We start from the raw sequence: 57,671 nt of genomic DNA on the forward strand, positions 1-57,671 counted from the left end.
ATTTCTCCTATCTTTATTATCAAAAAATTGGAATTTTTTGACCGCACTTTATAACGGCTTATTTTTAGTGTGGTATAAAATTCCTCCAAATTCGCACTTGGCGAGGGATTACTTAAGTAATGTGCTTACTTAAGGGAGGAAAACTCTGTAACAACATCTTATGAATTTTCCGTAAAATTCGTTATATTTTTCTCATTAGCCATAAAAAATAGCTGCCACCGAGTAAGGTAGCAATCAAGCCTGCTGGAATTTCATAGGGAAATAGCAGCTGGCGTCCTAGCCAATCGGCAATAACCATAATGGTTCCGCCTAATAATCCTGCAGCGAGGAGTTGGTTTTTACTATGACGAAAGCCTAGGTGATAGGCTAAATGGGGCGCAAGCAAGCCGATAAAACTTAATGCACCAATGAGCAAGGTAGCAAATAGCGTGAGTAAAATGGCAAAAGCAAATAGGATACCGCGCGCCTTGAGTATATTTACCCCAAGAGATTGGGCAATGACGCTATTTAGTGCAAATAAATCTAGCCAACGGACGAAAATAAAGCTGAATAAAAAGAGGATAATCGCGATAAACAGCATTGGGATCGCCACATCATTTGTTGCGTAATAGGTTGAACCCGATCCCCAATTTAATAATTGCCAAGCTCGTGGATCGCCGCTTGCAACCAGTATTCGTTGTACCGCTTCAAATAAGGCTGAAATGCTTATTCCTGTGAGTAATACTTGATCGGGCTGTAAACCATTACGGCGATTGATTATCCAAATCAGCCAGACAATGAAGCACGCTCCCAATCCTCCCCATAGTGCATATTGGCTGAGTAAGGTGGTGCCGGTGATAAAAATGGCAAGCAATACACCAAAGCTTACCCCAGAGGTAATGCCAAGCAATTCAGGGCTTGCCATTGGGTTGTGGCTTAGTCGTTGTAATAGGGTTCCAGCTACGGCAAGCATTATTCCCGCACAAAATGCATAGGCAATGCGAGGAAAACGCAAGGTAAACAGGTTATTGTCCAAATAGATTTGCCAGCCATCTATTCCTTGCGCTAGCCATAAGGAACAGGATAGTGCAGCCAGTAAAAGTAAAGGTAAATAAAGTGCGGTGCTTTTTTGCGGCGTATTTTTCCACGTTATGGCATTTTCTTGTACGCGTCCATATTGTTGGCGATGTTTAAAGACGAGCCATAATAATAACGGTGTGCCGAGCAAGGCGGTAATTGAGCCTGTTGGTAAGGTCATCGTTTGCCATTTTTCGAGTAATTGCAGGCTGAGATCAGCGATAAGTAATAAACTGCTGGCAAAATAGGCACTTCGCCATAATAAGGTTTTAATTCGGTAATCTGGGAATTGGCGAGCAAGCGTAGTTGCGGCTAAGCCAATAAAGGCAAGCATACCAACACGGCTGACCACGATGGCGACCAAATAAGCCGAGAGTAAAATGCCAATAACGCGAATTTTTTTTACATTCACGCCTAAACTTTGTGCATTGCTTTCTTCGAGTTGTAATGCTTGTAAAGCGGGGCTAAGTAAGATGACAGCCAAAATGGCTGGCGCCAGTAATGGCAATAGAGTGAGGCTATCATACCAGCTTTCTTGAACTAATGAGCCACTTCCCCACAGGAGTAAACCACGACTTTCCTCAGGATAAAAAAGAATGAGTAAAGAGGAAAATGCGCCGAGATAAAAGTTCACGACAAGTCCAGCAAGGACAATCAACAAAGGGGAAACCATTTTTCGCCAAGCGAGGAGTAAGACTAAGCTGAGTGCAAATAATGCGCCGATAAAGGCGATGGGGGTTGAACCCCATTGTAATAGACTAGGGAAAAATAGTGTTACCACAAAAAGGCTAAATTGCGCCCCAGCACTGACGGCAAGTGTGCTGTCTGAAGCAAGTGAATTATTCATTATTTGTTGTAAGAGCAACGAAGCAATCCCTAAACTCACTCCAGATAAAATCGCCATTAACACTCTTGGCAAGGTAAAATTAAAGACGAGTAGCTGACTCGTGTCGCTTTGCCCGAGTTGTTGAAAAAGCACGAGAACAAATAAAATCACTACGATGACAGCAAGGCTTGGCATTAAACGGCGTGTTACCATTTTGCTTGTTCCCCTTGTGGTTGGCGTAACCCTTGGCTTAATGCAATGGCTAAACGCTGTGCAGATGGTAATGCTCCGAATGTCCAAATGGCAGGAAGAATGAGTGGATCTTTCGCTAAAGGGAGCGTTTGCCATAGGCTATTATTCGCTAACTCCTTCGGAACATTTTGGGGATAAGGCTTGATGATCACCAGTTTAGCTTGCGCAAATTGAGCCAGTTGATTGAGGCTAATTAGGCTAAATCCCCATAAGTTTACCTGCGCTTGCCACGCATTTTGGAGACCGAGTTGTGTTAGAACGACACCCGGTAGGCTTTGTTTGCCATACACTCGCAGATGACGACCATCAATAAATTGTACGATTAATAAAGGACGATTTCGCACATCTTGAAGTGCGGCTTTCTGGCTTGCAAACGTAGTTAATGTTTGCGTAATCAGGGCGGTGGGATCAACATTGATTACTTGTGCAAGTTGGTGTGTTGCTTGTAGTTGGTTTTGCCAAAAATCTCCTGTTTTATAGAAATTGACTAAGGGGATATTATTGATATTGCGTAAATAAGGTAAATTAGCCTGTGCCGTCGCAAGATACATATCGCTATTAGGAAAGGCATCAATATCAAGTTGTGCAAGCAATTCTTTATTCGGTTGCAATCTTGTTCCTAAATCAATCGTTGTAGCAGGCAAGCTGGGTTCATTCACCCAATTTTGGTAACTTTGCTTATCACCAACCGCAGTCGGGGAAACACCTAGCCCTAATAGGGTTTCGGCAATGGTCCAGTCTAAGGTTGCTACTTTCGCACTAGCAAGCACAGGTGTCGTAAAAATAAGTAGAAAAATGTGTAAGAAATAAGCCAGTATTTTCACTATTTCCCCTTAAAAAAATGCAACAGGAATGTGATCAATGGGATGAGCTTGCACCTGTAAATGAATATGATAAATCTGTGCTAAGGCTTGTGGTGTCATTATGTCTTGTGGGGAGCCTTGCATTAATAATTTGCCCGACTGCAAGGCGATTAGCTCATCACAAAAACGTGCGGCAAGATTGATGTCGTGGATCACAATAATCACCCCTAGATTTAAGTTTTTCACCAGTTTTTGAATGAGTTGCATCACTTCCACTTGATGTGCAATATCCAATGCCGCTAACGGTTCATCTAATAATAAAAAACGGCTTTGTTGAGCCAGTAACATTGCAAGCCATACACGAGAACGTTCGCCCCCTGAAAGGGTATCGACAAATTGATTGGCGTAGCTTTGCATATTTGTCCATTCAAGTGCATTTTGAATGGCTTGTTCGTCTTGTTTGAGGTTACGCCCTAATAGTCCATTCCACGCATAACGCCCCATTTGTAGCAGCCCTCTGGTGGTTAGGTTATTTGCCTGTGGCAAATATTGTGGCAGATAGGCAACTTCGCGCGCAAAGGCTCTATGTTTCCATTGCTGAATGAGACGTTGATTAAATTTGAGTTGCCCACTGGTTGGCATTTGTTGGCGAGCGAGAAGTTTGATTAAGGTTGATTTTCCCGATCCGTTTGGTCCAATAATGCCATAGATTTTTCCCGTGTTAAATTGCAGTGATATAGGGTGCAACAACACTTTTTCAGGCAAGGCGAACGACACTGCGTTTAATTCAAACACGATATTTCCTATGAGCGAATAAATAAAGGGGAAAGATTTTAATTGATAACCGTTATCATTTCAATAGGTCTATTCTTAAAAATAAACGACTATCTTAAAAGACGATTAAGATTGTAAATTTTTCTTTCCATTTTTACGGAAAAGTTTACAATGTTTGCCAGTTTTATCAGAAAAATGGGATAGAAAGCCAGTAATGTCAGCAGAAAAAAATCTTTTTTCACAAGTGGTTACACAAAGTCGCAAAATGCAAGAGGTGGTGGAAAAAGCCAAAAAATTTGCTCTGCTTGATGCGCCTTTGCTTATTCAAGGTGAAACCGGTACGGGGAAAGATCTCATCGCCAAAGCTTGCCATTTTTCTAGTCAAAGAAGAGAAAATAAGTTTATTGCGGTTAATTGTGCCGGTTTACCGAGTGAAGATGCAGAAAGTGAAATGTTCGGGCGAGCTTATGGGGAAACGGTAAATCAAGGCTTTTTTGAATATGCGAATGGGGGTAGCGTATTATTAGATAGCGTGGCAGAGTTGCCACTTAGTTTACAAGCAAAATTATTACGTTTTTTAAATGATGGTACTTTTCGCCGTGTGGGCGAGGAAAAAGAGCATTATGCTAATGTTCGTGTGATTTGTACCTCACAAGTTCCCCTTAGTCATTATGTAGAAAAAGGCAAAATGCGTGAAGATTTATTTCATCGCCTTAATGTATTAAGTCTTAATATTCCAGCGCTACGTGAACGCAAAGAAGATATTCCACAACTTACCACATTATTTGTCCAACAAATTAGCCAACAGTTAGGGATTTCCGTCCCCCATTTTGATGGTGCATTTTTAAATTATCTTGCCCATTATACTTGGGCGGGGAATGTACGAGAATTGCACAATGCGTTATATCGAGCTTGTTCTTTGGCTGAGAATAATCAGCTTGCTATTGCGGATTTGCACTTAGTGGAACAGGAAATTGCATTACCAAGTATTGAGCAATTTGCTAATCAAACCCTTGATGAAATTATGAATAATTTTGAGGCAATGGTGTTGCAGAAATTTTATGAGGAATATCCTAGCACCAGAAAACTGGCTTCAAGATTAGGCGTTTCGCATACTGCCATCGCCAATAAATTAAAACAATATGGCATAGGAAAATAAGGGGGAAATACCGCAAAAGCAGCTTTTATTCATCTTGGTAGTTTGCTAAGTGCGGTTGTTTTTTTAATAATTTTTGCCATTCGCTTTGCTCAATATTTACCTTGAGTAAAAATTCCCCTTGCTCACTGATTTTCTCTTCACGAATACAATCCATTTCATACAGCCAATGACGGATTTTGCCTGCTTGTGGTGGCAAACAAAGTTGTAATTGCACAATCCTTTTGCTTAATTTTTGTCGAATGGCTTCAAATAATAAGGGAATACCTTGTTGTAAATGGGCAGAAATATACACGCCCACTGGACGATTTTGATCATCATATTCAATATGTGGAACAAGGTTTTCCACTTGATCAATTTTGTTATAAACCAGTAATGTCGGGACTTGATCGGCTTGGATTTGTTGCAAAACCTCATTCACCGCATTGATATTTTCTCGTTTTCGTACATCAGCGCAATCCACAACGTGTAATAACAGGCTTGCCTCGCTGGTTTCTTGTAAGGTGGATTTGAACGCGGAAACCAGATCGTGTGGTAGATCTCGAATAAAGCCTACCGTGTCTGCTAAAATTGTGCTTCCAATATCTGGAATGTTTAAACGGCGGAGGGTAGGATCAAGGGTAGCAAAAAGTTGATCCGCCGCATAAACCTCTGCCTTGGTGAGCAAATTAAACAAGGTGGATTTACCCGCATTGGTATAGCCGACCAATGAAATTGTGGCAATATCTGCTTTCTTTCTTGTCTGACGATTTTGATGACGCTGCTTTTCCACTTTATTTAAGCGATGTTGTAATTGTGCAATACGAACTTTAATCAATCGTCGATCGCTTTCTAATTGGGTTTCTCCTGGCCCTCGTAAGCCTACCGCGCCTTTTTGTTGATCCAAGCCTGTTTTGCGCCGAATTAAACGAGTGGCAAGATGTTTTAATTGGGCTAATTCGACTTGTAATTTCCCTTCGTGAGAGCGTGCGCGCTGGGCGAAAATATCTAAAATTAACCCTGTGCGATCTACGACACGACATTCACACAGGCTTTCTAAATTACGCGTTTGTGCAGGCGTCAAACAATGATTGATCAAAATCACATTGGCGTTGTGATCTTTTACTGCTTGGGCAATTTCTTCTGCTTTGCCTTGTCCAACGAAATACTTCGCTTGTGGCGTGGTACGGCTTGTGGTGATAATGGTGGCAATATCTACTTGCGCAGATTCAGCAAGCAACTGGAATTCAGTTAAGTCATCAAGATTTTTATCGGCAGAAAAAAAGGCTTGTACAATAATGCCTCGATCTTGCGAAATAGCCTGTTGCGAGTGGTTTTGTGATGATGAAAAAAGTGCGGTAGAAATTTCATCTGAATTTTTCACCGCACTTGGAAAAGCTAAATGATCCAAAATTATTCAGTCTGTGATTCTGCTGAGGTTTCTGTTGCCATTTCTTGCGTTGCGTTATGTTGTTGCTGGTGAGCTTGATTATTATGATGAGAAACTGCACGAGCAGGCACAACAGTTGAAATTGCGTGTTTGTAAACCATTTGATTTACAGTGTTTTTTAATAAAATGACGAATTGATCGAAAGACTCAATTTGTCCTTGTAATTTAATGCCATTGACTAAATAAATGGATACAGGAATACGTTCGCGACGTAATGCGTTTAAGTAAGGATCTTGTAATGATTGTCCTTTTGCCATTGTTATTTTCCTTCTTATATTAGTTATAGGGTTTTTTATGGGGAACAAAAATCGTCTCCGTGAGCCAATATAGCAATAATCTTGACAGATGTCATCACTATGCCTCAATTATTTTAACGTTTGCGCGATTTGCATAAAGGATTTATCAGGGCTGAGACTGTCTAACCAAGTTATCGGTGATTTCCAGCCACGTAACCAAGTAAGCTGGCGCTTAGCCAGCTGGCGAGTTGCACAGATTCCACGAAATACCATTTCTTGATGATCATAATCACCCTGCAAATAATCCCACATTTGGCGGTAACCAACACAGCGAATAGAAGGTAAATCAGCATGTAAATCACCACGTTGGTAAAGTTTTTCGACTTCTTGTTGAAAACCTTGTTCAATCATTTTATGAAAACGCAGTTCAATACGTTGGTGTAATACTTGGCGTTCTTGTGGGGTGATGGCAAATTGTGTGATGTCATAAGGCAGCGCCTCACCTTTTTGCTCAGTCAGTTCAGTGAGCGATTTTCCCGTGAGATAAAACACTTCTAACGCACGGTTGATCCGTTGGCTGTCATTCGGATTAATACGTTGCGCAGAAACAGGATCGATTTTTGCTAACTCTTGATGTAAGCCATTCCAACCGATTTGCACTGCTTTTTGCTCAATTTCTTGGCGTAAACGTTCATCTGCCGAAGGTAATGGCGAAAGTCCTTCCAGCAAGGCTTTGTAATAGAGCATTGTGCCACCGACTAACAAGGGGATTTTACCCTGTTTACTGATGTTTTCCATTTCCAGTAAGGCATCGTGGCGAAAATTTGCCGCCGAATAGCTTTCACTGGGATCTTTTATATCAATTAAACGATGCGGAGCAAGAGCAAGTTCAGCGGCATTCGGTTTTGCAGTGCCAATATCCATTCCCCGATAAATTAAGGCAGAATCGACGCTGATGACTTCAACTGGGAAATGTTGGCGTAATTTGATCGCTAAGTCTGTTTTCCCTGAAGCAGTTGGCCCCATTAAGAAAATGGCTCGTGGCTTTGTATGCATTAGCTATTTTCCTTCCCTAAATAGATTTGCCAATCAATAGGAATAAATAGCGGAGAAAGCGATTGATTTGGCTGTCGATGTAATAATTGTTCGGTTTCATTGAGTAAATTTACCGCATCTCCAAATACGTCTATCGTTGTATAATCAAGCTGTTGACAAAGTGCGGTCAAAAATTGGTGCATATTTTCGTTTTGTTGATTGAGTAAGTTTCCTACACATTGCTGTAAATTATGCTGGCGTAAGCAGGCAGGCACCTTAATCAGGCTAATTCGATGTTGAGTAAGATTTTCATTAAAGTGAAAACCGATTTGAGCGAAAAAGGTGTGTTGTTTTTCCCAAGCCGATTGCTGTTTTTCATCTAAACGGAAGAGTATAGGAATTAATAATGCTTGCTGGGGAATATCTTTTTTCTGCAAAGACAACATCGTTTGCATTTGTTGTAATTTTTTGATTGGTAATAAATAAAATTCCTGCTCTTGCTGTAAAAGTAGCGCTTGATTTTGCACTAAGGCTAATGCACGTAACATTCGGCTCGTTGGCAGTGAACTTTCTTGCGTCGTTTGAACGGTTAAAACTGGGTTTTCTCCCTGTGTCGGTGAGGCTGGGCGAAGTAATTCGCCATAAGCCTGACTTTCTGTTTTAGTGATTTCGCTTTTTGGCTTGCTATAACCTGCTGGTGGAATAGCGGGATGATTTGTCGCTTTTTCTTTATTCAGCGAGGGGGAAGCCGAATAGTCCGTTGGTTGAAAAATATTTCTTCCTGCTGCACTACGATTAAGTTTTCCAACATTAGGTTGCCATACCCCGTCAGGTTCTTGCACTTGTGATGTGGCTTGTTCGCTGAGTTCAGACGAGAGCGGTTGTTGCGTTAGTTTATGTTCAGCATTAAGCATTTTTCCGCCGAGTTCTAGGCTTGTAAGCAGGGCATTTTGTATGCCTTGGTAGATAAAATCGTGAACAAGGCGAGCTTGCTGGAAGCGCACTTCGTGCTTTGTTGGATGAACATTAACATCTACATCATTGGGATTAATATCAATAAAAAGAATATAAGCAGGATATTCATTGCTCTCTAAATGTTCTGCATAGGCTTGGCGTATGGCGTGAGTGATCACTTTATCGCGTACCATTCTGCCATTTACATAGCAATAGTTTAAATCATTTTGGCTATGCTTAAAGAAAGGATCGGCAACCCAGCCTGAAAGATGGAGATCATCGTGTTTCCAATCAATATGTAAGGCGTGTTGAACAAATTCTTCCCCACAAATCGCTGCAATTCGTTTTAATTTTTGCGAAAAATCCCCCGCACTTTTGTATTGACGCACTGTTTTCCCATTATGGGTAAGCGTAAAGGCAATATGTGGTTTTGCTAAGGCGATACGACGGATCACTTCATCAATATGAGCAAATTCAGTTTTATCAGTGCGTAAAAATTTGCGTCTTGCTGGCGTATTAAAAAATAAATTAGCCACTTCAACCGTTGTTCCCACTGGGTGTGAAGCTGGTTTGATGGTGGTTTCCATATCTCGCCCTTGCGCATAAACCTGCCACGCTTCTTTTTGTTGTTCGGTACGAGAAGTCAGGGTCAGGCGAGAAACGGAACTAATACTTGCTAACGCCTCACCGCGGAAGCCTAAACTTAAAATGGCCTCTAAATCCTCAAGACTGGCGATTTTGCTCGTGGCGTGACGAGCAAGGGCTAAGGCGAGTTCATCTTTTGCGATACCGATACCATCGTCTCGAATACGAATTAAATTGGCACCGCCATTTTCAATATCTACCTGAATTTTTGTTGCGCCAGCATCAAGGCTGTTTTCTACCAGTTCTTTGACGACTGACGCGGGACGTTCAACAACTTCACCAGCGGCGATTTGATTAGCAAGCTGAGGTGGCAGAATTTTTATTGGCATTGTTTTTCCTAATTCCTTAGCTGAATTTTTTGTCCTGTTTTTACTTTCCCATCTTTGAGTTTTGGGTTTAATTTCAATAAGGTAGGCACAGGAATATTATACTCACGAGAAATCGCATACAGGGTTTGGTCTTTTTTCACTGTATGGAATTTCGGTGTTGTTTTATCTTTTCCTTTATTCTCGGTTTTTGTATTTTTATTCGCCGTTTTATCTGTTTTTCTGCTATCTGTATTTGTGCTGTTCGACTTGCTGTTTTCTGTTTTGCTATTTTTACCATTATCAGGGATTTTAATGGTTTCACCAATCCAAAGCTCACGGCGTTTAAGCTGATTTAATGCAATAATGTCATTCATCTTGACATTATATTTGTTTGCTAATCCCCCAAGACTTTCACCATTTTTCACTTTATGGCGAATACCGCTATCTTTTGGTAAGTCGCTAGTGGTTTCACGCGTATTTTTGACCGCACTTTCTGTACTAGGTGTTTTAGCCACATTGATTTCCGTTTTGACATTACGGCGACGAAAATCAACCAGACTATCATAAATAACACGGGCTAATTTTTTGCGATATGCAAGAGAATTAAGTTTTTTTTCTTCATCAGGGTTAGACAAAAAACCTGTTTCCACTAAGATCGAAGGAATATCTGGCGAACGCAATACCCCAAGACTCGCGTGTTGTGGCGTGCTACGGCTTAACGTCGTGATTTGAGCAAAACGGCGTAACACAATCGAACCCAATTCATAGCCCACACGTTGGCTATGACCAAATTGTAAATCAAGCACCGTTTGATCTAAATATTTCTCTTTATGTGAAGCAAGCACTGAGCCTGCGCCACCTAATAGCTCGGAACGCTTTTCGTGATCTTCCAACCATTGCCCCATTTCACTGTTTGCACGACGATTAGACAGCACCCACACGGAAGCACCGCGTAAATCTGGTGAAACGGAGGAATCTGCGTGAATAGAAACCAAATAGTTTGCTTTGTATTTACGTGCAATTTCAGAACGTTCAGGGACAGAAATATAATAGTCGCCTTTGCGAGTGAGAACCGCACGGAAATTGGGATCTTTATCCAATAAGGCTTTTAGCTCTCTGGCAATAGAAAGCGTAACATTTTTCTCATAGATTTTCTGTGTACGGCTAATTGCTCCCGGATCTTTTCCACCGTGGCCGGGATCGATAGCAATAGTCCACGCAGCAGCAAATGCCGGTGTAGTGAGCAATACACAGGAACAAAGTGCGGTAAGAAATAAATAATATTTTTTCATCATTTTTATTTAGCTGGGTGACGAAATAGTTTGTTTCATTAATTGTAAAATTTGTTTACCTTCTCTGGAGTTGGGCAGGAGTGCAACATTACGTGCATCATCAACATAGTCAATATTGATAATGAGATCGGCTGGCGGTAATAGACCTCGCCCTTTTTCTGACCATTCGATCAAGCAAATACTTTGCGCATTAAAATAATCACGAATGCCCATAAACTCCAATTCTTCGGGATCACTTAAACGATATAAATCAAAATGATAAATTGATTTTTCCGTTAAATGATATTCCTCAACTAACGTATAAGTGGGGCTTTTTACCTTGCCTGAATAACCTAGCCCTTGAATCATCCCACGGCTTAACGTGGTTTTGCCTGCCCCAAGATCGCCGTTTAAATAAATAATAATGCCGTTATCTGTCGGGATATTGCTTGCAATTTGCATTAATTTTGCCCCAAAACGACACATCGTGATTTCATCAGGAATATATTGATTAAATGCTTCCATTATTTTCTCGGCGATTGGTTAATTTTAGATAAAAATAAGTGCGGAATTGTACCGCACTTTTTCTATTTTTTGTAGCATATAAAGAAAAAAGCCTTGCTTTAAATTTCTCTAACTTTTAGTGTGGTAAGTGATGGCAGTTGGATAGCCCACTTGTAGTGCAAGCGGTCTATTTATACGGATTAGATTTTCTCTAGCACAAATAAAGAAGCGTGAAGTCATTGTTTTTTCACCTTGATTAAGAAAAATTTCAATCACCGAGCGATCAAAGAATATTTCCACTTGATGCAAGCCTTCAATACGGCAATAACGCCTGTCGCCAAAGGATTTCATCGAATCGGTTTGTTCAGTTTGGCGACGATCTAGACATAGCACTTTGCCATCATAACTTAGGGTTAAATGCTGATTTTGTGCATTAGTAAAAAAGTTTAATGTGAATGGCTGAGCTTCAGCATCAAATTTGATATAAGCACGATCTAAATTTGCAATAACAGTCTCTTTTTGAACGTGAGTAGATTGAAGTGCGGTAATATTTTTATAAATATTTTCAATGGGTTGCTGATAGATTTTACCGTTTTGTAAACGTAATTGGCGTGGCAATGAAAGCATTGAATGCCATTTGTAGCAATCCGTAGGGTAGCTTAAATCAGGTAACCCAACCCAGCCGAACAGCATCGTTTGCGTGCCAGAAAAGGTTTGTGGTGCATAGAAATCAAAGCCTTGATCCAATTCAGCAATGTGTTCGGCGTGGAATTGGCGATCGTTAATATTGCCCAGTGCATAGACGGCGTGATAATTATTTTGATATTGCTCGCTTTCACGGGCTTTGCCTTGGGGCGACCAGATAAACAGGGATTGATCGCCAATTTGCGATAAGTCAGGGCATTCCCACATAAATACGCCTTGATTGTCAAAGTCAGGTAGGGCAAGTTCACCTAATAAACGTGGAGTATCGGCTAAATTATCCATTTCAAATACCAGTGCAGTACCCGTTAGATTTTCCCGTTGCGCGCCACAAATAAAGCGGATTTTGCCCTCTTTGGTTAGGAATGGTTTTGGATCGCGTACGTGTTCGGTATAACCTTTTGGTGCTTGGTTAATCAGGGGGCGTTTACTCAACAATTTTCCTGCTTTGCTGAAAATTGCAAGATTTTGGTAAGGCACACGCTGATTATCACTTGGGCGTTTGGTATTGCCCGTGTAGAACACGGCAATGTTGCCTTCAATTAATAGCGCACCACCAGAATAACAGCCGTGGCTTTCATACAATTCACAAGGTATAAGGAGATCGGCTTGGGTGAATTGTTGAAAATCTTGTGTGGTAAAATGTTGCCAATGCTTCATTCCGTGAAGGGCATCAAAAGGATACCATTGATAAAAAAGATGATATTTTTCTCCGTCAAAAATCAAGCCATTTGGATCATTAAGTAATCCTGTTGGCGGAGCAAGATGATAAACTGGGCGAAAATCCTGATCTTGTGCGACCGTTTGAGCAATTTTTGCTAACTCACCTTGTTCGGCAGCATAGAGGCTTTTGTATTTTCCTTCGTTGAAAATTATCATCAGCGTTCTCCTTATTGATTTAAAAAATGGATTAATTGCACTTGATTTGGCAGGGCAGACATTGCGCCTTTTGCGGTGGTTGCTAAAGCACCACAAGCATTGGCTTGACGTAAAATTTCTACTAATGTTGCCTTATCTGTGTCCCAATTTGGTTTTTGCGAAAGCCCAGCCAGTAATCCGCCAACAAAGGCATCGCCTGCCCCCGTAGTATCAACAGGCTGTAAGGCTTTACCTGCAATAATTTCTTTTTTGCCATTGAAATGATAAAGTGCGCCTTCTTTGCCTAGCGTAACGATAATCAGCTTTTGTGGATAAAGTGCGGTGATTTTTTCAAAGGCTTTTTCAAGGCTGTCTGTTTCTGTTAGAAAGGTGAGTTCTTCTTCCGAAAATTTCAGCACATCAGCTAAAGCGACTGCTTGCATTACCACTTCACGCATTTCATCAAGGCTTTGCCATAGGCTTTCACGCAAATTGGGATCGAAAGAGACATAGCCTTTCGCCTGATGAATATTTTTCATTGCGGTGAAAGTCGCCGTGCGGGAAGGATCGTTAATTAACGCAATGGAACAGCAGTGTAGCCATTGTCCTTGAGTGAAAGTGGGAAGTTCAGAAACGTGCAAAAATTGATCCGCACTTGGGTTTACCATAAAGGTAAAACTGCGTTCACCTTGATCTAAACCAACCACAACTGTTGAAGTGCGTTGTGTGGGATCTAAGGTCATAAACGTGGTGTCCACCTTTTCTTGTTGCAAGGTCTGTTGCATAAATTCACCAAGGGGATCTTTTCCTACCTTACCAATAAAACCACTTTCACCGCCTAAACGGGCGATACCAACAGCAACATTGGCTGGCGCACCACCAGCACAACGTAAATAATGTTGTTCGCCATCAGGGATTAAATCCACAACGGCATCACCTAATACCCAAACTTTTTCTGACATTTTTTCACCTTTCTTGTCTTATAAAATCTTGTTAATTTCATCAATAAATAACCTTGCCCAATATGTAGCACATATTACTAGCATAATGTTTTGCTATGAGGCGAAATGTTATTTGTCGGTGTTTAATTTTAAAATGAAAGATCGCTATTTACTGATAGCAAAATCCATTTAGCGGATTGATAAAAAAGAAGGCGTATTTTCATACGCCTAACATCTTGCCCTATTATTTTACCGTAACGCGTGCAAATTTGCGTTTACCTACTTGATATACAGCGCTGGAGGCATAAATAATGGCTTTGGCATTTTCTACCTTTTCACCATCAATTTTTACCCCACCTTGTTGCACCATACGCATCGCTTCAGAGGTGGAACTTACAAGCCCTGCCTCTTTTAATAAATTGGCTAAACCAATTTCGCCCTCAAAGGTAAATTCAGGCATTTCATCAGGTATTGCCCCCTTTTGGAAACGGTTAATAAATGCTTGTTCTGCGGCGTTGGCGTCGGCTTCGGAATGGAAACGGGCAGTAATTTCTTTTGCCAGTAATACTTTAATATCACGTGGATTACGTCCGTTAGCCACATCTTGCTTAAATTGTGCAATTTCGCTTAATGGGCGGAAAGAAAGCAAATCATACCAATCCCACATTAATTCATCGGAAATAGACATCACTTTACCGAACATTTCATTTGGTGCTTCGTTTACCCCAATGTAGTTGCCAAGTGATTTTGACATTTTTTTCTCACCGTCTAAGCCCACGAGTAACGGAAGTGTGATCGCCACTTGTGGTTTTTGCCCATCTGATTTTTGCAATTCACGCCCAATTAGCAAGTTAAAGGTTTGGTCTGTCCCGCCTAATTCCACATCGGCTTTCAAATGGACCGAGTCATAACCTTGCAATAATGGGTAGATAAATTCGTGAATGGCAATAGGTTGGTTATTACTAAAACGTTTTTTGAAATCATCACGTTCTAACATTCGAGCTACCGTATAATTTGAGGCTAAACGGATCATTCCAACCGTACCTAATTCACCTAACCAATCAGAATTGAACACAATTTCAGTTTTTTCGGGATCTAAAATTTTGAAAATTTGTTCTTTATAGGTTTCCGCATTGCGTAGTACATCTTCACGAGAAAGCGGTGGACGCGTTGCGTTTTTACCTGATGGATCGCCCACTGTGGCGGTGAAATCGCCGATTAAAAACATCACGTGATGGCCAAAGTTCTGGAATTGGCGTAATTTATTTAGCACCACGGTATGCCCCAAGTGAATATCTGGCGCAGTAGGATCAGCCCCCAATTTTACGCGTAAAGGACGATTTTCTTTAAGTTTTTCAATTAAATCTTGTTCTGAAAAAATTTGATCCGTGCCGCGTTTCAGCTCAGCCAGTTGAGTTGTGAGATCTGTCATTGATGTATCCTATAATAAATAATCCTGTAATGTGTGGGTTATTATAGATAATATTAGCCAAATGAAAAGGCAATATTGGTGAGAAATTTTGAAGAAAAAAGAATACGATGGCAAATTTTCGCGATATTTAAAGTGCGGTCATTTTTTATGATGTTTTTTTCAACGGAATAACGCGCTGGTTTATCGTTTTTTCTGTTGAGTTAAAGAAAAACTGTCTTGAATACATTCCCATAATAATGAAGGGGAAATTTCCGCTAAATGGAGACTCATCCAATGTTCTTTATTCATATGATAGGCGGGATAAACCCCTTTTATCATACGTAACGCACCAATCATTTCAGGCTGGGCTTTAACATTTATAATCCAAATGGTTTCTGTATGAGACAAGCCAATTTTATTGCCGGGGATATTCATTAAAATGGCAAACCATTTACCGCTATTTAGGTGGCGAAAAACCGCATACTCAGGAAATTTTGCCCACAAATAGGCGGGATTAACCTGATAATGTTTGGCAATGTATTGGATAATCTGGCTTGGCGTTATCATTAAATGTCCTTGTAAAAATGGTGAAAAATCTGACCGCACTTGTATTTTATGTTATTTTTTATGCAAGATATATGCAATTTTATAGGGAGAAAATAATGCCGCTTAATCATCTCAATCAGCCTATTGGAGAGCCTATTGTCGATTTTACGCGGGGGGAATTGCCAAATATTCAGCTAATAGAAGGGCAATATTGTTGTTTGCAACACCTTTGTGCCGATCGTCATTTTAAGGATATTTATAAGTTTATTGGGCCAGATAGCCCAGAAAGCCAATGGACTTATCTGCCTATTTCCGCACAACCTAATGAGCAAGCCGCACGACAGCTTCTGCAAGAATGGGCGAACAGTGCTGATCCTTATTATTTAGCGATTATTGATAAGGCGAGCCAAAAGGTAGTGGGAATATTTTCGTTAATGCGCATTGACCCACAAAATCGCACTATCGAAATGGGCTGGGTGATTTATTCTAACTTGCTAAAACATTCTCGCGTGGCAACGGAAGCACAATATCTCACAATGCAATATGTGTTTGATAAACTTAAATATCGTCGTTATGAATGGAAATGTGATAGTTTAAATCAAGCCTCGTTTAATGCGGCAAAACGCCTTGGTTTTCAGTTTGAAGGGATTTTTAGACGTGCTGCAGTTTATAAAGATCGTAATCGTGATACCGCGTGGCTTTCAATGCTAAAAGAAGAATGGCAGAGAATGAAACCGAAATTTGAACGTTGGCTTGCAGCGGATAATTTTGATGATGAAGGAAAGCAATTACGTTCATTAAATGATTGCTAAGATGGCTATAAAAATGGTGTTTTTATTGTTTTTAATTGATAGAACCTATTAAATTTAGAGGGATAATCCTATTACCGCTGATTGTCTTTAGATATGTCAAGCGTATAATTGGCGCAAGATTTATTACAACTTTTATACAAATTTAGGAGCCAAAAATGGAAAAACCAGCGATTGTTTTAGTGCATGGATTTTGGGGAGGGGCAAGTCATTGGAACCCTGTACTTAAGGAACTGAAAAAACAGGGGTATACAGACGTTTATGCGGTAGAAAATCCGCTGACTTCTTTAGCTGATGATGCAGAACGTACCCGTAAAATGGTAAAGCAAATTCAGAAACCCGTAGTATTAGTAGGGCATTCTTATGGTGGGAAAGTAATTACTGAAATGGGGGATTTACCAAATGTAAAAGCCCTAGTTTATATTGCTGCATTCGCCCCTGATGTAGGTGAAAGTGCGGGAGGCATTAGCCAACAGCACCCACCAGAGGCTTTTTCTGCGATTGTCGGAGATAGTGATGGTTATCTATGGATAGAACGAAACCGCTACCATCAAAGTTTTTGCCAAGATGTGAGTGAAGATGAAGCTTATCCACTGTCAATTACACAAAAAGCACCACTAGCTTCCACCTTTGCTGATACGGTGAGCCAAGTAGCGTGGAAAATAAAGCCAAGTTTTTATCAAATTTCTACACAAGATAGAATGATTCACCCTGATAATCAAAAAATGATGGCAGAACGTATTTCACCACGTAAAATTATCAGTCTTGATGCAAGTCATGCGTCGTTAATGTCACAAGCTGAAGCAGTAACGCAATTAATTTTAGATGCGACGACAATAGCATAGCTATTAACGGCAGACACTTAAATTAAATATAAAAAAAGTGCCTCTTTCTGTGGGGGGGAGAGGCACTAAAATGTTGGAGTGATTATCTATTATTGTTTGAATGAATTAAATGATAATTGTTCTCAAATATAAAGTCAATACATAAATGCAAATAATTCTCAATAAATTATTTATTCAATATAAGGCACTAAATGTGTAAGTGAAAGTGCGGTAGGAATGTGATGAGAAAATTCGAATTCTCCCGCATAGGCATACACCTCAACCCCTTCTTTTATGGCTTGACGAAGTAGCTTCGCGTATTCAGGATCAATATATTCCGCGACTTTGAAACAATCAAAACCGTTGTGTAATCCAGCGAAAAAAATGACCGCTCTATGACCCAGCTTTTTCATCGCCATTAGCTCTCGTAAATGTTTTTGTCCTCTGGTGGTTACCGCATCAGGAAACATTCCCAGATTGCCTTTTACTAAGGTAACGGATTTTACTTCCACATAGCAATCCGGTAAGCCTTTCTCTTTAAGCAGGAAATCAATTCGGCTATTTTCTTCACCATATTTCATTTCAGGCAGAATTTCGCTGTATGCCGCTAATTCTTTGATTTGCTTATTTTGCAGTGCTTCAAAGGTGAGTTGATTGGAACGGTGTGTGTTAATACATACCATTTGCCCATTTTGAAGTTGGGTAAGTTCCCACGAATGAGGGTATTTTCGGGTTTTACTGTCAGAGGTTGAATACCAAATGGTATCCCCTTTTTCACCACAACCTGTCATCGCCCCCGTATTTGCGCAGTGAATCGTGAGTATTTTACCATTGGCAAGTTCGACATCAGCAAGAAAGCGTTTATAACGGCGGAGTAGGGTGGCAGATTGAAGAGCGGGTAACTGCATTATTTATTCCTATATAACTAAAAACGGCAGTGTATCATTTTGTGTTGTGGGTAAAAAGAAAAGTGCGGTGCTTTTTATTGATTTTTTTATCATTATTTCATCAGCTAAATTTTTAGATAATTTTTAATCTATTTATTCATAGGTAAATTTTTTCAATGAAATTTGTAAAATCTTTTTGTACCTCTTTTGTAATAAATGATACAGTTAGGATGATTCGACTTTTGTCATTTATGGGCTGGGAAGTGATTTCCAGATTGTATCATCAACCAATTTGAAGGAAACATTATGTTAATTGGTGTACCTAGAGAACGGCTTGATAATGAAACACGTGTAGCAGCAACGCCAAAAACAATACAGCAAATTTTAAAGCTGGGTTTTGAGGTGATTGTTGAACACGATGCAGGATTTAAAGCAAGTTTTGAAGATCAAGCATTTGTGCAAGCTGGCGCAAAAATTGGCACAACACAAGAAGTGTGGAATGCTGATGTAATTATGAAAGTAAACCCTCCTAGTGATGAGGAAATTGCCTTAATTAAAGAAGGTGCAACCTTAATTAGCTTTATTTGGCCTGCGCAAAATGAAGCATTAATGGAAAAATTATCTGCGAAAAAAATTAATGTCTTAGCGATGGATGCTGTGCCACGTATTTCACGTGCGCAGTCTTTAGACGCACTTTCATCAATGGCAAATATTTCTGGTTATCGTGCTGTGGTGGAAGCGGCAAATGCATTCGGTAGTTTTTTCACTGGGCAAATCACTGCGGCAGGTAAAGTACCGCCAGCGAAAGTGTTAGTGATTGGGGCAGGTGTGGCAGGTTTGGCTGCGATTGGTACAGCAAATAGCCTTGGTGCGATTGTGCGTGCTTTTGATTCTCGTCCTGAAGTAAAAGAGCAAGTGCAATCAATGGGTGCAGACTTCTTAGAAATTGATTTTGAAGAAGAAGGTGGCTCAGGTGATGGTTATGCAAAAGTGATGTCGGAAGAGTTTAATCGCCGAGCGATGGAACTTTATGCCGCACAAGCGAAAGAAGTGGATATTATCATCACGACCGCTGCTATTCCGGGTAAACCAGCACCACGTTTAATTACCAAAGAAATGGTTGATTCAATGAAACCGGGTTCTGTTATTGTGGACTTAGCCGCATTAACGGGAGGAAACTGTGAATACACCAAACCGGGTGAAATTTTCGTAACAGATAATCAAGTGAAAATCATTGGTTATACTGATTTCCCAGCACGTTTGCCAACGCAATCTTCTCAGCTTTATGGCACAAACTTAGTGAATTTGCTGAAGTTATTATGTAAAGAGAAAGACGGTACGATCAATATTGATTTTGATGATGTTGTGTTACGTGGTGTAACGGTCATTCGTGATGGTGAAATCACTTGGCCAGCACCGCCAATTCAAGTTTCTGCCCAACCACAACAAAAAGCTGAGGTTGTAGTTGAGAAGAAAGAACAAAAACCACAAGATCCGCGTATCAAATACGGTATTATGGGAGCAATTGGCGTGCTGTTCTTATGGCTAGGTTCAGTAATGCCTGCGGCATTCTTATCACATTTTACCGTGTTTGTACTTGCTTGTGTGGTGGGATACTATGTGGTTTGGAATGTGAGCCACGCCTTACATACCCCATTAATGGCAGTAACTAACGCCATTTCAGGCATTATCATTGTGGGAGCGTTATTGCAAATTGCCCAAGGCAGTTTCTTTATCAGCCTACTCGCATTTATTGCAATTTTAGTCGCAAGTATCAATATCTTTGGTGGCTTTAAAGTAACCCAACGTATGCTTGCAATGTTTAGAAAAGGTTAAGGAGAAAAAGCAATGTCAGAAGGTTTAGTACAGGCTGCATATATTGTAGCGGCATTACTTTTCATTATGAGCTTAGCAGGGCTTTCTAAACACGAAACTGCTAAAGCAGGTTGTTGGTATGGTATCGTGGGGATGACTATTGCCCTTATCGCAACCATTTTTGGGCCACAAACGTCAGGACAAATTTGGATTTTAATTGCAATGGCGATTGGCGCGGTGATTGGTATCCAACGTGCATTAAAAGTAGAAATGACCGAAATGCCAGAGCTTGTAGCTATTTTACATAGCTTTGTTGGTCTTGCTGCTGTGTTGGTCGGCTTTAACAGCTTTGGCTTACACGTTACCCCTGAATTTGTTGCACCAGAAGGTACAGCATTTATCAGTGAAGCGGCATTAGAAAATGCGAAAGCAGCATTTGATGCAGAACAAGCAACTTTAGCAACTATCCATAATGTTGAAGTTTTCTTAGGCATCTTCATCGGGGCAGTAACTTTCACAGGGTCTGTGGTCGCATTCGGTAAACTACGTGGGATTATTAATTCTAAAGCCTTAATGTTACCGCATCGCCATAAATTAAATTTAGCGGCGTTAGTGGTTTCGGCGTTATTAATGATCGCATTTTTAAGCTCGCCAGAAAATATCTTCCCAGTGCTATTAATGACTATCATTGCTCTTGCCTTTGGTTGGCATTTAGTGGCATCAATTGGTGGTGCAGATATGCCAGTGGTGGTATCAATGCTGAACTCTTATTCAGGTTGGGCAGCGGCAGCAGCAGGCTTTATGCTTAATAATGATCTCTTGATCGTAACTGGGGCATTAGTAGGCTCTTCAGGGGCGATTCTTTCTTACATTATGTGTAAAGCAATGAACCGTTCATTTATCAGCGTTATCGCTGGCGGTTTTGGTAATGATGTGGTTGCAAGTGGTGATCAAGAACAAGGCGAACACCGTGAAACAAGCGCGGAAGAAGTGGCGGAAATGCTGAAAAATGCAAGCTCTGTGATCATCACACCGGGCTATGGAATGGCGGTGGCACAAGCGCAATATCCCGTGGCTGAAATTACACAAAAATTACGTGATCGTGGTGTGAATGTACGTTTTGGTATTCACCCAGTAGCAGGGCGTTTACCGGGTCATATGAACGTGTTGCTCGCTGAAGCCAAAGTGCCTTATGACGTGGTATTAGAAATGGACGAGATCAACGATGATTTTGCTGATACCGATGTCGTCTTAGTTATTGGCGCAAATGACACCGTAAACCCTGCGGCAATGGATGATCCAAATAGCCCAATCGCAGGAATGCCAGTGCTAGAAGTGTGGAAAGCCGCTAATGTGGTGGTATTCAAACGCTCAATGGCAGTAGGCTACGCCGGCGTACAAAACCCATTATTCTTCAAAGAAAACACACAAATGCTCTTCGGTGATGCAAAAGAGCGCGTGGATGATATATTAAAAGCATTATAAGATAAATTTTGCTGAAAAAAAGCACCGCACTTTTGAAAGAAAGTGCGGTTTTTTAAGATATTTATGTAAGTCTAAAACGATATCAAAATTATTTTTTCCATTTATGAAAAGTCGGTTGTTTTAGACATTGAAAAAACGGCCAATTATCAGGAAAGATTATTCAAAAAATTAAAACACAAATTTCTCGTGCTTAATGGCTTAGGGAAAGATAAGATCATGTTTATAAAGGTTTTTTAGCAGGGTGATGAAAAAATGTAGGATTTAGTTATTTCAATATAATTTTCCCCACTCTTTCATTAAAAAATTCTTTATAAACATAATGTTGAAATTTTACTTAATCCGTTTTGGTTGTTTAAATTTTGTTTCAGTGTGCTAAATAAACTTTTCAATTGGTTTTTTGTGCTTTTAATATTTAATTCAGAATACCTTTCAAAGGTAAATAAATATTTCATACTGGTAAAAGTATCTCTAATATCCTTCCCTTTATAAGGATACGTAGCCTTTTTCATTAAATTTCTCAATGTATTCATTTAAAAATTTTGATACTTTAAATACCAATAATATAAACGATGGCAAAATTCATTTTTTCAGTTGCCTTTTAAGGCTTTTTCGATGATTTTCATTTTATAGTTTGATGAAAAATTATTTTTCACTCTGATTATCCATCATTACCAATATACCAAATTCAGGATCAAAGGAAGCCGTATTGAGAGAGTTTAAAATAGGGAGAGGCTCAAATTGTTTTAGGCATTTTATCACTTCTGAATGGTTTTAACCCAATATTTATATTTAATCGTAAGCTCTTTGTAGATTTTTTTCCTTGAGAATAATCAAACCAAATATTTGTAGAATGTGATTTTATCTGGTAGGTAAAAGTTTCATTACAGTTTATGCGTTTGTAATGTAGAATATTATTTTTCTCCCCATGTCTATGTACAGTAGCATATTGATAGTATGGAAAATTTTTTATTTATATTTTAGAAAAAGTGGTCCCTCCCTTTATAGTATAGAGGGGAACCACTTTTTCTACAGTTTTGTCCATTACACCAAAAGTTTTAGCTCTAAGCTTAACGAAAGGATAGAGTATTTAGGCTAGCATTAGATATTAGAAGAATATACACTATATTTCAAAACTTGCCTTTTCAGGAAAGATTTTTTCTAATTCATTTAATAAGCGCTCTTTTACTAGATAAAATTCTTGTTCTGTTAAATCAGGGCTATCATTAAAGCATACAAAATTAATATGTGGATCCTTTTCAAGTTTTTCAAAAATTTCATTTACATCTTTCACAGATGTAATATTTTTGTCTCCTATTCCATCATTCAGTTTTGATGGATAAAATTCCCCACTCAATAGATGCCAATATCGATATAGATATTGTGTTAGATCAGTTTTATCTCTAAATTTATTTTTAGATGCTCTCTCTAGCTGAAGCTTAAAATGTTCTTTTACTTCCTCTAAAGTATTTATTAAGTAAGGTTGGGGATGATGCCAATGTTTTAGACTAATAGCTTTTCTATATAAAGTTTTCATTAAAAAGTTATTTAATTTTTCGGTTATAGAATAACTTGTATTATAGATAAGATTTTTAGAAATAGTTTGAATGTTTTTTTTACTATTTACTAAAGTTATACTATTCAGTAACGAATAGCCCCAGGAATCAGTTATTCTTCTCAATTTTAGTATGAGTTCAGTTCTTGGAACTAATGTATGACACAAAAAATCAACGGGAAGATTATTTATAAAAAATCTAGAAGTATCTACTTTTCTAAATATTAACATATCATCATTTAGATATATAAATTTTTCGGTAAGTCCTAAGCTTTTCAAAGAGGATAAATTACATTCTATAGAACTACTATTAAAAGTAGGTAGATCAGTTTTATCATGAAATAATTCTTCATGTCTAATTAGACGTATTTTATGATGTTTTATATTTAGCCACTTTGGATAATGACCTTCTGTTATTAAGAATATATTATTATACCAGCTACAATTTTTCTCAATTGAACGTAAAACATATTTTAATATTTCCATATCTCGATATCTAGAAGATGTATTAGAATCTGAGTCAAAGTTTCTCTTTTTACTAAAGTACTCTTTTTTTTCTCGCCATAATTTATCTGATGGATCAACCCAAGGCAAAACAAAATCAATCTTATCAGAATTATTATCGTCCATATCTACTCCTTAATTTATAACATACTATATTTGAAAAATACCATACTAATGAAAATAATATAAATTCATAAAAATATTCAAAAAATTCACCTCTAGGTAAAAATAATAACGTCATAACAAAAAGTAATGATAGATATTTAATGTATGGAGTATTTTTTTTTCTTTCAATAAAAATTACGAACATTCCTAAAAAAAACATACCTAGAAAAACTGAACTTTTTCCCCCTTCATATAATTCTGTAATATAGCTTGTTCCTACTCCTTCCCCATTTAAATAGGCTTCAGGTGAAATGGCATAGGTGAGCTCATAAGATAAGTAATTTGTATTATTTATTACCTTTATACTTGCTCCTCCTCTATGTATCCTATCGATAATTGGAGCCATTATATAAGGATAATATTCTCTATTAATTATATCTTTATATTCTATATAGTAAGGTAGAACAATTCCACTAACTCCTTGGGTGGCTAAAAAACTTACTATTGAGATATCGTTAGTATTTTCATTTTTTTCTGAATGCGCTCTAGAATAATTGATATATTGAAAAATAAAGGAGAAAGAAATTAATATAAATAATATTATAAGTGATGATTTTATATTTATTTTTTTTTCTTTACATAAATAAGAGAACCAATACCATATAAGAAATATAATTGAAATGCCAAATTCTGATCTTTTTCCTAGGAAAAGATATACTCCTGATATAACCATTATTAATATGGCTAGAACATAGAATTGTTTTTTGTTAAGACTACAAGATAATAATAAACTTATTCCTAGAAGATATAATTTATAACTAGTAAACTCAATAATTCTAATTAAACCTGATGGATTATCTATTTTGTATAGAGAAAGATAACCAAATTCATTAACCATACTAGTTAACAAATACATTTTATAAATTAATCCTGGAGCTGATAAAATTAAACAGCATAGGCCTATTCTATATATGAAATTTTCTTGTATTAATTTTTTTTTAATAGTTTTTTTATTTTTTAAATCTATAACTAAAAATCCAGCCATTAGTCCCATTATCGAAAAAATATAAGTTATAATAGTTTCTTTTATAGTTTCATCAGAAAAATAGTCACCAATAAAACGAGTTTGTAACTTTATATTATAAGGTAATAAATGCCATAGATCCAAGAAAAATCTGGAATAGATAAACAGCCCAAATAAGGCTGTTATAATAAATGCAAGTGGATACTTATTTATAGTAAATATTGTCCAAGTGATACAAATTCCATAAAGTAAAAATAAAAATAACTCAAGTGAAAAAATAGAAATATCTGAATTGATATTTATATATACGAATAATATTAAGTATAGTAAAAAAATAAAAGAAAGTAATATAGGTTTTTGTGATTTCATATTAAATAATATATCCAATTAAGTTTTTCTTCTTACAAATATATACTCTATATATAAGTTCAATTAAAATACTAGCATTGTATGCTATAATTAAAGACTCAATAGAGAATATTTTCATAATATACAAAAATAAAATTAAACTAAAATAACTTATAGAAGTAATCAATAAACTTTTTAAATATAATTTTTCTAAATTATTTACAATTAAAATAAATTGCCCTATACAAGAGCTAAAAGTAGCTAGTAAAAGATAGACTCCCATTAAATGAATAAAAGAATTAATAAAGAGCATACTCTCGTCTCTAGATATAAAATAAATTATTGTATCTGAGAAAAAATATAAAATAGCATATAAAAAGCAACTACATGAAAATATAGCCCAAATGATTTTTTTTACTCTTTCTTTATTGTTATTCTTCACTATATATGGAAAAAAAACTATATTCATATTATATAATATAGATCTAAATGCCCATATTATCTTTTCAGCTAGATCGTAATATACAACATATGATATTCCTAGGAAGCCACCTATTATACTAATATTTCCTTTGTCTTTTATAATGGACGAAAAGTCAGAAAATAAAAAAACATATCCTTCTTTAATTCTCTCTATAATATTTTTCTTTTCAACAAATATAAAACGTATATTTTCTTTTTTGATAGCAATATAGAGTGAAATTATAGAACCCAATAAATTTCCAGTAAAGTATAATAAAGGTATAAATATATAATCATTTTCATTTCTTACTATTAATAGTATAAATATTGCCCCCAATATTCTTGATAATACATTAACTATTGTTATATATTTTATTTTTTCAATTCCTTGAAAAAACCATATGGGTAATAAAGCATCAGAAAAGCAAATAAAGAGAGAGGCTATATAAAGAATTATATCATTTTTACTTATGCCAGATATAATACAGAATAAGAGATTAATTAACAATGAAATAAAAAATAAGATTAATTTAGTATATATTGTTGAAGAAAAAATGATGTTGATTTTCTCTTGATTATCCTTATTTAGACTGATAGATTTTGTACTAGAAATATTAAACCCAAAATTGGTGAATACTAGAAAATAATTTGCTATTGTTTGTGTAAAAATAATTTTTCCATATAAGCTTTCTCCTAATTTATGTAATAGAAAAGGAAATAAAGCTAGAGGTAAAAAAATATTTATACCATAAACAATAGTTAGATATAAAAAATTATTAATCTGAGTTTTGTATTCTAAGTATACTTTAATCATTTTATTTACAATTTATATAATATATTTAATAATTAGGATTCATTATAGTCATTTGATAGCTGAGAATATTAAAAAATCAGAAGATATAAGAAGATTCTTGGGAACTCTTCAGTACAAAAATATCTAAATAATTTTTATCCTTAATATTTTATCTAAAAAATTGATAAGCTAATTTTTTTATAAAATTAGGGGATATAGAAATTAAAAAATATGTAATCGCATATATATCTGCATTTATGTTATATCCCAGTCTTCTATTAATGGTTAAAAGCCTAAACTTCAATAAAGAGATTGATTTTTTCCAATTACTTCTTCTTTTGTAAAAACTATTCGTACGTCTAAATAATAATCCAACATGAGGTACATTAGCAAAATGACAATTATTTATAAATCCACGATACCAAAGTACAGTATCTTCTCCTAAATTTATTTCGTTAGTATAAGATCCTGCTTTCATAAAGAAACTTTTTCTAAAGAAGGCCGTAGGATGAGCCAGAGGATCTCTTTTAGAGAAAAATTCTCGTAACTCTCCATTTTCTAAAGGATATTTAACTAATTCTTTTATAATATCTCCATTTTCATTAATTTCAGTTAAATAACTTCCAACCACATCAATATCTTTGTTTTTATGTAGAAAAGTTAATTGTTTATCAAACCGTTCTGGTGTACTAATATCATCACTATCCATTCTTGCAATATAATCATATTTACAATGCTCTAATCCTTGCGATAGAGCATAGGCTAAACCACTATTTCTCTGTAGTGAAATTATATTTAAACTAGGACCACATATCTCAATATATTTTTTAATCACTTTTTCCAAATCTTCAGTAAGAAGCCCATCTTTAACTAAAATAATTTGCGATGGACGGATGGTCTGTTGAAGCCAAATACTACTCAATGCTTGATCAAAAAAAGAAGGAACATCTTTATAATATACTGACATTAAAACTGAAAATTTAGGATAATTCTCCATTATAAATTTACCTTTATTAACTATTTTTATAAAAACTTAATTTACAATTATTTACTATTCACCTTAGAGTTCAATACAAAAATCTTCCAGAGTGTCTTTTATACAATGCTATTATAAAGCACTATATTCATTACTTAATTACCGCTAGCACTGTTTTTATCATTGTAAGTAAATCTCTAGAAAAAGAATACTTTCGAATACTCTCTAAATTCCATTTCATTTTTTCAGGAAGTACTTTTTCAATATATTCTTTATCTGGATCCTTAGCATTAGATAAAAGCTTATCTTCGTCTTTATATTCAATACTCGCTTCACTTGTAATCCCTGCAGGTAAGAGTAATGTTGCCATCATTTCAGCTGTATATGCCGCGATATATTTAGGCACTTCAGGCCTTGTGCCTACAAAGCTCATTTCTCCTTTGAGAACATTGATTAATTGAGGGAGTTCATCTAAACGAGTTTTTCTGAGTTTTTCTCCTATAGCTGTAATCCGTTTGTCATTATCTACTGTAACTTGTGAGCCTAAAGATTCTGCATTTGCTATCATTGTGCGAAATTTGTAAATTTTAAACTCTCTACCATATTGAGTTATTCTTAGTTGTCTGAAGAATATTCCTCCTGGACTATCCTTACTGATTTTGTAGGCTATATATAAAAATAAGGGAGCTAATAAAATCAATAAAATAGCAGCTAAACATCTATCAAAAGCAAATTTAAATAGTAGGCTAATTTGCTTTTTCTTCAAGTAGTCATAATATGCCTTCATTGGTTCATTTTTCATTTGTGAAGGTAAATTATTCCAATTTCTCAAAATCATATTAATCACTCAAAATTCGCTTGAAGTTTTCAATAACATAATCAATTTCCTCATCAGTTAGTTGGGTATGTAGAGGTAGTGTTACCTCATTACAATATTGCTGATAAGCATTAGGGAATTGCTCTATTGAAAAACCGAGTGATTTATATGCTGTATGCATAGGTAAAGGCTTGTAATGAACATTAGTTGCGATACCAGCTTTTGCCATTTTTTCGATAAATTGGTTACGGTATGTTTCATCTTTATTTAATAGGCGTGTTAAGAATAAATGCCCACTACTTGAATATTCATTCGTAAAATGAGGCAGAATATTAATATTAGAATTTTTCAATCCAGCAAGATATTTATTAATAATCTCTTTTCGTTTTTCTAATAGATGAGGGTAACGGTTGAATTGTGCTAGTCCAATAGCAGCACTAATGTCTGTCATGTTACATTTATAGTAGCAACCTTGGATATCATATTCCCAAGCACCTAATTTTGTTTTGGATAGCGCATCTTTACTTTGACCATGCAAAGAAAGTAATTGAAACTGACGGTAAAGATCTTCATTACTTATGCCGTCAATATTTTTCCAGGTAGCACACCCTCCCTCTGCTGTAGTAAAATTTTTCACTGCATGAAAAGAGAAACTGCTAAAATCAGCAATATTTCCCGCCATTTTATTCTTCCATATACTACCTAAAGAATGTGCGCAGTCAGCAACAACCGAAATACGACCTATTTTCTGCTGTAAATCATTAGAAGGTTTAAATAGGTTTTTTTTGCGTTCTACTATTTCGAAAATCTTATCGTAATCACAAGGTACCCCAGCTATATCAATAGGAATGATAGCTTTAGTTTTATCAGTAATAGCATTTTCTAATGCATCATAATCCATTTGATAGGAGTTTGGGCTTGTATCTACTAGAATAAGTTTTGCACCAATATGAATAACAGGACTCGCACTGGCTGTATAGGTATAGGCACAGGTGATAACTTCATCACCTTCTTTAATACCTAATATTCTAAGGATAAGTTCTAAGGCTGCCGTTGCTGAATTTAGACAAACTACTTTCTCTGTACCTATGTAGGAGGCAAGTTTATTTTCTAATTCTTTTGTTTTAGGGCCTGTAGTTATCCAGCCACTTTTTAATGCAGAAATTACCTCCTTAATTTCTAAATCTGTAATATCAGGAGGAGAGAAACTAATTTTCACTGTTTATTATTCCTTAATGTAAATATATTATTAAGATAAATTTTGATATACCATATCACAATTTTCTGTTGTTGGACTAAAGGCTGTAGATGAGGAAACTAATAAATCTCTAATCTCATCAATCTTGTATTCTGAACATAATATATCTAATCGCTGCAAGATGTTATTCAAGTCATTCCAATCAAGCATTGTTTCGATAGCTGTCATAATTCTTGGATGTTGTGTTCCCTGTACGTTATCACCGATAAGTAGTTCTTCATATAATTTCTCACCTGGTCTTAATCCTGTAATTGAAATCTCAATATCTCCGTTCGGATTTTTCTCATTTCTCAAGGTTAGTCCACTTAAGTGAACCATTCGTACAGCCAAATCATAAATTTTTACTGGTTCGCCCATATCTAAAACAAAAACATCTCCGCCTTTTCCCATTGCGCCAGCTTGGATAACTAGTGAGGCGGCTTCAGGGATTGTCATAAAAAATCGAGTAATTTTCTGATGTGTTAATGTTATAGGTCCGCCTTCTTGAATTTGTTTATTAAATAATGGGACTACAGAACCTGAAGATCCCAAAACATTTCCAAAACGAACCATACAAAAACGTGTTGTATTTTGTGTTTTGGCTAATGCTTGTAGAATTAATTCCGCCATACGCTTTGTTGTACCCATTATATTGGTTGGACGAACCGCTTTGTCAGTAGAAATCAAGACAAAAGTAGAAACTCCTGCTTCAATAGCTGCTTGGGCACAATATAAGGTTCCAAAAATGTTATTACGGATTCCTTCAACCACATTGTATTCAACTAAAGGTACATGTTTATATGCTGCTGCATGGTAAACCGTATCGACTTTGAATGAACGCATAATAATATCTAGCCTATGCTTTCTTTGTACAGAACCCAATAATGGGATCAATTTAACGTGTTGAAAATCAGGATGTTTTAATAATTCTTGGTGTATTTGATATAGCGAAAATTCATTTAACTCAAATAAAATTAATTTTTTAGGTGATTGCTTAATAATTTGACGGCATAATTCAGAACCGATAGAACCTCCAGCGCCAGTTACCATAACAACTTTATTTTCTATATCCTGCTCTAATAGGGATTCAATGGGTGTTACTGCATCACGCCCTAAGAGGTCAGAAATTGATACTTGATTTAAGCTAGTTAAATGTGCTTTTCCACTGACAATATCCTCCATTCCTGGTATTGTAAGAACTTCACATTTATATTTACTAATTCTATTAATAATCGCTTTACGCTGACTTTGCGTTGCGCTAGGCATTGCTAATAGAATTTTTTTTATGTTTCTATTTTCTATTAATTTACCTAATGATTTAGGACTGTAAACAGTAATGCCATGTAATATGGTTTTATATAGGGCTTTATTGTCATCAATAAAACCAATGACTGAATAATGAGAGCTTTGATTTAAGGCTGTTAGTAGTTGCCGACCTGAGCTACCAGCACCGTATATGAGAACTTTAGTTTTGGCTTCTCGATTATACCCGAGTAGGGTTCTCCATAGAAAACGTGTATATGTAATGAATATAGATATAAAGATAAAGTAAAGAAAAGGAACGGTTCTAGGTAAACCAAAGTTAAGTAGGAACGTAACGATGAATAATATTGCAGTCGAAATTAGAGAACCAATGATGGCCACTTGAGTGAATTTTATTGTAACGAAGCGAATAACGGCTCGATATAATCCTAGCTTGATGAAAAAAAGAACAGAAATACTTCCTACTAGTAAAATGATGTACCAGTTTTCAGCTAGTTTAAGTTCTTGAATAAGTTCTAGTCGAACTCCTAGGGCAAGAAAATAAGAAAACGCAATCAAAACTATATCAATGATAATTGATATAAGTCTTTTTATACTGCGTGGCAAGGATAGGATGTAATTAAGCATAAACTTATGGCATCTGAAGATAGAAACTTGAATTTGTCATTATTAAAACATTCACTGATCAAGTGATTCTACCAATTCTATCTTATACTTGGCATCCTGTCAAAGTAAGATAAAGTCAAATGATAAGAATAAAGGAGTGTTTGCAAAATAGGCTGGAATTTGTTAAAAACTTCTAAAATAGTAGAAAGTCTATAAAAAAAGTGTAAGATAATAGAACTTTTTTATAGGTGGAGTTTGTGATGAGGAAAAGTTTTTTCTTATATAGTATTAATGTATTGATTCTGATTTTCTTTGTTGTGCTTTTATCAATAAAAAGCTCTTATTATGTTTCGCCAGTTATATTGGTAGCTCTTTCATTTTTTTATATTTTCTCAAATTATAAAAATATAGAGTATAGATATGATGTTAAAAAATATGTAATATTTTCTTTGCTATATTATATTGTCGGGTTATTTGTAGCTATCCTTAATGGAGATGCGATTCCAAGTTCCTTTAAAGCAGATCATTTTTTATTATTGTCAATTCCTATTCTTTTCCTTCTTATTAGATATAGGCCAAATTTTAAATTTTTGGCTATCGTTTTTGGCGTTAGTTGCCTCATCTATGGTATCCAATCTTTATATAATAAGTTTTATCTTGGATTGGACAGAGCTTTTGATTTGGATGTTATAAATCCTATACCAGCAGCAGCTATTATAATGACGGTTACACTATATTGTATAGCATTAGGACTTCATTATTTAGAGGAAAAGGATATAAAAATGGGAGCATTTTTACTTTTCTCTTCTTGTATAGGTCTTTTGGGAAATATTGTAACAGGAACTAGAGGAAGTTGGATTGCCTTTCCTTTTATACTTTTTTTTCTATTTTTTAAATATAGAATATCTCTCAAAAAAATAGTTTATTCGTTTTTTATATTCCTAATTTCAATTATTATAGTTGTAAGTATTATACCTCAGTTTGGGGTTAGCAAAAGATATCAAGCTGCGCTGGATAACATCACTCAGTATGTAGATGATTCTAATGCTTATAGTTCTGTTGGTGTCAGATTTGATTTATATAAAGGTGCTTGGTACGCAATTCAAGAAAAGCCTATCTTAGGATGGGGACGAGATGGTATGTTGAATAAACGTCATGAACAGGCAGAATCTGGCGTAATTCCAAACTACACTAAAGATTATACCCATTCTCATAACCAATTTATTGAACAAACTTATCATAGGGGTATTGTTGGGTTATTTGTATTATTATTGCTAATATATACTTTTTTAAAATACTTCATTAATATTTATAAAAGTTCTAGTGTTGAAGATAGAAAGATTATAGGGCTATTAGGAATAATAAATATTCTTGGATTAATATCCTTTAATCTAACTGATGCTTTATTAATAAATAAAGAATATGCAATGTTCTTTTATATGTGTAATGTTGTTTTTTATGCAATGACAATTAACAATAATAGGAGAGTGCCCGAATGATACCTATTTATGTGATTCATATTGAATCAGCAAAAGATAGAGAGAGACTTATTAAAGATCAATTTGAAAAATTAGGTATTGAGTTTCAATTTTTTCCTGCTATTAATGCAAAGGAAAATCCTGTGCATCATTTATTTTCTCATTATAATGCAGAAAAACATTTTCAAAGAAAGGGAAGAACTCTATCATTAGGTGAGTTAGGTTGTTTTGCTAGCCATTATTCTTTATGGAAAGAATGTATTAGTAAAAATACACCTATTGTTGTATTGGAGGATGATATAAGTATTCTTGATAATTTTAAATATATTTATAATAATTTAGATGAACTTTTAAAAAGTTATCCTTTTTTATGGCTGCATAAAAATTATCGTGATATTGAAAGAATTGAAGTCGAAATATTTGATGGTTTTTCAGTAACGAAGTTCTATAAGGATTATTTTTGTGCCCAAGGCTATGCTATAACGCCTGAAGCGGCTAAGAGACTACTTGTTTTTTGTCAAATCTGGATTTATCCTGTGGATGACCAAATGGCTCGCTTTTATGAAAATAAAATTGAAAATTTTGCAATTTATCCCCCTTGTATTGATAGGGCTGGCGGAGTCGTTTCTCTTATAGGAGAGGAGCAACGTGGGGAAAAAAATTTATCTCTGTTTTCAAAAGTTAGACGAGAATATTTTAACTTCAAAGATAGAATTAAACGTTGCTGGCATAATTATTTATTTCGATTAAGATTGTATTAAACTCATGATAGGATTTTTATTAAATAAATTTCGTTAGGGAACGCACCGCACTTTTGAAAGAAAGTGCGGTTTTTTTACAGTTATAGAAATGTTTAAGTTTGAAGTAGAGAATGCATTCTACAAACAGGCTAGGAATAGGCTACCTGATCTCATTCCTTAATTTTAAAATAGAACAACCTACGTTATTCTATTTCACTTTATTAATCATCACCTAAATTTTTAATTGCTTCAATGACTAACTGCCAAAATTTTTCTCTGTTAAGGGTTGTTGCAACTTGGGTGTTGCAAGGTTTTGGAGGATAACGAAAATCTGCAACGGTCATTCCTAGCGTATGAGTACCAGTTAATTCAATATGAATAGGAACTTGTTGCGTTTTTATTAAAGAGGGATCGATGACATAAGCAACAGCACAAGGATCGTGCACTGGTGGCGCATCAAAACCTTGAGATTTTTTATACATTTTGCCAAAGAATTCCAGCAATTCGACGACAAATTGAGCTGGTTTTGTTCCTATTTCTGCAATACGCTGTATCACGTCCGGCGTGGCTAAGGCTTGGTGAGTCAGATCTAAACCTACCATTGTTACTTTCCAACCAGCACTAAATACAATATGGGCAGCTTCAGGATCTATTTTTATATTAAATTCAGCCACCGCACTCCAATTCCCCGTGTGATAACCGCCTCCCATCAATACGACTTCTTTTACTCGATTGATAATTTTAGGTTCTAATCTTGCGGCAAGGGCAATATTGGTTAGTCCACCCGTTGGTACTAAGGTGATCGTATTGGGTGGGTAAGACATAATTAAGTCAATGATTAACTGAACAGCATGTGAAGGATGAAAGGTTTTCGTTGGTGTTGGTAAAATGGGGCCATCTAACCCTGAATCACCGTGGATAGAGGGGGCCGTTTCAATTTCTCTAACCAACGGGCGTTCAGCCCCTTTGGCAATGGGAATATTTTTAATTTTTGCAATTTCAGCAACAGCTAATGCATTATGCGAGACTTTTTCAAGGGTTTGGTTGCCAACAACGGTCGTAATGGCGAGCAATTCGATATTGGGATTACCATGGGCGAGTAATATGGCAATGGCATCATCATGGCCGGGATCACAGTCTAAAATAATTTTTTTACGCATAATTATCTCCTTTTCTTTCTTACATTACCCTTTTTTATGGAGATTAAAACGAAAATTCTTTTATTTTTTGATCAACTTCACAAATTTTAAAAATAGTCATTTTAAAACTTATAAGAATTGTTTAGTCTTATCGAAACGTTTCGATATTTTTTTGAGAGGGAAATATGAAAAAAACAGGTATTCTTAATGCGCCACTTTCATATCAAATTGCCCGTCTTGGGCATACAGATTTTTTGACAATTTGTGATGCTGGATTGCCTATTCCTTCATCGATAGATTGTGTCGATTTAGCTTTATCAGAGGGCGTGCCAAGTTTTTTATCTGTTTTTCAGGCTGTAACAACAGAGTGCTTTGTGGAGAGAGTGATTTTAGCGAAAGAGATTGAGCAACATAATGCACAACTTCATCAAATCTTATTACAACGTATCGCGCAGTTAGCTCAGCAACAACATAATGACATCGTTGTAGATTACGTCTGTCACGAGGAATTTAAGGCATTGAGCCAAGAAAGTAAAGCCATTGTCCGTTCAGGGGAATGTTCGCCTTATGCCAATATTATCCTTGTATCAGGTGTACCGTTTTAGGGGGAAACCATGGAACCCATTTTAAAATTAAACAACATTTGTAAGTCTTTTCCGGGTGTGCGTGCGTTACATAATGCAAATTTATCTGTTTACGCCGGGCGAGTTATGGCATTAATGGGGGAAAATGGCGCAGGAAAATCGACGCTGATGAAAATTCTTACCGGAATTTATCAGCAAGATAGTGGGGATATTTATTTTAATGGCGAAAAAGTGCGGTATAAAAATCCCAAATTTTCTCAGTTAGCTGGTATCAGTATTATTCATCAAGAACTCAATATTATCCCTAATTTAACGATTGCAGAAAATATTTTCTTAGGGCGAGAGTTTACCCATAAATTGGGTGGGATTGACTGGACGAAAATGATTGAAGAATCGAAAAAATTATTGCAACGTTTAAAAATTAAACATCATCCTTCAACCCCTGTTGAACAATTATCCCTCGGTGAATTGCAAATGATTGAGATCGCGAAGGCACTGAGTTTTAAAGCGAAAGTGATTATTATGGATGAGCCTACCGATGCCTTGACTGACGCCGAAACGAAAGCCTTGTTTGACGTAATTAGAGAGCTGAAAACAGAAGGTTGCGGGATCGTATTTATTTCTCATCGAATGCAAGATATTTTTACGATTTGTGATGATGTGACAATTTTGCGTGATGGTGAATTTATTGCGGAAAGTACAATTTCTGAGATAAATGAAGCACAGCTCATTGAATTAATGGTGGGAAGAAAATTAGAAGATCAATATCCACATATTGATGTTCCTATTGGAGAACCTGTATTAAAGGTTGAAAATTTAACCGGTCAGGGCGTAAATAAGGTTTCTTTTCATCTCAATCGTGGGGAAATTCTTGGTGTTTCAGGATTAATGGGCGCAGGACGAACCGAATTAATGAAACTGATTTATGGCGCATTAGTTAAAGAGAGCGGTGAAATTTTCGTACGAAATCGATCTGTATCTATTGAAACACCGCAAGATGGGTTGAAAAACGGTATCGTTTATATTTCTGAAGATCGCAAAGGTGATGGGTTAGTCCTCAGTATGTCGATTAAGGAGAATATGACCTTAACTGCACTGGATCAACTTTCACCAAAAGGTGCGATTGATCACCAAGCAGAAAAAATGACGGTAAATGATTTTATCCTGATGTTTAATGTAAAAACCCCTTCAATGGATCAAACAATAGGCTTGCTTTCTGGAGGGAATCAACAAAAGGTTGCGATTGCAAAAGGCTTAATGACACGTCCTGATATTTTGATTCTTGATGAACCTACTAGAGGCATTGATGTGGGGGCGAAAAAAGAAATTTATCAGCTAATTAATAAGTTTAAAGAAGAAGGTATGAGCATTATTTTAGTCTCATCAGATATGCCAGAAATTATCGGAATGAGTGATCGTATATTGGTAATGAACAATGGTGAAATTCGCGGTGAGTTTTTACGCCGAGATGTTAGCCAAGAAAAATTATTAACTGCCGCAATTACTCAACAGCATTAGAAGGACAAATTATGACAGCAACAAAATTAAAAAATTTTCTTATTGAACAACGTTCGATTTTAGCTTTACTTGTCTTAATTGCCATTGTTTCTAGTATTAATCCTCATTTTTTCACAATGGATAATTTACTCAATATTTTACGCCAAACCTCAGTCAATGCGATTATTGCGGTAGGAATGACGTTTGTGATTTTAACCGCTGGGATCGATCTTTCTGTTGGCTCAGTACTCGCATTAACAGGTGCAATTGCGGCTTCTTTAGTCAATCTAGATTTATCTATGTTTATTGTTATTCCGCTGGTTTTATTATGCGGTACGGTACTTGGGGGAATCAGTGGCGTGATTATTGCAAAAGGCAAAGTGCAAGCTTTTATTGCTACCCTTGTAACAATGACATTATTACGTGGCGTTACAATGGTTTATACCGATGGGCGACCGATTAGTTTAGGTTTTTCTGATGTCGCCGATCATTTTTCTTTTCTTGGCACAGGCTATTTATTTGGTATCCCTTTCCCTATTTGGTTAATGGCAACTATTTTTCTTGTGGCGTGGTATATCTTAAAACATACCCCTATGGGGCGATATATTTATGCGCTTGGTGGTAATGAAGCTGCAACCCGCTTATCGGGTATAAACGTGGATAAAGTCAAAATTTTTGTTTATGCGGTAAGTGGTTTTCTTGCAACCGTGGCAGGATTAATTGTTACCTCAAGGCTTTCTTCGGCACAACCAACCGCGGGTGTTTCTTATGAACTTGATGCAATCGCTGCAGTCGTGGTGGGCGGAACAAGTTTAATGGGAGGAAAAGGGCGTATTTTAGGCACATTAATTGGTGCATTGATTATTGGTTTTTTAAATAATGCGTTGAATCTACTTGATATATCCTCGTATTACCAAATGATTGCGAAATCTATTGTTATTCTTGCAGCTGTACTCACCGATCATTTTTTCAGTCGAAAAAATGGGTAATCTTAATCCATCCAACTTAAGGAGATGTATATGAAAAAATTGACTTTACTCGCTTCCGCAATGCTTCTTGGCTCAGTGGTGAGTCAAAGTGCTATGGCAAAAGAAACGATCGCATTAGCCATTTCTACGCTGGATAATCCTTTCTTTGTTACCTTAAAAGAGGGCGCGCAAAAAGAGGCGGATAAACTAGGCTATAATTTGGTTGTACTTGATTCACAAAATGATCCAGCCAAAGAATTAGCGAATGTTGAAGACGTTACAGTTCGTGGTGCAAAAGTATTACTGATTAACCCAACTGATTCCACTGCTGTTGCGAGTGCGGTACGTATGGCAAATCAAAAAAATATTCCTGTCATTACTTTAGACCGTGGAGCAGCACAAGGGAAAGTGGTAAGTCATATTGCCTCTGATAATATTGCAGGCGGAAAAATGGCGGGGGATTTTATTGCCCAAAAATTAGGTGATAATGCGAAAGTTATCCAATTAGAAGGTATTGCCGGCACTTCGGCAGCACGCGAACGTGGGGAAGGATTTAAGCAAGCCGTTGAGGCACATCACTTTGCTTTATTAGCAAGCCAACCCGCAGATTTTGATCGCACTAAGGGCTTGAATGTGATGGAAAATTTATTAACCGCTCAACCCAATGTCCAAGCTGTCTTTGCCCAAAATGATGAAATGGCGTTAGGGGCAATTCGTGCAACTCAAGCCGCGAATAAGCCTCTAGTCATTGTTGGATTTGATGGCACAGATGATGGCATTAAAGCAGTAAAAAGTGGCAAATTAGCCGCAACTATCGCACAACAGCCTGACTTAATCGGGGCATTAGGTGTACAAACAGCGGATAAAGTGATTAAAGGAGAAACGGTTGAAACACAGATTCCCGTTCCATTAAAAGTAATCAGTCAGTAATAAAGAAAATCCAAGGCAGAACATACTGCCTTGATAATTTCTTTTCGCTAAATTTAATCTTATTAATCGTCGTTTATGTTTAAAATAGGCAATGAGCAAACACCGTAATAAACCATACTGTCGGTGATACGACGTTGTATTCTGTTTAAACTAAACGACGATAAAAGCAAAGTGCGGTGGTTTTTTTATTGATTTTGATTGAGGAATGGTTATGCATAATAAAACATTAACGGTGCTTGGTAGTGTGAATGTGGATCATTTGATCCAAGTTGCGCATTTCCCACAACCGGGGGAAACCTTATTAGGGCATCATTATCAGCTGGTGTATGGCGGAAAGGGGGCAAATCAAGCGGTAGCCGCCACAAGGCTTGGGGCTAAGGTGAATTTTATTGCTTGTATCGGGAATGATGATGTTGGTCGGCAAATAAAGCAGGCTTTTATTCAGCAAGGAATGAATACCGAAGCCATTTCGAGCATTGATGGGGAATCAACAGGCATTGCAATGATCCAAGTCGCAGAAAGTGGTGAAAATAGCATTGTCATTTCTGCTGGTGCGAATGCGCACTTAACCGCACAACGTGTGCAATCCTTTACGCATATTATTCAGCAAAGCGATGCATTGCTTATGCAATTAGAAACGCCCTTAGAGGGGATATGTTATGCGGCCAAATTAGCTAAAACACAAGGAAAACAAGTTATTCTTAATCCCGCGCCAGCACAACCTCTTTCTGATGAGTTACTCTCTCAACTCACGATGATTACCCCAAATGAGACAGAGGCGGAAATTTTGACGGGGATTAACGTGGTGGATTATCAAAGTGCGGTCAAAGCGGCGCAAATTTTTCATCAAAAAGGGGTTGAAATTGTATTGATTACCTTAGGGGCAAGGGGCGTTTTTGTCAGTCATCAACAGCAACAGGAAATAATTCAAGGTTTTAGCGTTCAAGCAAAAGATACGACGGCAGCAGGCGACACGTTCAATGGGGCATTAATCACTGCGTTATTAGAGGGGAAAACACTCAATGAGGCTATTCATTTTGCCCAAGCAGCGGCGGCGATTAGTGTAACCCGTTTAGGCGCGCAAACCTCAATTCCTACGCGACAAGAGACAGATGATTTTTTAGCCGAAAGGAAATAGAATAGTGGGTAGTGATTGGCTGAAGTGAGAATAATTTATGGCAACGATGAAAGATATTGCACGGATTGCGCAGGTATCAACCTCAACGGTTTCCCATGTGATTAATAATACGGGATATGTGAGTGAGGCGATGCGAGCAAGAGTGATGAATGTCGTGGAATCACTCAATTATCGTCCTTCAGCCCTAGCAAGAAGTTTAAAGGTTAAACAAACGAATACCTTAGGTATGTTAGTCAGTGCAACGAATAACCCCTTTTTTGCTGAAGTTGTGAGTGGGGTTGAGCAGTATTGTAATCAACATCAGTACAATCTCATTATTTCTAGCATTGATGGCGCTGAAAATCGTTTAGAACAAAATATTCAAACACTTATTCAGAAACAAGTAGATGGGTTGTTATTAATGTATTCGGATAGCCAATATGCGGATCTGAAACAGTTGAATATTTCATTACCCGTGGTTGTAATGGACTGGTGGCCAACCGCACTTAATGCCGATAAAATTTATGAAAATTCAGAACTTGGTGCTTATCTTGCCACGCAATATCTCATTCAACAGGGGCATCGAGAGATTGCCATTATTACCGGAAATTTGCAAAAATCATTAGCCCAAAATCGTTTGCAAGGGTATAAAAAAGCATTACAAGAAGCACAATTGCCCCTTAATCCTGAATGGATTATTGAAAGCCATTTTGATTTTGAGGGGGGCGTAATTGGAATGAAAAAGTTGCTACAAGCAAAAAAACGTCCGAGTGCCGTGTTTGCTTGTAGTGATACCATTGCTGTTGGTGTTTATCAAGTTGCGTGGCAGCAAGGGTTAAATATACCACAAGATCTTTCGGTAATTGGCTATGATGATATTATGTTGGCGCAATATCTCTCACCGCCATTAAGCACAATTCATCAACCTAAGGCTGAATTAGGCAAGCTTGCGGTAGAAACCTTATTAAAACGGATAAAAACCCCAGAAAAACCTTATCAATCGTTGTTACTTGAGCCTAAATTAGTCGTACGAGAATCAATTGGTAAGCGTTAAGTCATATGAGGCAAAGAAAGACAATATCCTGATCGCTGATACCACCTCTAAGCAATTAGCCTAACAATCAATATTATTGAATATAGAAGATCTTTGTTATAATCCTCTTTCTTTATAAAATAGATAAAAAATCAACCGCACTTTAACTTTTGAATGCATTTTTTGGCGTACTTATGATGGAATACCTCTTACTCTCTCTTTTCACTCTTGCTTCGGTAATTTTTATTGTCAATTCTCATTACCGTTGGACCTATTTCTTTGCCATTGCACAGTTTGTGTTATTTTTTAGCTTGATGTTTAGTATTACAGGGCAATGGCAGCGTGGGCTGAATTTTGCTGCCGTGTTGTTCGTGGTGCTAATGCTTTTTCATCGCTTAAAGATTCATTTTTATAAACAACCTTTGTTAGTATCTGATTTCTTTTTAGTTTTCGATTGGCGAAATTGGGAAACCTTGTTGCATTATCGCTCAGCAATCTTTGCGATTGCTGGCTTGATCGGGTTAATGGTTTATGCCGTAATGGGCTGGTCTTCAGCCACAGTGGCAAGTGTTGAATGGCGAATTTTTGCAAGTGCGGTGCTTTTTTTCACCATTTTTGCTATCTGTCATTACAGTAAAAATAAATCAGCTATCAAACAGTGGCTTGATTCCTTACCTGATGACGGACGAGATGTGTTTTTAAATTTACCGATGTCTTGCCGAGGTGTCTTTTTCAAACCACCTGTTTTTGATGGCGATGCAGATTATTTTCTTAAACAAAAACAACAGGTTGAAGATTATCCGCTAACGGTCGAAGCAGAAAAGCCAGATATTGTTGTATGGCTTCAGGAATCTACCCTAAATCCTCACAGTTTTGTGTTTGAGAAAGCGAATATTCCGCCAATAACAATGTATGAAAATCAAGCGGATACCAAATTTAACAGTCATTTGCGTGTGCATACTTTAGGCGGAGCAACGTGGAAATCGGAGTTTGCTTTCCTATCTGGTTTGCCCTCAACGGATTTTGGCGCGATGGCGAATGCTGTGTTTTATTCTGTTGTACCCCATTTACAATACAGTTTTGTGCAGAATTTAAAAGCGCAGGGATATTATTGCGTTGCATTATCGCCTTTCACCAAAGGGAATTACAATGCCAAACCCGCTTATGATCACTTTGGTTTTGATTTGATGTTACAACCGCAAGAACTTGGTTATCCTGCGCCATTAAGTAAGAATTTATGGACGATTGGTAGTGATGAAATGAGCCAGTATGTGCAGAAAATTTTGCAAAAACAAGGTATTCCTGCGCTTGAAAAAGTCAGCCAACCTTTATTTGTTTATGTGCTTACAATGCGTGAACACGGCCCTTATCACGATGTGGGGAATTTGTTTGAATTGCAAAATCAAGGGTTCACTCCGAAAGGCACGGGCGAATTGAATGATTATATTCAGAGAATTGTAAAGCTCAATGATGTCATCGAAGATTTCAACCGCTATATGCAAAATCGTCAGAAGCCTTATGTATTAGCCTATTTTGGCGATCATCAAATTTCCATTAGTGGGGCGCAACCTGCTTATCACTTTGATTACCCGAACCCCAACTATATTACTCAGCTTGTTGTGCGGAGTAATATGCAAAATACGTTTAAACAACAACAGAATTTCCTTGATTTGGCACAGGCGGGCGGTTTGATTTTAGAAATAGCAGGATTGCCAGCTGATGAATTTATGCAAGCGAATATTGCAATGCGTAAATTAAGTCAGGGTAAATTGCAAGATTGCCAAGATCAGGCATTGCTTCGTGGTTATCAAAATTACTTATATCAACAATTAAAGGTTGCGAAATAAGGACGAACAATGAGCCAACAGATTGAAACTCACCCGTTTGCTGCGATATTGCCACCACACGCCACCGTTATGATGATGGGAAGTTTTCCACCCAAAGCGGAAAAGCGTTGTATGGAATTTCATTATCCCAATTTCCAAAATGATATGTGGCGAGTGTATGGCGCAGTATTTTTCGGCCGAGCCGATTATTTCCAAGTACCGAATGAAAAACGCTTTGATGCTGAACGAATTAAACATTTTTTATGGGATAAAGGCATTGCATTATGCCCAACTGTGCGTAAAGCAATTCGTGAACAAGATAACGCATCGGACAAATTTCTGAAGGTGGTAGAAACGGTCAATCTGGCTGAAGTATTGCCTCAAGTCCCACAATGCCACTGGATTTTTACAACTGGAGGCAAAGCCACAGAGATTCTGCTTTCCTTATTGCCAGAAAAAGTCAACGCCCCGAAAACTAACAGTTTTATTCCTTATCCCTATCCTGATTTTGCACTCAATTTATATCGCCTGCCTTCAACCTCAAGGGCTTATCCACTTGCCTTTGAGAAAAAGGTTGCCGCGTATCGTCAGTTTTTTGAAATGGTGGGGCTGGTTTAAAGAATGCGTTGATTGGATTATCAGCAAATCATTGTGTTATTTTTAACAAATAAGAAAAAGTGATTTTCATTATTATGAATTGTGTAGGCAATGCAATTCCGTTATGATACGCGCTCTTTCACTCCTGTTGGAGTAAGATTATTTTTTAAAGGAAACATCATGAATTCATTAAATAAAATTAGCCCTTATGCACTCGGATTATTACGCATTATTGCAGGCTATATGTTTTTATTACACGGCACGTCAAAATTCTTTGAATACCCCGTTTCAATGACGGGTGGAAATGGTGCAGTGGAACTTTTCTCAATGATGGGCATTGGCGGTGTATTAGAAATCGTGGGAGGCGCATTATTAATTTTAGGGTTATTTACCCGTCCCGTAGCATTCATTCTTTCTGGTATGATGGCAGTCGCGTATTTTCAAATTCACGCTTCTTTAGATAACGTGTTATTGCCGATCGTCAATAAAGGTGAGCTTGCAGCATTATATTCTTTAGTTTTCTTAAACTTTGTTTTCTTAGGTGCAGGAGCATTTTCATTAGACAACAGAGTCGGTAAGAAAAGTTAATTTGTCTTTTTTCTTTCAGCGTTATTGAATTAAACCCGCATTAAGCGGGTTTTTTTGTTGTTTCAGAAAAATAATCAAAAAACACACCGCACTTTGGGATCTAGGTATTATGCATTGTTGGTTTTTGGTTAAGAAATTTGATTTCGTGCTATATAAAAGCAAACGATTGCGTTATAATGCGGAGGTTTTTTCATTTCATTAAATTAAAGGAAATCTCAATGCAACCAAATCGCCCTATTCGTCAGGCTTTACTTAGTGTTTCAGACAAAACAGGTATTGTGGAATTTGCTCAAGGCTTAGTGCAACGCGGAGTGAAATTGCTTTCCACAGGTGGTACTGCGAAATTGTTAATGGAAAAGGGATTACCCGTTATTGAAGTCTCTGATTACACCGGCTTTCCAGAAATGATGGACGGACGAGTGAAAACCTTACACCCAAAAGTTCACGGTGGTATTTTAGGACGTCGTGGCGTGGATGATGAAGTGATGGTTAAGCACCACATTGAGCCAATTGATATGGTGGTGGTGAACCTTTATCCTTTTGCGCAAACCGTGGCAAAAGCGGATTGTACCCTTGAAGATGCCGTAGAAAATATTGATATTGGTGGGCCAACAATGGTGCGCTCTGCAGCGAAAAATCATAAAGATGTTGCAATTGTGGTAAATAATCAAGATTTTTCTGCTGTTTTGGCTGAAATGGATCAAAATCAAAATAGTTTAACTTTAGCAACACGTTTTGATTTAGCGATTAAAGCTTTTGAACATACCGCACAATATGATGCGATGATTGCCAATTATTTTGGTAAATTGGTGAAACCTTACTTTGCCGCTGAGGAAGAAGAACAAAATGCCTTGTGCGGACAATTCCCACGCACCTTAAATTTGAATTTTATCCGCAAACAAACGATGCGTTATGGTGAAAATGGTCATCAAAATGCCGCATTTTATGTGGAAAAAGAACAAAAAGACGCAAGTGTGTCCACGGCAAAACAACTACAAGGTAAAGCCCTCTCTTATAACAATATTGCGGATACCGATGCAGCCTTGGAATGTGTGAAAAGTTTTAATGAACCCGCTTGCGTGATTGTGAAACACGCAAATCCTTGTGGCGTAGCGTTAGGCGCTGATATTTTAGACGCCTATAACAGAGCCTATCAAACAGATCCAACCTCGGCTTTCGGTGGCATTATTGCTTTTAACCGTCCATTAGATGCCACAACCGCACAGGCGATTATTGATCGTCAATTTGTCGAAGTAATTATCGCGCCAGTGATTCAAGAAGAGGCAAAAGCGGTACTAAAAGTCAAGAAAAATGTGCGTGTATTAGAATGTGGTGAATGGCATAGCGAAGCACCGCAACGCTTAGATTTCAAATGTGTTAATGGCGGTTTATTAGTACAAGACAGCGATTTAGGTATGGTAGATCTTGCCGATTTGCAAGTCGTGAGCAAACGTAAACCAACGGAAAAAGAACTACAAGATTTGCTATTTTGCTGGAAAGTGGCGAAATTTGTTAAATCTAACGCCATTGTCTATGCGAAAAATAATCAAACTATCGGCATTGGTGCAGGACAAATGAGCCGTGTTTATTCTGCTAAGATCGCCGGTATTAAAGCACAGGACGAGGGGTTAGAAGTAAAAGGTTGCGTAATGGCATCCGATGCTTTCTTCCCATTCCGTGATGGCATTGATGCCGCCGCTAAAGTTGGCATTGAGTGCGTGATTCACCCCGGTGGTTCTATGCGTGATCAAGAGGTGATTGATGCCGCAGATGAACATAATATGGTGATGGTGCTAACAGGAATGCGTCATTTCCGTCATTAATTCAAAGTGGGGTAGAAAAAATGAATATTTTAATTATCGGAAACGGTGGGCGTGAACACGCCCTTGCGTGGAAAGCTGCACAATCCCCTTTAGCCAGTAAAGTGTTTGTTGCACCGGGAAATGCTGGCACAGCACGGGAAAGTCGCGTGGGCAGAAGTGCGGTGGAAAATGTGGCAATTTCTGCGACGGATATTCCAGCATTAGTCAAATTTGCACAAGAAAATCAAGTTGGCTTAACCATTGTTGGCCCGGAAGCCCCTTTGGTGGCAGGGGTAGTTGATGCTTTTGAACAAGCAGGTTTAACGATTTTCGGTCCAAGCCAAGCGGCAGCACAGTTGGAGGGATCAAAAGCATTCACTAAAGATTTCTTAGCTCGTCATCAAATTCCAACGGCAGAATATCAAAACTTTACCGATGTTGAGCAAGCCCTTGCTTATGTTCGACAAAAAGGTGCGCCGATAGTGATTAAAGCAGATGGCTTGGCGGCGGGAAAAGGCGTGATTGTGGCTATAACATTAGCGGAAGCGGAAGATGCCATTAAGGATATGCTTTCAGGCAATGCTTTTGGTGATGCAGGTTCTCGCGTCGTGATTGAAGAGTTTTTAGAAGGTGAAGAAGCCAGTTTCATCGTGATGGTGGACGGCAAAAATGTCGAACCAATGGCAACTAGCCAAGATCACAAGCGTGTGGGGGAAGGGGATAAAGGCTTAAATACGGGTGGAATGGGCGCTTATTCGCCTGCTCCAGTTATTACCCCTGAAATTCACCAACGTGTGATGCAGCGAATTATTTATCCAACCGTGCAAGGAATGGCGGCTGAAGGGAATGTTTATAAAGGTTTTTTATATGCCGGTCTGATGATCGATAAAAATGGTCAGCCAAAAGTCATTGAATTTAACTGCCGTTTTGGCGATCCTGAAACACAACCGATTATGATGCGGATGGATTCTGATCTGGTAGCGCTTTGCCTAAAAGCCTGTGAAGGGAAATTGGATCAAGTTCAATCGCAATGGAAAAAACAAGCCGCGCTAGGCATTGTGCTTGCCGCAGAAGGCTATCCTACGGATTATCGTAAAGGTGATGAAATCCAAGGCTTACCAACATCTGAGCAACGTGATGAAAAAGTTTTCCTTGCTGGTGTGAGTGAAGAAAATGGCAAGTTAGTCACCAATGGTGGTCGCGTTCTCTGTGCCACCGCATTGGGCGACAGCGTGCTTGATGCTCAACAGAAAGCATTAAAACTCGCAGAACAAATTCAGTGGAACGGTCGTTTCTTCCGCCGTGATATTGGCTGGAGAGCTATTGCACGCGAGAAATCATAATAGAGAATTAATCATAAAAAGGAGCAATATGTATCAAGATAAATCACGTTGTCGCGTTAGAGCCATAAGTCTATTTTTATCTCTAACTAAAGATAAAACACAATGGCAACAGCAGCTACAAATGGCGAAAGCGGAATTTGATTTACTTATTCCCGCTATTCAGCAAAAAGGTTATGAAATTCAGTCTATCCGTATTATCACTAATCCTTTTGGTGAATATTTGGATTTGAGTAGCATTGACACGGCAAAACGTGATTTAGCCTTGCTTAAAACCTTGCTGAGTAAATTGAATGAGAGCGGGTTGCGTATTCGTTTTGCAATTGGGGAAGCAAAAACGACACAAGAGATCGCGTTATTGCCAGAATTAATCGCAAACTATGGGGATTTATGTAATGCTTGCGTAAATGTGGAACGTGATGAAAATGGTTTTCTAGATTATGCGTTGTTGTTAAATTGTGCAAGTGCGGTGCAAAAAATTGCAGAATTAACTCCTCGTGGTGAAGGTAATTTTAATTTCACCGTGAATTTTAACTGTAAACCGTTTATTCCTTATTTCCCAGCAGGTTATCATCGCAGTGAGCTAGATAATGCGGTGGTAATCGGTTTAGAAACGCCAGATTTATTGGTTGATGTGCTAGAAAATTTGCCTATTAATGAAAATCGCCAGCGGTTCTTTCATCAAGCCAGTGTGGCAATGTCCCAAGCATTGCAATATCACATTGATGAAATACAAAACGCGATAAAATCTGCATTATCAGGTAATTTCAGATTAGCTGGTTTTGATAGCTCAGCAGCCCCATCTAAAAACTGCCATTCAATGACAAAGGTTTATGAATTACTCGGTGTACCTTATTTCGGTGCAGCGGGTACAGTAGAAGTTTCCGAATTACTCACTCGTGTGTTCAAATCAGTGAAAAATGTCGATTTAGTCGGTTTTTCTGGTTTGATGTTAGCAGTAACTGAAGATTTGGGTTTAGCGGAAGGCACCAAAACATCTCAATTTGATATTCGTGCTTTACTCACTTATAGTGCTGTATGTGGCATTGGTTTAGATACTGTGCCAATTTCAGGTGAGGCAACCATTGAACAAATCGCAGGATTAATGAGTGATACTGGCACAATGGCATTTCGTTTAAATAAACCCCTTACCGTCAGATTATTCCCAATTCCAAATAAATCTGCAGGAGAAATGACCGAATTTGAAAGCGATGATTTATGTAACTGCCGTATTTTAGCGGTGCCATAGTTTATGATATGCAAAGGAAAAATTGGCCCTCACGAAGGAATAGAGCTTGAGTTAATGTTATCGGAAAAGAAAATGTTAGCACTTTTCTTTAATGATATGGGCGTTCCAGGTGCGTTTTTACCTTATATAGAACGGGGTGTTTTTCGTTGTAATTATCTTGTTTTAGTTCCTCAAAATAAGCAGACTCCAATAGAGTTGGGAGCCTTTATTCTATTTAGACCTGTTCATCAAAAATATGCAGAACAGCTAGAGCAACTATTGAAGAAAAGTATAGGACACTTTGATTCTATGGTAGAACGAGAAATTGGTAAATTGCTTGGTTACCAAGAAGAGGATATCTCGCTTTATATTAATAATTGTAAAAAGGGATTGCGATAACCATAGGATATGAATAATATTCATAATCGCAATGAAAATTTTGAACCTAATTTTTCATTACAAGATAGTGAAAAAAAAGCTAAACTAGTTAAATCTTAAATAATCATATTTATAAGAGGACAAACACAATGTTAAAAAGAAGTATGAACATCGCTGATTACGATCCCGTATTATGGCAGGCGATTCAAGATGAAAATCGTCGTCAAGAAGAACATATTGAATTAATTGCATCAGAAAACTATGCTAGCCCACGTGTGATGGAAGCACAGGGTTCTCAATTCACCAATAAATATGCAGAAGGTTACCCAGGTAAACGCTATTATGGTGGTTGTGAGTATGCCGATATTGTTGAGCAACTTGCCATTGACCGTGCGAAAGAATTATTTGGTGCAGATTATGCGAATGTGCAACCACATTCTGGTTCGCAAGCTAATGCAGCGGTTTATATGGCACTGCTAAACCCGGGTGATACCATTTTAGGTATGAGCTTGGCACACGGTGGCCATTTAACTCACGGCGCATCAGTGAGCTTTTCAGGCAAAATTTATCACGCAGAACAATATGGCATCACCGATGAAGGCGTAATTGATTATGACGCATTGCGTGAACAAGCGTTACGCGTTAAGCCAAAAATGATCGTGGGTGGTTTTTCTGCCTATTCTCAAGTGGTCGATTGGGCGAAAATGCGTGAAATTGCTGATGAAGTGGGCGCCTATTTATTCGTAGATATGGCGCACGTTGCCGGCTTGATTGCGGCAGGGGTTTACCCAAATCCGTTACCGCACGCTCACGTTGTGACAACCACAACGCACAAAACTTTAGGTGGTCCACGTGGTGGCTTGATTTTAGCAAAAGGTGGCGATGAAGAGCTTTATAAAAAATTAAACAGTGCCGTATTCCCAGCAGGTCAAGGTGGTCCATTGGTTCACGTGATTGCAGCGAAAGCGGTATGTTTTAAAGAAGCGCTTGAGCCTGAGTTTAAAGCTTATCAGCAACAAGTGGTGAAAAACGCGAAAGCAATGGTGGACGTGTTTAAACAACGTGGTTACAACGTGGTTTCTAATGGCACGGAAAACCATTTATTCTTAGTTGATTTAGTTAGTCACGGTTTAACAGGGAAAGCGGCAGATGCGGCATTAGGCAAGGCAAATATTACAGTAAATAAAAATGCCGTGCCAAATGATCCACAAAAACCATTTATTACCTCGGGTATCCGTGTCGGAACCCCTTCTGTGACTCGTCGTGGTTTCAAAGAAGCGGAAGTGAAAGAGTTAGCTGGTTGGATGTGCGATGTGCTTGATGCTGTGGGTAAAGAAAATGAAGCAGAAGTGATTGCTGCAACAAAAGAAAAAGTGCTAGCTATTTGTAAGCGTTTGCCGGTTTATCCTGCGTAATGTTTTAGTATTACCTTAAACAGGCTGGATATGCTATCCAGCCTGTTTTTTTATGCTCATAAATGCTATAAAATTAGGTGAGTGCAAGACGCTTTATTACAAAAATTTTGTAAAAAAACACCGCACTTTATTTTATGACAGTTATCTGAATGCCCAAGATTCATCGGTCAGCAATTGTCCAAAATGGCTTTCTACAAGGCGTTTGGTAATCTCATTTTGTGGAGCGGTGAAGACATCGTGAGTGGTGCCATATTCAATCATTTTGCCTTCATCCATCACCAATACATCATCAGAAATATGTTTAATAATTCCTAAGTGTTGTCCCACGTAAATATAAGCAATACCGAGTTTTTCTTGGATTTCGAGCATTAAATTCATCAGTTGTGTTTTTACGGTGGCGTCAAGTGAGCCAAGGGCATCATCGGTGATGATGATTTCAGGTTCAAGGATTAAGGCACGGGCAAGGGCGACACGCTGTTTCTGGCTCATTGACATTGTGTTGATTTTAATGTTGGCGTGATCAGGGTAAAGCCCTACCAGTTTGAGCGTCGAAAAGATTTTTTCATCACGTTCGGTTTCACTTAAATGTGTAGCAAGACGCAGTGGGGTATCTAAAATCTGCCCAACGTTGAGTTTGGGGTTGAAGGCACTATTGGGATCTTGGAAAACCATACGAATATGTTGCGAACGAGAGCGATAATCGCCAAATTGAAGTGGCGTATTATTAAATAAAATTTCCCCTGCACTTGGCGCGAGAATTCCTACGATCATTTTTACCAAGGTTGATTTGCCTGAGCCATTTTTACCAATAATCGCTAAGGTTTTTTTGCGTTCTAATTGGAAACTGACATTTTCCACAGCAACGAATTGGCTAGATGAGAAAATACCGACATTATCATCAAAGGATTTGGATAAATGTTCAATTTTTAATAAGGCATTCATTCGATTTTCCTATTCTGTGTTATTTTCATCCGTATTAATGATAAGTGGGGTTGCCATTTCTTCTTTTTCTTTTCGCTGATTTTCGCGTAAATTAAGTGGAAAATGGCAAGCAAATTCGTGATGTTTAATTCGTCTTGTTGGGGGCTTATTGATACATTTCTTTTGGGCAAACGGGCAACGCGGTCCTAGACGACAGCCAATAGGCAGTTGATCCAACAGTGGAACGGTACCACGCAATGTGCCTAGACGGCTTTTGAATGGCAAAGGCTGTTTAAAATCAGGAATGGAATGCAGTAAGGCATTGGTGTAAGGGTGATGTGGCGTGTTCAGCACGCTTTCTTTTGGCCCTGATTCTGCATTTTGTCCACAATAAAGTACGCTGAAACTATCACACCATTCACTGATGCTATTTATATCATTGCTTGCCAGTAAGATAGAGGTGCCTTGGTTTTGGTTCATACTCAATAACAGGCGGAAAATTTGCACCTTAGTGATAGATTCCAAGGAATTCGTCGGTTCATCGGCAATTAATAAGCGGGGTTGATTGGCAACCGCGGCAGCAATCATCACTTTTTGTCCTTCCCCTTCGGTGATTTCGTCGGGATAGCTGTTCATTATATCTTTATGATCTTTAATGCCTACACGGTGTAATAGTTCAATGGCACGGCGTTTTTTCCAGCCAAACCATTGCCACCATCGCCCTTTGAATGTCCACGAAGGGATATTTTGAATAAGTTGTTTGCCAATTTTGGTGCTAGGATCTAAATTTGTAAGCGGTTCTTGGAAGATCATTGAGATTTCTTTGCCGACTAATTTCCGTCTTTTATGTGGGCTAAGTTTAAGCAATTCTACCTCATTAAAACGAAAGCGATCAGCGCTAACAATCCACGAATCTTTAATGGTGTTACAAATGACTTTTGCAATGAGGCTTTTGCCTGAACCCGATTCCCCGACTAAACCGCAAATTTCCCCTTCATTTAAGGTGAGATTGACGTTATCGACAATTTTTACTCGACCATTTGGCGTTTTTATTTCTATGCAAAGATTACGAATATCAAGTAGTGCCATTGGAATCCTTATTCATAATATTTTTCAATCGCTTTGTTAATGCCATTGCCGAGTAATAAGGCAACGAGAATGACCGCCATAATCGCAAGTCCCGGTAAGATGACAGTCCAAGGCGCGAGATAAATTAGCTCTAGAGAATCTTTAATCATTACGCCCCATTCAGGCATTGGGCTTTGCGCCCCGAGGGAAATAAAACTTAATGCACTAATATCCAAAATTGCGATGGTAAACGCGCGAGTAATTTCTTGGATATATTTCACCGAAATATTAGGGAAAATGGCTTCTTTGAGTAAAAGCCAATTTGATGCGCCTTCAAGACGAAGCATTAAAATGTATTCCTTTTTCAGCTCTTTTTGAATAGCTTGGTAAATTTCGTGAATAAAGTGCGGTAATAATGCCAATGTAATGGCAAGCATTGCGTTAATCAGGCTAGGCTGCATTAAGGTCGCTATAATAATGGCAATCAGCAATATTGGGGTGGAAAGGAAGGCATCCAGAAAATGCCCGAGTACACGAGATTTGATTCCTTGCGACATTCCTGCCCAAACGCCCAGAATTCCACCTAATATTGCGGTAAAAACCACCACAATTAAGGCTGAACCTAAGGTGTAAGTTGTTCCTGTGATTAAGCGACTTAGGACATCACGCCCAATATCATCTGTACCAAAAAAATAGGCAATTTTTCCGCCATTTACCCAAGAAGGGGGCATTAGTTCAAAACCGATAAACTGCGTTTCAGCGGGATAAGGGGCAATGAATGTGCTAAAAAGTGCGGTCAAAATAAACAGCAAAAAAAGATAAAAACTGGCAAGTGCCACTTTATCTTGGCGGAATAATTTCCAAATGGTGGTTAATGTTTCTGTATGGCGAAATTCCGCCAGATCTTTATCTTGCATACCAACCTTTCTTATTTAACGGATCTAACACGAAGGTGAGTGTTTCTACCAATAAATTTACTACGATAATGCATAACCCAATCACGATAATGCCTGCGGAAATACTGTTGTAATCTTGTTGGGCAACGGCATTAATCAACCAACGTCCAATGCCAGACCAACCAAATGTGCCTTCAACTAACATACATTGTGCGATAACGAGCGTGAATAAGCGTGTCATTTGTGGCACAAGCAGCGGCAAGGTGTTGCGTAAAATATGAGTATATAAAATTTTGTACATAGACCAGCCTCTTGTCATTGAAATTTTGATATAAGGTTGTTCAAACAAATAGGCCGCTCGTTCTTGCACGATGCGGATAATCTCCATTGTAGGCCAAATCATTAGCACTAATGTAGGTAAAATCAGGTGTTGTAGCACATTTTGGATCACCTTAATGCGATAAGGGGCGTCAATAAACCATACATCAATAATAGGAAAGCCCGTGATTGGCTGAATTTCATAGAGTAAATTATATTGCCCAATTGCCGCAATTTCCCAACCATAAATGGCGGCGGCATAAAGCAATAGGGGCGCAAGCCAAAATACGGGTAAAGAAAGTCCTATCACAGATAAAGTGCGGATGATTTTTCCTAATAATTTTTTACGGTAAACCGCTCCGATAAGTCCTAGAGGAATACCAAAGAGCAACGCCAGTAAAATGGCGGTAAAGCAAAGTTCAAGGGTTGGGGGGAGTACCGTGAGAACTAAATCACTTAAGGAATCACCGCCATTGTAGCTAATCCCCAAATCCCCATTGAGCAAATTTTGCACATAGAAAAAATAGCCTGAATAAAAATGTGGTGTTGCCAAGACTTCATTTAGGGGATCACGCATTAACACAGCATAGCTAATCATAGACAGAATGACTAAGGTGATCACCAACAGGATCAGATGCCGAAAAAAAGATAGGATCATTTTCCTTCTCCTTGCTGATAGGATAGCGTTGTGAAGTTAATGCTACCAAAGGGGGCTAACTCCAAGCCTTTCACGCGCGAATTTGCAATTAACATTCGTTTGACATTAGCCACAGGAATAATGGGTAACTCGGATAAAATAATTTCTTGCGCGATATTATAATAATTAGCACGTGAACGTAACTGTGTGGTGTTTAAAGCACGATTCATTGCATCTTCAAAGGGGGCATAGCACCAGTTGGATAAATTGGTAATGTCATTGACTGTACCACAACTTAAAATAGGGCGCATAAAGCTATCAGGATCTAAATTCCCCGCGAGCCAGCCAGTGAGAATTAAATCATAATCTTCTGAGCCATTTCGGAGCTGCTCAATTAAATAAGTTCGCGTAACAGGGCGAATTACTAATTCCACCCCCACCTGTGCTAAATCCCATTTTATTAATTCAGCCATTTTGATTGGTGAAGGGTTATAAACTTGTTCTTCATTTAGCACCCACATTGTTAATTTGAGCTGCTTATCTTGTAAAAAGGCTTTCGCAGCGTTGGGGTTGTAATCATAGGCAAAGTCAGGGGTATTTACCGTTGCTGCCCAAGAAATATTTGGAATAATATTATTCGCGACACTTGCTGTATTATGATATATACGATGAATAATACGTTCTCGATCAATGCCTTGCGAGATTGCACGGCGTAGATCTAAATCTTTCATTGCTGGTTTAAGAAAATTAAATGCCAAATACGACAAATTCATTCCTTCGGTGGATTTCAGATAATATCGCTCATTAAATTGTTTCAAAATTCCCAGTTGGCTCACGTCAGGGCTAGAGGTAATCTGACATTCGCCATTTAAGAATTTAATCAAACGCCCCGTTTTGTCTGTTGAAAGGTCGATAATAATATGTTCAATTTCCCCTTTTTTACGCCAATAATCTTCATTTCTCACTAAACGAACATATTGATTACGCACAAAATTTTGTACTTTATAAGGGCCAGTTCCGACAGGCAAGGTGTCTAGCTGAGAAAGGTTATCGTCAGCGTTGAGTTGTAAGGCGTATTCTTGTGAGAAAATAATGGCATATTGACTGGCAAGATGGGAAAGAATCGACGCATCAGGCTGAAAGAGGTGGATTTGCACTTGATAAGGCGAGGTGGCGACCACAGACTCAATTTTTTCGCGTAATTTAATGCTTTCAAAATAGGGAAAACGTACTTTGCGTGCTTGTTCGTGAAAAATTCGATATTGCGGATTTTTGTAATCCACTAAGGTTTCTAAGGTAGGTAAATCCGTATTATGCCCTAGCACACGATTAAGTGAAAACACCACATCTTCTGCATTGAAATTGCGTGTTGGAGTAAACCAATCCGTTTGATGAAACTTAATCCCTTTGCGTAAATTAATGGTAATGGTTTTGCCATCAGCAGACAGGCTATAACTTTGTGCCAGTACCGGTTCAACCGTGGCACTGTTATTTTTGATTTCAAATAATTTATTATAAATTTGCTCGGTAACCACGTTCATACTGGTTCCCGCATCACTGGTTTGCGGATTAAAGGATAAACCGTTTGCTTGGGTGCAATAAATAAGTCCATTTTGCGTAAGGCTTTTTGGCACTTTAGGCGCTGCGTAACTTGGCAAGCTGATTAGGCTGGCACTCAGCAAAATAGCAGAAACAACGATTTTTCTTATAAACATAACAGGCATATTTGTGATAAATTATGGCGAAATTTTAAAGTATATTAGCGAAATTTAGAAATAAAATGTTTGATTATATTCAAAAAGAGCTGGATAACCTCATTGACCGTGGATTTGACCGCACTTTGCGTTTAGCCGTAACTGGGCTAAGCCGTAGCGGAAAAACGGCATTTATTACCAGTCTTGTGAACCAACTTTTACATATTAATACGCTGGATAACCCCCATTTATCCTTATTTTATGCGGCGCGAGAGAAACGGATTATAGCGGTAAAACCCATTGAACAACGCACGATGCACATTCCTCGTTTTGAATATGAAAAGAACTTGGAATGTTTGACAGACACCCCCGCACGCTGGCCTGATTCTACCCGCGGAGTGAGCGAAACACGCTTGGCAATTCGTTATCAACAGCGTGGCTTGTGGCGTCATTTAAAAGAAACCGGCACACTTTATCTTGATATTTTTGATTATCCGGGGGAATGGCTATTAGATTTGCCGTTGCTTGAATTAGATTTTCAACAATGGAGCGAGCAACAGCGCGAACTTATGCAAGGGCAACGCCTTGAATTGGCGCAAAAATGGCAAGAAAACGTAGCAAAAATCGACTTATTCGCCAAAGCAGATGCAGCGGTTTTGGCGCAACTGGCAAAGGATTACACAGAATACTTATTAGCTTGTAAAGCACAGGGCTTGCATTTTATTCAGCCGGGGCGTTTTGTCTTAGCGGGGGAATTGGAAGGTGCGCCTGCGGTGCAATTTTTCCCTTTGGTTCATCTTAATAAGGCGCAATGGCAAGCCCTAAAAAAAGCGGATAACGACAGCTATTTTGCTGTTTTGACAGATCGTTACGATTATTATTGCCAACATATCGTCAAAGGTTTTTATCGTGATTATTTTTCTACCTTTGATCGTCAAGTGATCTTGGCGGATTGCCTTACCCCCCTTAATCATAGCCAACGCGCTTTTTTAGATATGCAAGAAGGTTTACAAGCCCTGTTTAAGAGTTTTCATTATGGCAAACGCACCTTGCTCAACCGCTTGTTTTCACCAAAAATTGATAAATTGATGTTTCTTGCGACCAAAGCGGATCACATCACCAGAGAGCAACACCATAATTTAATTAGCCTACTACGTCAGTTAGTACAAGAAGGGGGGCGTTATGTAGCGTATGAAGGCATTAAAACCACATACGATGCGATTGCTGCGATTCGTGCAACACAACAAGTTATGGTGAATCAAAATGGAAAATTTTACCCCGCGATACAAGGCATTCGGCAAAAAGATCAGCAAAAAATCACCCTTTATCCCGGGGATGTGCCAAACCGTTTGCCAAACGCACAATTTTGGCAAACACAAGGATTTGAATTTGATCAATTTGAACCGCAGCCCCTTGAACCGGGCAGTGCAATTCCTCATTTAAGAATGGACGCTGTATTGCAATTTTTGTTAGCGGATAAACTGGATTGATCGCAAGAGAGAAAGATAACAATGGAAAAACAAATTTTTCACACCGCACTTGAAGATCGAGAACAACAAGCTTTTGCACCGAAACAAACCTTTTCACAAGAGAATTTAATCATAGAAACGGATGTAGAAGATGAATCGGGCGATCTCGCACCACAATTTGAGCAAGCACTCCAACCTAAACCCCGTTGGTGGAAAAAATGGCTGGCAAGTTCAGCGATCTTTTTTACTGGCGCGCTGATTGCACAGTCGATACAGTGGTTGATTGATACGTGGCAACATCACCAATGGATTTATTTTTCTTTTGCGCTGGCAAGTTGCTTTTTTGTGGTGTTGGGAATTGGTGCAATGGTGAACGAATGGCGTAAGCTCGTACACTTAAAAAAACGAATGGCATTGCAAGAGAAAAGCCAATTTTTATTAAACAAAAGTGCGGGGGATTTTCAGCAAGATTTTTCTGTACAAGAAAGCGAAAAAGTGCAGCAGCTCTGTCAAGACATTATCAAAGCGATGGATATTTCACCGCAATCACCAGAAGTTATCCAATGGCAAAAGCAATCTAATGAAGGACATTCTGCTAGCGAACGTGCCGATCTGTTCAGTCAAACCGTATTAAAACCGATTGATAAACAAGCACAAAAACTGATTAGTAAAAATGCCATTGAAGCGGCGGTAGTTGTTGCAGTGAGTCCTTTAGCGGTGGTGGATATGTTTTTTGTTGCGTGGCGAAATATTCGTTTAATCAACCAATTAGCTAAACTTTATCATATTGAACT

50 protein-coding genes (1 of these 50 running past the window's edge) are annotated in these 57,671 nt (G+C 37.9%); 23 read left to right on the forward strand and 27 right to left on the reverse strand.

Annotated elements, in window-relative coordinates:
- Positions 1 to 181: 181 nt before the first annotated feature.
- From fhuB to L4F91_RS03465, 3 genes are read right to left on the reverse strand one after another with little or no spacing between them, the layout of a single operon-like run.
- Positions 182 to 2,095: a Fe(3+)-hydroxamate ABC transporter permease FhuB gene (fhuB, locus tag L4F91_RS03455; protein ID WP_395897282.1), complete on the reverse strand. Its 1,914-nt coding sequence runs from the start codon at positions 2,093 to 2,095 to the stop codon at positions 182 to 184.
- On the reverse strand, positions 2,089 to 2,958 hold the full coding sequence (locus tag L4F91_RS03460) for an ABC transporter substrate-binding protein (RefSeq protein ID WP_395897284.1): 870 nt from the start codon (positions 2,956 to 2,958) through the stop codon (positions 2,089 to 2,091). The genes fhuB and L4F91_RS03460 overlap by 7 nt, the downstream gene beginning before the upstream one ends.
- A gap of 9 nt (positions 2,959 to 2,967) precedes the next feature.
- Positions 2,968 to 3,732, reverse strand: coding sequence for an ABC transporter ATP-binding protein (locus L4F91_RS03465; protein WP_395897286.1), 765 nt, complete (start codon positions 3,730 to 3,732; stop codon positions 2,968 to 2,970).
- A 193-nt stretch (positions 3,733 to 3,925) separates the two neighbouring features.
- Here L4F91_RS03465 and L4F91_RS03470 point away from each other — a divergent pair, with 193 nt between their 5' ends.
- Complete coding sequence (locus L4F91_RS03470) at positions 3,926 to 4,870, forward strand: sigma 54-interacting transcriptional regulator (RefSeq protein WP_265762119.1); 945 nt, start codon at positions 3,926 to 3,928, stop codon at positions 4,868 to 4,870.
- Positions 4,871 to 4,895: 25 nt separating this feature from the next.
- On the opposite strand, the gene hflX is transcribed toward L4F91_RS03470, so the two are convergent.
- From hflX to L4F91_RS03520, 10 genes are all read right to left on the reverse strand, one after another.
- Complete coding sequence (gene hflX, locus L4F91_RS03475) at positions 4,896 to 6,257, reverse strand: ribosome rescue GTPase HflX (RefSeq protein ID WP_395897289.1); 1,362 nt, start codon at positions 6,255 to 6,257, stop codon at positions 4,896 to 4,898.
- Between the two features lie 2 nt (positions 6,258 to 6,259).
- Complete coding sequence (hfq, locus tag L4F91_RS03480) at positions 6,260 to 6,553, reverse strand: RNA chaperone Hfq (protein ID WP_250350597.1); 294 nt, start codon at positions 6,551 to 6,553, stop codon at positions 6,260 to 6,262.
- A 108-nt stretch (positions 6,554 to 6,661) separates the two neighbouring features.
- On the reverse strand, positions 6,662 to 7,588 hold the full coding sequence (miaA, locus tag L4F91_RS03485; RefSeq protein ID WP_395897291.1) for a tRNA (adenosine(37)-N6)-dimethylallyltransferase MiaA: 927 nt from the start codon (positions 7,586 to 7,588) through the stop codon (positions 6,662 to 6,664).
- Positions 7,588 to 9,495: a DNA mismatch repair endonuclease MutL gene (mutL, locus tag L4F91_RS03490; RefSeq protein ID WP_395897293.1), complete on the reverse strand. Its 1,908-nt coding sequence runs from the start codon at positions 9,493 to 9,495 to the stop codon at positions 7,588 to 7,590. Before mutL ends, miaA begins: the two co-directional genes overlap by 1 nt.
- Before the next feature lie 8 nt (positions 9,496 to 9,503).
- Complete coding sequence (locus L4F91_RS03495; protein ID WP_250364549.1) at positions 9,504 to 10,766, reverse strand: N-acetylmuramoyl-L-alanine amidase; 1,263 nt, start codon at positions 10,764 to 10,766, stop codon at positions 9,504 to 9,506.
- A gap of 9 nt (positions 10,767 to 10,775) precedes the next feature.
- Complete coding sequence (gene tsaE / locus L4F91_RS03500) at positions 10,776 to 11,270, reverse strand: tRNA (adenosine(37)-N6)-threonylcarbamoyltransferase complex ATPase subunit type 1 TsaE (protein ID WP_250350594.1); 495 nt, start codon at positions 11,268 to 11,270, stop codon at positions 10,776 to 10,778.
- 108 nt (positions 11,271 to 11,378) lie between these two features.
- Complete coding sequence (locus L4F91_RS03505) at positions 11,379 to 12,830, reverse strand: glycoside hydrolase family 32 protein (protein WP_395897296.1); 1,452 nt, start codon at positions 12,828 to 12,830, stop codon at positions 11,379 to 11,381.
- Positions 12,831 to 12,841: 11 nt separating this feature from the next.
- Positions 12,842 to 13,771 (reverse strand): aminoimidazole riboside kinase, encoded by a 930-nt coding sequence (locus tag L4F91_RS03510; RefSeq protein ID WP_395897298.1) that lies wholly within the window; start codon positions 13,769 to 13,771, stop codon positions 12,842 to 12,844.
- Between the two features lie 223 nt (positions 13,772 to 13,994).
- Entirely contained in the window at positions 13,995 to 15,182 is a 1,188-nt protein-coding gene (gene tyrS, locus L4F91_RS03515; RefSeq protein WP_395897300.1) for a tyrosine--tRNA ligase, read from the reverse strand.
- 180 nt (positions 15,183 to 15,362) lie between these two features.
- On the reverse strand, positions 15,363 to 15,728 hold the full coding sequence (locus L4F91_RS03520) for an MmcQ/YjbR family DNA-binding protein (protein WP_265762115.1): 366 nt from the start codon (positions 15,726 to 15,728) through the stop codon (positions 15,363 to 15,365).
- 95 nt (positions 15,729 to 15,823) lie between these two features.
- Here L4F91_RS03520 and L4F91_RS03525 point away from each other — a divergent pair, with 95 nt between their 5' ends.
- Positions 15,824 to 16,519 (forward strand): GNAT family N-acetyltransferase, encoded by a 696-nt coding sequence (locus tag L4F91_RS03525; protein WP_395897302.1) that lies wholly within the window; start codon positions 15,824 to 15,826, stop codon positions 16,517 to 16,519.
- A gap of 155 nt (positions 16,520 to 16,674) precedes the next feature.
- Positions 16,675 to 17,361, forward strand: a complete 687-nt coding sequence (locus L4F91_RS03530; protein WP_395897304.1) for an alpha/beta hydrolase — start codon at positions 16,675 to 16,677, stop codon at positions 17,359 to 17,361.
- Positions 17,362 to 17,531: 170 nt separating this feature from the next.
- Here L4F91_RS03530 and sfsA read toward each other — a convergent pair whose 3' ends face one another.
- Entirely contained in the window at positions 17,532 to 18,248 is a 717-nt protein-coding gene (gene sfsA, locus L4F91_RS03535; RefSeq protein WP_395897306.1) for a DNA/RNA nuclease SfsA, read from the reverse strand.
- A 285-nt stretch (positions 18,249 to 18,533) separates the two neighbouring features.
- On the opposite strand from sfsA, the gene pntA reads away from it, so the two are divergent.
- Together pntA and pntB are read left to right on the forward strand one after the other, a co-directional pair.
- Positions 18,534 to 20,063, forward strand: a complete 1,530-nt coding sequence (gene pntA / locus L4F91_RS03540) for a Re/Si-specific NAD(P)(+) transhydrogenase subunit alpha (protein ID WP_250350586.1) — start codon at positions 18,534 to 18,536, stop codon at positions 20,061 to 20,063.
- 12 nt (positions 20,064 to 20,075) lie between these two features.
- Positions 20,076 to 21,527, forward strand: coding sequence for a Re/Si-specific NAD(P)(+) transhydrogenase subunit beta (gene pntB, locus L4F91_RS03545; RefSeq protein WP_265755002.1), 1,452 nt, complete (start codon positions 20,076 to 20,078; stop codon positions 21,525 to 21,527).
- A 1,120-nt stretch (positions 21,528 to 22,647) separates the two neighbouring features.
- Here pntB and L4F91_RS03550 read toward each other — a convergent pair.
- From L4F91_RS03550 to L4F91_RS03580, 7 genes are all read right to left on the reverse strand, one after another.
- A complete protein-coding gene (locus L4F91_RS03550; protein WP_395897309.1) occupies positions 22,648 to 23,709 on the reverse strand; it encodes a Stealth CR1 domain-containing protein in 1,062 nt (353 codons plus the stop codon).
- Positions 23,699 to 25,081: an O-antigen polysaccharide polymerase Wzy gene (gene wzy / locus L4F91_RS03555; protein ID WP_395897311.1), complete on the reverse strand. Its 1,383-nt coding sequence runs from the start codon at positions 25,079 to 25,081 to the stop codon at positions 23,699 to 23,701. The genes L4F91_RS03550 and wzy overlap by 11 nt, the downstream gene beginning before the upstream one ends.
- Position 25,082: 1 nt before the next feature.
- Positions 25,083 to 26,336 carry an oligosaccharide flippase family protein gene (locus tag L4F91_RS03560; protein ID WP_395897313.1) on the reverse strand — a complete coding sequence of 418 codons (1,254 nt, stop codon included), beginning with the start codon at positions 26,334 to 26,336 and terminating at the stop codon, positions 25,083 to 25,085.
- A gap of 148 nt (positions 26,337 to 26,484) precedes the next feature.
- A complete protein-coding gene (locus tag L4F91_RS03565) occupies positions 26,485 to 27,312 on the reverse strand; it encodes a glycosyltransferase (protein ID WP_395897315.1) in 828 nt (275 codons plus the stop codon).
- 130 nt (positions 27,313 to 27,442) lie between these two features.
- Entirely contained in the window at positions 27,443 to 28,123 is a 681-nt protein-coding gene (locus L4F91_RS03570) for a sugar transferase (protein ID WP_395897805.1), read from the reverse strand.
- 7 nt (positions 28,124 to 28,130) lie between these two features.
- On the reverse strand, positions 28,131 to 29,327 hold the full coding sequence (locus L4F91_RS03575; RefSeq protein ID WP_395897317.1) for a DegT/DnrJ/EryC1/StrS family aminotransferase: 1,197 nt from the start codon (positions 29,325 to 29,327) through the stop codon (positions 28,131 to 28,133).
- Positions 29,328 to 29,357: 30 nt separating this feature from the next.
- Complete coding sequence (locus L4F91_RS03580) at positions 29,358 to 31,235, reverse strand: polysaccharide biosynthesis protein (RefSeq protein WP_395897319.1); 1,878 nt, start codon at positions 31,233 to 31,235, stop codon at positions 29,358 to 29,360.
- Between the two features lie 239 nt (positions 31,236 to 31,474).
- On the opposite strand from L4F91_RS03580, the gene L4F91_RS03585 reads away from it, so the two are divergent.
- Together L4F91_RS03585 and L4F91_RS03590 are read left to right on the forward strand one after the other, a co-directional pair.
- Entirely contained in the window at positions 31,475 to 32,713 is a 1,239-nt protein-coding gene (locus tag L4F91_RS03585; RefSeq protein WP_395897321.1) for an O-antigen ligase family protein, read from the forward strand.
- On the forward strand, positions 32,710 to 33,453 hold the full coding sequence (locus tag L4F91_RS03590; protein ID WP_250350577.1) for a glycosyltransferase family 25 protein: 744 nt from the start codon (positions 32,710 to 32,712) through the stop codon (positions 33,451 to 33,453). The genes L4F91_RS03585 and L4F91_RS03590 overlap by 4 nt, the downstream gene beginning before the upstream one ends.
- Positions 33,454 to 33,653: 200 nt before the next feature.
- Here L4F91_RS03590 and L4F91_RS03595 read toward each other — a convergent pair whose 3' ends face one another.
- Positions 33,654 to 34,592: a nucleoside hydrolase gene (locus L4F91_RS03595; RefSeq protein ID WP_395897323.1), complete on the reverse strand. Its 939-nt coding sequence runs from the start codon at positions 34,590 to 34,592 to the stop codon at positions 33,654 to 33,656.
- A 164-nt stretch (positions 34,593 to 34,756) separates the two neighbouring features.
- On the opposite strand from L4F91_RS03595, the gene rbsD reads away from it, so the two are divergent.
- The 14 genes from rbsD to glyA all read left to right on the forward strand — a co-directional run bounded on the left by rbsD (position 34,757) and on the right by glyA (position 49,874).
- Positions 34,757 to 35,176, forward strand: a complete 420-nt coding sequence (gene rbsD / locus L4F91_RS03600) for a D-ribose pyranase (protein WP_395897325.1) — start codon at positions 34,757 to 34,759, stop codon at positions 35,174 to 35,176.
- A gap of 9 nt (positions 35,177 to 35,185) precedes the next feature.
- Complete coding sequence (gene rbsA / locus L4F91_RS03605; RefSeq protein ID WP_395897327.1) at positions 35,186 to 36,673, forward strand: ribose ABC transporter ATP-binding protein RbsA; 1,488 nt, start codon at positions 35,186 to 35,188, stop codon at positions 36,671 to 36,673.
- Between the two features lie 11 nt (positions 36,674 to 36,684).
- Positions 36,685 to 37,641: a ribose ABC transporter permease gene (rbsC, locus tag L4F91_RS03610; protein WP_250364347.1), complete on the forward strand. Its 957-nt coding sequence runs from the start codon at positions 36,685 to 36,687 to the stop codon at positions 37,639 to 37,641.
- 30 nt (positions 37,642 to 37,671) lie between these two features.
- A complete protein-coding gene (gene rbsB / locus L4F91_RS03615) occupies positions 37,672 to 38,550 on the forward strand; it encodes a ribose ABC transporter substrate-binding protein RbsB (RefSeq protein WP_395897330.1) in 879 nt (292 codons plus the stop codon).
- A 211-nt stretch (positions 38,551 to 38,761) separates the two neighbouring features.
- On the forward strand, positions 38,762 to 39,688 hold the full coding sequence (gene rbsK / locus L4F91_RS03620; protein ID WP_395897332.1) for a ribokinase: 927 nt from the start codon (positions 38,762 to 38,764) through the stop codon (positions 39,686 to 39,688).
- 37 nt (positions 39,689 to 39,725) lie between these two features.
- Positions 39,726 to 40,721, forward strand: coding sequence for a substrate-binding domain-containing protein (locus L4F91_RS03625; protein WP_250364350.1), 996 nt, complete (start codon positions 39,726 to 39,728; stop codon positions 40,719 to 40,721).
- A gap of 173 nt (positions 40,722 to 40,894) precedes the next feature.
- Complete coding sequence (locus tag L4F91_RS03630; RefSeq protein ID WP_395897334.1) at positions 40,895 to 42,547, forward strand: LTA synthase family protein; 1,653 nt, start codon at positions 40,895 to 40,897, stop codon at positions 42,545 to 42,547.
- A gap of 9 nt (positions 42,548 to 42,556) precedes the next feature.
- Positions 42,557 to 43,144, forward strand: a complete 588-nt coding sequence (locus L4F91_RS03635) for a DNA glycosylase (protein WP_265777215.1) — start codon at positions 42,557 to 42,559, stop codon at positions 43,142 to 43,144.
- A 159-nt stretch (positions 43,145 to 43,303) separates the two neighbouring features.
- On the forward strand, positions 43,304 to 43,711 hold the full coding sequence (locus L4F91_RS03640; RefSeq protein WP_250364353.1) for a DoxX family protein: 408 nt from the start codon (positions 43,304 to 43,306) through the stop codon (positions 43,709 to 43,711).
- A 218-nt stretch (positions 43,712 to 43,929) separates the two neighbouring features.
- A complete protein-coding gene (gene purH, locus L4F91_RS03645; protein ID WP_395897337.1) occupies positions 43,930 to 45,534 on the forward strand; it encodes a bifunctional phosphoribosylaminoimidazolecarboxamide formyltransferase/IMP cyclohydrolase in 1,605 nt (534 codons plus the stop codon).
- A gap of 20 nt (positions 45,535 to 45,554) precedes the next feature.
- A complete protein-coding gene (gene purD, locus L4F91_RS03650; RefSeq protein ID WP_395897339.1) occupies positions 45,555 to 46,856 on the forward strand; it encodes a phosphoribosylamine--glycine ligase in 1,302 nt (433 codons plus the stop codon).
- A 28-nt stretch (positions 46,857 to 46,884) separates the two neighbouring features.
- Positions 46,885 to 48,102, forward strand: coding sequence for a DUF711 family protein (locus tag L4F91_RS03655; RefSeq protein WP_395897341.1), 1,218 nt, complete (start codon positions 46,885 to 46,887; stop codon positions 48,100 to 48,102).
- 72 nt (positions 48,103 to 48,174) lie between these two features.
- Entirely contained in the window at positions 48,175 to 48,480 is a 306-nt protein-coding gene (locus tag L4F91_RS03660; protein ID WP_250364357.1) for a hemocin immunity protein, read from the forward strand.
- Between the two features lie 128 nt (positions 48,481 to 48,608).
- Positions 48,609 to 49,874, forward strand: a complete 1,266-nt coding sequence (glyA, locus tag L4F91_RS03665; RefSeq protein ID WP_250350563.1) for a serine hydroxymethyltransferase — start codon at positions 48,609 to 48,611, stop codon at positions 49,872 to 49,874.
- Positions 49,875 to 50,015: 141 nt separating this feature from the next.
- Here glyA and L4F91_RS03670 read toward each other — a convergent pair whose 3' ends face one another.
- Genes L4F91_RS03670 through L4F91_RS03690 form a run of 5 tightly spaced genes read right to left on the reverse strand, consistent with a single transcriptional unit; the run spans position 50,016 to position 55,429 of the window.
- Positions 50,016 to 50,816 (reverse strand): ATP-binding cassette domain-containing protein, encoded by an 801-nt coding sequence (locus tag L4F91_RS03670; RefSeq protein WP_395897343.1) that lies wholly within the window; start codon positions 50,814 to 50,816, stop codon positions 50,016 to 50,018.
- Positions 50,817 to 50,825: 9 nt separating this feature from the next.
- Positions 50,826 to 51,884 (reverse strand): oligopeptide/dipeptide ABC transporter ATP-binding protein, encoded by a 1,059-nt coding sequence (locus tag L4F91_RS03675; RefSeq protein WP_250350561.1) that lies wholly within the window; start codon positions 51,882 to 51,884, stop codon positions 50,826 to 50,828.
- An 8-nt stretch (positions 51,885 to 51,892) separates the two neighbouring features.
- A complete protein-coding gene (locus L4F91_RS03680) occupies positions 51,893 to 52,780 on the reverse strand; it encodes an ABC transporter permease subunit (RefSeq protein ID WP_250350560.1) in 888 nt (295 codons plus the stop codon).
- Positions 52,770 to 53,735, reverse strand: coding sequence for an ABC transporter permease subunit (locus L4F91_RS03685; RefSeq protein ID WP_250350559.1), 966 nt, complete (start codon positions 53,733 to 53,735; stop codon positions 52,770 to 52,772). Before L4F91_RS03685 ends, L4F91_RS03680 begins: the two co-directional genes overlap by 11 nt.
- Positions 53,732 to 55,429, reverse strand: coding sequence for an ABC transporter substrate-binding protein (locus L4F91_RS03690; RefSeq protein ID WP_250350558.1), 1,698 nt, complete (start codon positions 55,427 to 55,429; stop codon positions 53,732 to 53,734). Before L4F91_RS03690 ends, L4F91_RS03685 begins: the two co-directional genes overlap by 4 nt.
- 65 nt (positions 55,430 to 55,494) lie before the next feature.
- On the opposite strand from L4F91_RS03690, the gene L4F91_RS03695 reads away from it, so the two are divergent.
- Positions 55,495 to 56,898, forward strand: coding sequence for a YcjX family protein (locus L4F91_RS03695; RefSeq protein WP_250350557.1), 1,404 nt, complete (start codon positions 55,495 to 55,497; stop codon positions 56,896 to 56,898).
- 21 nt (positions 56,899 to 56,919) lie between these two features.
- Positions 56,920 to 57,671 carry the 5' portion of a TIGR01620 family protein gene (locus L4F91_RS03700; RefSeq protein WP_250350556.1) on the forward strand. It continues 304 nt past the right edge of the window, so 752 of the gene's 1,056 nt are visible here — the first part of the coding sequence; it begins with the start codon at positions 56,920 to 56,922; the stop codon falls past the right edge of the window.

Origin of the sequence: Avibacterium sp. 20-126, assembly GCF_044358625.1 — a bacterium.
Taxonomy (GTDB): domain Bacteria; phylum Pseudomonadota; class Gammaproteobacteria; order Enterobacterales; family Pasteurellaceae; genus Avibacterium.

Excerpts from the sequence above, each read along its gene's own strand:
- fhuB (WP_395897282.1), bottom strand. The coding sequence starts at position 2,095 with ATGGTAACACGCCGTTTAATGCCAAGCCTTGCTGTCATCGTAGTGATT.
- L4F91_RS03470 (WP_265762119.1), top strand. The coding sequence starts at position 3,926 with ATGTCAGCAGAAAAAAATCTTTTTTCACAAGTGGTTACACAAAGTCGC.
- hfq (WP_250350597.1), bottom strand. The coding sequence starts at position 6,553 with ATGGCAAAAGGACAATCATTACAAGATCCTTACTTAAACGCATTACGT.
- miaA (WP_395897291.1), bottom strand. The coding sequence starts at position 7,588 with ATGCATACAAAGCCACGAGCCATTTTCTTAATGGGGCCAACTGCTTCA.
- mutL (WP_395897293.1), bottom strand. The coding sequence starts at position 9,495 with ATGCCAATAAAAATTCTGCCACCTCAGCTTGCTAATCAAATCGCCGCT.
- L4F91_RS03495 (WP_250364549.1), bottom strand. The coding sequence starts at position 10,766 with ATGAAAAAATATTATTTATTTCTTACCGCACTTTGTTCCTGTGTATTG.
- tsaE (WP_250350594.1), bottom strand. The coding sequence starts at position 11,270 with ATGGAAGCATTTAATCAATATATTCCTGATGAAATCACGATGTGTCGT.
- L4F91_RS03505 (WP_395897296.1), bottom strand. The coding sequence starts at position 12,830 with ATGATAATTTTCAACGAAGGAAAATACAAAAGCCTCTATGCTGCCGAA.
- L4F91_RS03510 (WP_395897298.1), bottom strand. The coding sequence starts at position 13,771 with ATGTCAGAAAAAGTTTGGGTATTAGGTGATGCCGTTGTGGATTTAATC.
- tyrS (WP_395897300.1), bottom strand. The coding sequence starts at position 15,182 with ATGACAGATCTCACAACTCAACTGGCTGAGCTGAAACGCGGCACGGAT.
- L4F91_RS03520 (WP_265762115.1), bottom strand. The coding sequence starts at position 15,728 with ATGATAACGCCAAGCCAGATTATCCAATACATTGCCAAACATTATCAG.
- L4F91_RS03525 (WP_395897302.1), top strand. The coding sequence starts at position 15,824 with ATGCCGCTTAATCATCTCAATCAGCCTATTGGAGAGCCTATTGTCGAT.
- L4F91_RS03530 (WP_395897304.1), top strand. The coding sequence starts at position 16,675 with ATGGAAAAACCAGCGATTGTTTTAGTGCATGGATTTTGGGGAGGGGCA.
- sfsA (WP_395897306.1), bottom strand. The coding sequence starts at position 18,248 with ATGCAGTTACCCGCTCTTCAATCTGCCACCCTACTCCGCCGTTATAAA.
- pntA (WP_250350586.1), top strand. The coding sequence starts at position 18,534 with ATGTTAATTGGTGTACCTAGAGAACGGCTTGATAATGAAACACGTGTA.
- pntB (WP_265755002.1), top strand. The coding sequence starts at position 20,076 with ATGTCAGAAGGTTTAGTACAGGCTGCATATATTGTAGCGGCATTACTT.
- L4F91_RS03550 (WP_395897309.1), bottom strand. The coding sequence starts at position 23,709 with ATGGACGATAATAATTCTGATAAGATTGATTTTGTTTTGCCTTGGGTT.
- wzy (WP_395897311.1), bottom strand. The coding sequence starts at position 25,081 with ATGAAATCACAAAAACCTATATTACTTTCTTTTATTTTTTTACTATAC.
- L4F91_RS03560 (WP_395897313.1), bottom strand. The coding sequence starts at position 26,336 with ATGATTAAAGTATACTTAGAATACAAAACTCAGATTAATAATTTTTTA.
- L4F91_RS03565 (WP_395897315.1), bottom strand. The coding sequence starts at position 27,312 with ATGGAGAATTATCCTAAATTTTCAGTTTTAATGTCAGTATATTATAAA.
- L4F91_RS03580 (WP_395897319.1), bottom strand. The coding sequence starts at position 31,235 with ATGCTTAATTACATCCTATCCTTGCCACGCAGTATAAAAAGACTTATA.
- L4F91_RS03585 (WP_395897321.1), top strand. The coding sequence starts at position 31,475 with ATGAGGAAAAGTTTTTTCTTATATAGTATTAATGTATTGATTCTGATT.
- L4F91_RS03590 (WP_250350577.1), top strand. The coding sequence starts at position 32,710 with ATGATACCTATTTATGTGATTCATATTGAATCAGCAAAAGATAGAGAG.
- L4F91_RS03595 (WP_395897323.1), bottom strand. The coding sequence starts at position 34,592 with ATGCGTAAAAAAATTATTTTAGACTGTGATCCCGGCCATGATGATGCC.
- rbsD (WP_395897325.1), top strand. The coding sequence starts at position 34,757 with ATGAAAAAAACAGGTATTCTTAATGCGCCACTTTCATATCAAATTGCC.
- rbsA (WP_395897327.1), top strand. The coding sequence starts at position 35,186 with ATGGAACCCATTTTAAAATTAAACAACATTTGTAAGTCTTTTCCGGGT.
- rbsC (WP_250364347.1), top strand. The coding sequence starts at position 36,685 with ATGACAGCAACAAAATTAAAAAATTTTCTTATTGAACAACGTTCGATT.
- rbsB (WP_395897330.1), top strand. The coding sequence starts at position 37,672 with ATGAAAAAATTGACTTTACTCGCTTCCGCAATGCTTCTTGGCTCAGTG.
- rbsK (WP_395897332.1), top strand. The coding sequence starts at position 38,762 with ATGCATAATAAAACATTAACGGTGCTTGGTAGTGTGAATGTGGATCAT.
- L4F91_RS03625 (WP_250364350.1), top strand. The coding sequence starts at position 39,726 with ATGGCAACGATGAAAGATATTGCACGGATTGCGCAGGTATCAACCTCA.
- L4F91_RS03630 (WP_395897334.1), top strand. The coding sequence starts at position 40,895 with ATGATGGAATACCTCTTACTCTCTCTTTTCACTCTTGCTTCGGTAATT.
- L4F91_RS03635 (WP_265777215.1), top strand. The coding sequence starts at position 42,557 with ATGAGCCAACAGATTGAAACTCACCCGTTTGCTGCGATATTGCCACCA.
- L4F91_RS03640 (WP_250364353.1), top strand. The coding sequence starts at position 43,304 with ATGAATTCATTAAATAAAATTAGCCCTTATGCACTCGGATTATTACGC.
- purH (WP_395897337.1), top strand. The coding sequence starts at position 43,930 with ATGCAACCAAATCGCCCTATTCGTCAGGCTTTACTTAGTGTTTCAGAC.
- purD (WP_395897339.1), top strand. The coding sequence starts at position 45,555 with ATGAATATTTTAATTATCGGAAACGGTGGGCGTGAACACGCCCTTGCG.
- L4F91_RS03655 (WP_395897341.1), top strand. The coding sequence starts at position 46,885 with ATGTATCAAGATAAATCACGTTGTCGCGTTAGAGCCATAAGTCTATTT.
- L4F91_RS03660 (WP_250364357.1), top strand. The coding sequence starts at position 48,175 with ATGTTAGCACTTTTCTTTAATGATATGGGCGTTCCAGGTGCGTTTTTA.
- glyA (WP_250350563.1), top strand. The coding sequence starts at position 48,609 with ATGTTAAAAAGAAGTATGAACATCGCTGATTACGATCCCGTATTATGG.
- L4F91_RS03670 (WP_395897343.1), bottom strand. The coding sequence starts at position 50,816 with ATGAATGCCTTATTAAAAATTGAACATTTATCCAAATCCTTTGATGAT.
- L4F91_RS03675 (WP_250350561.1), bottom strand. The coding sequence starts at position 51,884 with ATGGCACTACTTGATATTCGTAATCTTTGCATAGAAATAAAAACGCCA.
- L4F91_RS03680 (WP_250350560.1), bottom strand. The coding sequence starts at position 52,780 with ATGCAAGATAAAGATCTGGCGGAATTTCGCCATACAGAAACATTAACC.
- L4F91_RS03685 (WP_250350559.1), bottom strand. The coding sequence starts at position 53,735 with ATGATCCTATCTTTTTTTCGGCATCTGATCCTGTTGGTGATCACCTTA.
- L4F91_RS03690 (WP_250350558.1), bottom strand. The coding sequence starts at position 55,429 with ATGTTTATAAGAAAAATCGTTGTTTCTGCTATTTTGCTGAGTGCCAGC.
- L4F91_RS03695 (WP_250350557.1), top strand. The coding sequence starts at position 55,495 with ATGTTTGATTATATTCAAAAAGAGCTGGATAACCTCATTGACCGTGGA.